This window comes from Paraburkholderia ginsengisoli NBRC 100965 (assembly GCF_000739735.1).
Taxonomy (GTDB): domain Bacteria; phylum Pseudomonadota; class Gammaproteobacteria; order Burkholderiales; family Burkholderiaceae; genus Paraburkholderia; species Paraburkholderia ginsengisoli.
Genome location: NZ_BBJF01000026.1, coordinates 1 through 57,336 on the forward strand (window position 1 = coordinate 1; position 57,336 = coordinate 57,336).

Here is a 57,336-nt window from a genome sequence, read left to right on the forward strand (position 1 = left end):
CGAGGGCACGCGCCACGCCACGGCAGAACACGTGCACCCTATATATAGATACAGAAGAGCGGGAACGACGGAACTGATCCGTGCCGTGTGAAGACTAAGGAGTTCCTCTATAGTGAGGAACGTGCAACCAGTCAAAGCGCACGTCGATGCGTCGCCCCGGCACGACTCTCGTCCAGCGCGCCACAGGCGGGCCGCCAGTGACACCGCGACAACATGCATGATTAATTGGTGTGCCCCCATGAGCGCGAAGACGCAAGCTCGTATATAATGCGAGCCGCGCGAATTTCGCATATTTCTATCGGCCCGCTTCGAGCGGGCTCATCTTTTTGCTCCCCCAGGAGCACACCCAAACAACCGCGTTGAGTCACTCAGGTGATGTTGAGCCATGCTCGAAACGCCTGACGGTCGCGTCTTGCGTCTCATAGCGAAGCCTCTAGAGGAGAATACGTGAACCCTTTTGATCGCGAAGATTCGCAACACGAAACCGCCGCCTACAGCGGCAAAACCCCGTCCGGCCGCACGGCCAAGGGCAAGGGCGCCGGCAAAGCGATCCCCGTTGCGGCCGAATTGCCGCCGCAGCAAGCCGAAGAACGTCAGCGCCAGATGCGCGCGCTGATCCAGCTGGGCAAGGAGCAAGGCTACCTCACCCACGCCCAGATCAACGACCACCTGCCCGACAACTTCGCGCAAACGGCGGCCATCGACAGCATCGTCAGCGCGTTCAGCGACATGGGCGTGCAGGTCTACGAGCAAGCCCCCGACGCGGAAACGCTGCTGCTCAACTCGAACGCCCCCGCCGTGGTGTCGGACGATCAGGCGGATGAGGAAACCGAAGTCGCACTGTCGACCGTCGATTCCGAATTCGGCCGCACGACCGACCCGGTGCGTATGTATATGCGCGAAATGGGCGCAACCGAGCTGCTGACGCGCGCGGGCGAAATCGCGATTGCGAAGCGCATCGAAGACGGCCTCCACGAGATGGTGCAGGCGATTGCCGCCTGCCCGCTGGCGATCTCCGCGATTCTGGCCAGCGCCCAGCAGGTCGCCGACGGCGAACTGCGCATCGACGAACTGGTCGACGGTCTGAATGAAGAGACGGTCGCGGCGGAAGAAGAAGCCAGCACGGACGCGGTTGCAGACGTCGACACGGACTCCGAAGAAGACGACGACAGCGATAGCGACGATGACGTCGGCCCGGCCGACTCGTCGGCGGCTGACGAAGCGCGCCTGAAGCAACTCACGAGCGACTGCCTCGAAATCTTCGCGCAGGTCGGCATGCTGTCCGACCAGATGAACGCGTCGCACACGCGCGGCGACGTCACGTCGAAAGCGTATCTGCGCGCACGCGAAGAAATCCAGCAGCACCTCGCGAAGATCCGCTTCACCGCCCGCACGATCGACCGCCTGTGCGGCGACGTCCAGCACCAGGTCGCGCAAGTGCGCGCGATCGAGCGCAATATTCTGCAAATCGTCGTCTCGAAGAGCGGCATGCCGCGCGAGAAGTTCATTGAGTCGTTTGCCGGCCACGAAGCCGACCTCGGCTGGACGGAGCGCGCAGCGCGCGGCAACACGTCGTACGGTGCGGCGCTCGAACGCCATCTGCCGGCGATTCAGTCCGAACAGCAGAAGCTGATCGAAATCGAAGCCACGGTTTCGCTGCCGCTGAAGCATCTGAAAGAGGTCAACCGCAAGATGGTCGCGGCCGAGTCGAAGATGCGCAAGGCCAAGAGCGAAATGATCGAGGCGAATCTGCGTCTCGTGATCTCGATCGCGAAGAAGTACGTGAACCGCGGCATGCTGTTCCTCGACCTGATCCAGGAAGGCAACATCGGCTTGATGAAGGCCGTGGACAAGTTCGAATACCGGCGCGGCTGGAAGTTTTCGACGTATGCAACGTGGTGGGTCCGCCAGGCCGTCACGCGTTCGCTCGCCGACCAGGCTCGCACGATCCGCGTGCCGGTGCACATGATCGAAACGATCAACAAGCTCAACCGCATTTCGCGCGAGATCTTGCAGCAGACCGGTCAGGAAGCGCATCCGTCGGTGCTCGCCGAACGCATGGAGTTGTCGGAAGAGAAGGTGCGCGGCATCCTGAAGATTGCCAAGCAGCCGGTGTCGATGGAAACCCCGGTCGGCGACGACGGCGACGCCACCCTCGGCGACATGATCGAAGACTCGGCGGCTTCGTCGCCGGCCGATGCAGCGATGCAAGCCGACTTGCGCGCCGCCATCGACGACGCGCTCGATTCGCTGTCGCCGCGCGAAGCGAAGGTGCTGCGTATGCGCTACGGCATCAACACGAAGTCGGACCATACGCTCGAAGAAGTCGGCAAGCAGTTCGATGTCACGCGCGAGCGGATTCGTCAGATCGAAAGCAAGGCCATGCGCAAGCTGATGCACCCGAGCCGCGCCGACCGACTGAAGTCGTTCCTCGACCGCTAATCCAGCGCTTGCGCTTGCCGTGCGCCCTGCACGGCAAGCGCCCCTCCCTCCTCAAGCAGGCAGCGAAACGATTCCGCCAACGGTAATCGCCGCTGTCAGCCATCGCCCAGCCGTGTAGAACGCATTGCGCTTTCGTGAGGCTGGTCCGGCCGCTCAAGACCGAGCGTGCCGTACGCAAACGACTGCACTGCCGAAGCGCCCGAAGCTGGCACGTAGTCCGCCGTCGTTGCTGCGCTTTCCTGATCTTCCTGACCCGCGTTTCCATCCTGCGCCGCGGCTGCGCCTTCGGCGGAGATATGGACAGTGTCGTCCCGTGTGGATGTCGTTGACGTCGCGGCATTGGCGGCGACCGCGTCGTTCGCTGCGGACAGCCCTCCGGGCATAGTCGTTGCGCGCTCCCTCTACATGCTTTTTAACGAGGAGCACATCATGACTACGCTCGATCCCCTCAGCCCGGCGCCCGCCGGCGAGCAAGGCGCGAACATTGTTGGAACCGGCATGGGCGACGGCCCCGGACCGGATGTGATGGCCGCAGCCACGCTCGACGGCAACAAGGTGATGTCAGCCGATGGCGAACATGTCGGCAAAATCTCCGACATCATGCTCGACGTGCGCGGTGGACGGATTGCCTATGCGGTACTGTCCAGCGGCGGCTTTCTGGGCGTGGGCGACACGCTGCATGCCATTCCGTGGAGCGCGCTCACGCTCGATACGGACGACAAATGCTTTGTGCTCGACGCCCCCGCCGAGCGCATCAAGAACTCGCCTGGATTCGATAAGGACCACTGGCCGTCGATGGCGGATACGCAATGGGGCACGGCCGTGCACGAGTACTACAACCGCTCGCCCTACTGGTCGGCAACACGCGACGCCGTGAGAGAGCAGGACCTCGATTCGAACCTTTGACGAGGCGTCCTGACGCGCCGGCCGATGCCGGCTGGTTGTCCACAGAAACTGGGCACAAGCCTGTGGACAACCTGCGCATGATTCACTCAACTCGTTGAGCGCATTGGCTTTCCCGCGCGCGCTCCCGGCGAGTCGCGGGCGTTACGGCTTCGCGCACATCGCGCGAACCGCGGCCCATTGCTGCGCGCTTAACGCGCTTTCGCCGAGCGGCGAGCCTTGACTGCGCTCTTCGCGCTCGGCTGTCCGTGGATGGTCCAACAGAAATGCGAGCGCCGGCGCTGCCGCCTCGCTTGTCAGCCAATGCGTCCGCCATCGCGAAAAAAACCGCCAGCCCGTCGCTGCGCAAACCGCTCGCTTGCAGATAAGCGACGCCGCCGTTCGCATCGGCGAGGCGCTCCACCTCCCGGCTATACGACAGACCCGCCAGCCGTCCGGCCAGCGACGACATATCTGCGAACCCGGCATTGATGCCGAGCGTCGCACTGATCACGCCGATTACCGGCGCCGCGAATCAGCGCGACCAACGGATCGCGTCGCGGCACGACCATCGTTTCACGCCGTTCGTTCGGCGTGTTCGTTGAACACCAGCATCAAGGTCGCGGAGATCCCATCGCGAACGCGCGCGGCGGCGTCGAACTTATAGTCGGTCGAATGGAAATTTGCCCGTTCGTTCGGAAAGAACAGCCACGTGCAGCGCTTCGGCGCTGCGGCGCTACCAAAAAAACCAGGATGTTGTAACCGTGTAGCGATAACGAGCCTCTTCACGTTCTCATTCCAAAGTCGGATGCTGCCGCTCTCTGAAACGGTGACCGGCGAGTCGTCCGGCCGCTCGCCACAGTAAAGCTATCATTTGGGTTACAAACCACTAGTATTCTTTCACGCGTTGCCGCGCGGACGGAAACCGAACAGGAACCGCTAGGCGCACAACCCGAAGGCTCACCCGTGTTCGGGAATGATGGCCGCTATGCGTTGATCGCAGTTCGCTGCCGACCTGATGAAATTCGCCCGGGACACCGCCCGCTCGTCATCGTTCTATATAAGCGAAGCACATTTCATGTCTGGGACACGGATGTGCAGAGACATCCCTTCACTATCGACGGCGATCGATTGATCTGTCTCCCTCCGGGCAGCTTCGGTTATGGAGCGGCCAGGAAATCGGTTGGCACCGGCACCGGCGCGGTCGTCCTGGCTCATCGTCGCGAACATCGCGAGCACATGAATCGCGGTTAATCTTAGGAGGCCATATGTCTCACCTGCTAAAAAGATTCCTTTTTCTTTTTGCTCTCGTCAGTGTGCTCGTTGGCTTTGCGACCGCGGTGTCCGCGCAGGGGGATATACGCGCGTCGATCGAAGCCAGCAATAAACGATGGGAAAAGGCTGTCAGCCGTGGCGACGCGGCGGGCATCGCTTCACTCTATACCGGAACGGCGAAACTTTTCCCGCCGAACAGTAAAGTCGTGAGTGGGCAGAAAGCGATCACCGAGTATTGGAAAGGGGCAATCGATTCAGGGTTCAAAGCGATAAAACTGACTTCGCTGGAAGTAGAGGCGCATGGCGACACCGCCTATGAGGTGGGCAGGTACACGGTCCCGGGAGAAGGCGGCAAGGTATTGGACGCCGGCGATTATGTCATTTTATGGAAGAGGAACGATGGTCATTGGAAAATGCATCGCGATATCTGGACCACCAACACACCTGCGCCCCAACAATAGGAAGAACATCGGTCCGGCTCACTTCAGAGACTCGCTAGCTACGCGAAACGGGCCCAGTTGCATTGCGAAGCGCCGTGCACATTCCAGCCCAAACGCCGTCGGCGCGACGCCGCGATCGTGCTGTACATCGAAGCCCATGCGCCACGCGGCGATCCGCTTGCCGTAGCACGTGAGGGCGTCGAGCGACTGCATCACAAAGACGATAGCCGGCAACGTTTGGGCATAAAGCATTTCGGCTTCCTGATCGCGTCCGCTGGCGAACGCCCGGTGTATCGCGACCTGCCGGTCGAACGTGTCGGGCGCAACGATCAGTCCCGCGCATCCGGCGCGCAGGTTGTCGACCAGTTCTTGCCCTCCCCTGCCATTGAAGACCGGCAACGTATGACCGAGCGCGCGCAGCCGGTCGACCGTGTGCCGAATCGTCGTCGCCGGTCCCTCGCCTTTCAGCAGGCGGAAGTTTGAGCATTGACTCGCAAGCGTCACGATCGATTCCGCTGACAGGCCGACACCGAGATATTCCGGCGCATTCTGAATGCCCGCCGGGGTGCCTGTGCGCTGCATCACTTCGGCAAAGAAGTCGAAATAGAACGATTCCGGTTTGTCTCGCATCGACGGAGGCTGAAGGATCAGCCACGAAGCACCGCGCTGAACAGCGTAGTTAGCCAGCGCGACTTGCGCATCCACCGTGTCACCCGTGATCGTGACGACGAGCGGTACGCGTGCCGCTATGTCTTCGCTGGCCCAGTCGATCAGGCGATGTTTCTCATCGAGCGACAGCCGGTTTACCTCTGTCGCGAGACCGAGTATGACGACGCTCCGCGCGCCCGCCGCGATCGTCGCGTTGATCTGGATTCGTTGTGCTTCGCGATCCAACTGGTTGCGCGAGTCGAAGAAGGCATAGAGAACGGGCCAGATTCCGCTCGGTGAAGAAGGGGTGTCAGGTGTCATGGATGTCATCCGCCGCCAGCTCCGGATCAGTGCGAATCGCGCGGCACCGGCGCGCCGCTCGATCCGACCAGGAAGTCGAGATCCGCACCCTGATCCGCTTGCAGCACGTGTTCGACGTACAGCTTGTAGTAACCCCGCGTGGGCGGCGCCGGCGGCTGCCAGGCCGCGCGGCGACGCGCGAGTTCTTCGTCGGTGACGTCCAGATGCAGACGGCGTGCGGCGACGTCGAGTTCGATCATGTCGCCGGTCTGCACGAACGCGAGCGGCCCGCCTGCGGCCGCTTCCGGCGATACATGCAGTACCACCGAGCCATAGGCCGTGCCGCTCATGCGGCCATCCGAAATGCGCACCATATCCGTAATGCCTTTTTGCAGCACCTTCCGCGGCAGCGGCATGTTGCCGACTTCCGCAAAGCCCGGATATCCCTTCGGCCCCGCGCCTTTGAGCACCATGACGCAGTGCTCGTCGATATCGAGCGATTCGTCGTCGATCTTCGCGTGCAATTCCTCGATGTTCTCGAACACCACGGCGCGGCCGCGATGCTTCAGCAGGTGCGGTGTCGCCGCCGACGGCTTGATCACCGCGCCGTTCGGCGCGAGATTGCCCTTGAGAACCGCGATGCCTGCCTTTGGTTTGAACGGTTCGGCGAACGTCGTGACGACCTTCTCATCGTAATTCGGCGCATTGCACACGTTGTCCCAGATCGTCTTGCCGTTCACTGTCAGGGCTTCGCGATGCAGCAGGCCCTGCTCGCCGAGTTGCCTGAGCACCGCCGGCAGACCGCCCGCGTAATAGAAATCTTCCATCAGGTATTCGCCCGACGGTTGCAGATTCACGAGACACGGCACATCCGATCCAAGCTCCCAGTCTTCCAGCGAAAGCTCCACGCCGATGCGCCTCGCCAATGCGATCAGATGCACGACCGCGTTGGTCGAGCCGCCGATCGCCGCATTCGTGCGGATCGCGTTTTCGAAGGCCTGACGCGTGAGGATCCTGTCCATCGTCAGGTCCTCGCGAACCATATCGACGATGCGCCGCCCGGCCAGATGCGCAAGCACCTGGCGGCGCGCATCGACTGCCGGAATCGCCGCGTTGTGCGGCAAACCCATGCCGAGCGATTCGACCATCGACGCCATCGTCGACGCCGTGCCCATCGTCATGCAATGGCCGCGCGAGCGGTTCATGCACGACTCGGCTTCGGTGAATTCTTCCTGCGTCATCGTGCCGGCGCGCACTTCCTCGGACATCTGCCATACACCGGTCCCTGAACCAATGTTCTTGCCGCGGAACCGGCCATTGAGCATCGGGCCACCCGACACCGCCAGCGCGGGCAGATTGCATGACGCCGCGCCCATCAGTAGCGCCGGCGTGGTCTTGTCGCAGCCGACCAGCAGGATCACGCCGTCCATCGGATTGCCGCGAATCGACTCCTCGACATCCATGGAGGCGAGGTTGCGAAACAGCATCGCGGTAGGACGCAGATTCGATTCGCCGAGCGACATCACCGGAAATTCGAGCGGCAGGCCGCCCGCTTCGTGCACGCCTTTTTTCACATACTCCGCGAGCTCGCGAAAGTGCGCATTGCAAGGCGTCAGCTCCGACCACGTATTGCAGATACCGATTACAGGGCGTCCGTCGAATTCGTCGTGCGGGATGCCCTGGTTCTTCATCCATGAGCGGTGAATGAAACTGTCCTTGTCGTTTCTGCCGAACCAGCTTTGCGAGCGGAGTTTGCGCATGTCGTCTCCCTATGTGTCGGTTGGGTACCGTTTGGTGTCCAGCTAATCGATTATTCTTTTGGGGGCGATGCGCCCTCGCGCCTCGTTGCGCCAAGGCCGCTCCGTGAAATGGCTGCGAAATTAGACGTACATATTAAGGCCAAGGAGCTGGATTTGTCTGCGAGTTGCAGCAACCCCGGGCGGATCCGGCCACGCGACGGGCGTCCGTTGTCGAAGCCGTTTGAAAAACGTGTAACCTTCCTGGCGATGTACCCGCTCCAGAGTTGGGTCGGAATAAGTAGAACGATCTCTTATGGGAGAGTCCGATGACGATAGTACGATCAGTCGCTGTCGTGATTGCCTGCGTATTCGGCGCAGCCACGATTGCATATGCGCAGAGCACCACGGCGCTGCTGTGCCAGGGGTCCGGATCGGTGCTTGAATCGCAAGTGTCGAACGGCATGGAATACGAGAACAAGACACACAGCTATAGCAAGAGCACGAATAGCTCGACCACGGGGCGCCGGCCTTTCAATGGTGCCGTGAACGTCGAAATCGCGGGCAATAGCGTGAGGATGCGGTTGCCACACGAGATCATGCCGGGCATCAACAGCGCGCATGACGGATGGTTCACGCTCAATGACGTGTTTGTCGGGGAGAAGGAGATCACCGGGACGCTCAAACTGAATACGCTCAACCGCGCTAAAGTCCGGATTGATCGAATGACGGGGCAACTGACCCTCGCCAGCGGGTTCGAGGATTTTGATGGCGCCTGCAATAAGGTCGATACGAACTCAGGGCCAAAGTTCTAGTTCGTTGTACCGGGCAAAGCGCCTGCCCGACGCGACTGGCCCGAAGTGACTGGCGCGTCCGTGGTGTAGCCGGACGGCGCTGTGGCGAAGCTCACGTACCGCAACGCGCTCGTCATCGGGCGAACACGACAACAGGTGGCAACGTCCTCATCTGCACCCGTGACTGTTCGCCGTCCGGTAGCAGTTGGTCCCGCCCGGGCCGTGAACGACACCTTTGCCGTTCTTCGTCGTCGCCTCGCCTCCCCGGCTGGTCTGCGTCGTCCGCGCACCGTTCTGATTGGTCTGGGACGTCCACGCCCGGCCCGTATTCCGGTTATAACCGCCGGCCGTCTGTCCGTTGCCGCAGACCGTTTCGCCACGCGCGTTCTTCGCGCATTCCGCAAACGCGTTCGCCGATAGCATCATCCACACCACTATTATCAGAGTCTTCATGAATACTCTCCTCGTGAGGCTGCGGCAGTGGATGCATTCCTGGAGTCAATCGAATTCCGTCCGGAGTGATGGCCAGCATCGCAACTTGGCTGCACTGGATATCAGTGTAGGTCGTTCAGGGGCATTTTCCTCCCCAGTTCGCACGACTGCGTTGCCGGTGAGACGCTCAAGCGGCCGATGAAAGACCATTCGCACTCGCGATAGGCACCGACGACGCCGATAGCAAACCCGGAATCATTCGTCACCTGTCCGGAACACCCGCTTGCTCCGGAACACCCGCTTGCGACTCGCGTTTGCCACTTTGTCACGAAGACGATACATGTTGCGCATTGCCATGCATGCCCGAGCGCGTCGGATCGAATGGCATCGTCCTTGCATGCCGCGAATTCTCAGTGTCCAACTATGGAGGGGTCGACAATGAATCTCGATTTGACGTTCCGCGTGGGTGAAGCCACGGTGTTCGCCGCACCCGGACAGGTAACCGACGCGATGCCCGAAATCCTGATAGGCCGTGTCGACGGACCCGCCGGTCACGCGTTCGCCAACATGATGGCGCAGAGCAAGGGGCACACAGCCATGTTCGCGATTCGCGCCTGCAATCAGATGGTGCGACCCGCCACGATAATGGTCCCCAAGGTGACGCTCAGGGATATGACCACCATCGAGCTATTCGGCGGCGTCGTGCAGTCGGCGACGGCGGATGCCATAGTCGATTGCCTGATCGAGGGCATCTTGCCGAAAGATCTGGCCAACGAGCTATGCATCATCAGTCTCGTGTGGATCGACCCACGCTGCGCCACAGCGACGAACCTCGACAAGAAGGACATGTACCGCACCAACTACGAGGCAACCCAACTCGCCATTCATCGGGCGATGAACAATGAGCCGAGCGTCGACACGCTTATCGCCAATCGGCATACGATCAAGCACGATATGGATGACTGGAGTTGAAGCGGGCCTTGCAGAGCTATAAGCGAGGAGGCTAGGCGAATGCCGGACGCAGCGATGCCGTCAAGGCTGGAAGACAGATTATTCAGGCTCGGGCTCCTGGATGGCCGTAGCGGCGTCTGCCAACTTGTTCGCATCGCTGCATTTCTACAGTTGGAAATATATACCCGTCACGTTTCCCAGCGGCCCGGTGCCAGGGTATGTCTATGTCGTAGAGCAAGCGCGCAGAGCCAGAGCATTCGTGATTGTGGCCACTATCCACTCGTTGCGAAATGCTATTTCTGTTGCGCTTCTCTTTACACTATAAAAATCGACCGGGCGATCTCCACGTGCACCCACGCGACAGCGGATTCAAAAACGACGGACTATATGGTCAATCTTCTGTTCTGCTTATTCAGACTACTTTTTCCGACCTTCGTATTCGCCAGCATTGGCTGGTTGTCGTTGAAGTTGCTCACATTCGGACGGTACCCAAAATTCCCCTGGGGACTACGAAATATGGATGACCTCGACGCCCTCTCTTTCCTGGGTGCTGCCGAAACGATCTTATTACTGTGTGCGATTGCCTGGTTTCATCGACCGGTTTGAAGAGCGATCACGTCATGCGGCCGGAATGCGACAGAGGCACGGCAAGGATACGGAAACGGTCCCCTCTTATCTGCCTGGACTTAAAAGCGCTTCTCAGGATGCATGCTCCGGTTTCGGAAATGCATTCTGGCAGCTCCCATGCGCGACGGGAAAGGCGGTTGCATCGGGTTGAGATGCGAACCTCCCCGAAGGCCTGCCAACCGGACCCAGCGACGCCCGCCTGCTGCGCGGCTTACTGAGCGGTCTGCTGACGTTGATACTCGTTGTGCTTCATTTGCAGGTAGTCGGCGCGGCTGACCTCATGCAATTGCCGCGAATACTGCTCGGTCGCATCGAACCAGGCCGTGAGGCATTTGTCGAGGCGGGCGTTGGGCGGGCTGGATAGCGCACCCAGATAGGTATCGATGGCGAGGTAATAGCGCATGGTATTGCGCTCCACCAGACCGCGCACACCGCCGACGTAGTGCGTCTCTCCCGTCGAAGGATCGGTCGCGGAGGAAAAGCCAACCTTGTCGCTGCCGATCGTCGCCAGATAGGTTTTCATTGCAAGCCGTCCCGCCGTGCCGTACCCGTAGGCGTAAGTCAGATGGATAAAAGTGCGGTTGTCGCCCACGGGTATCGCCTCCAGCACGATACGGTAGTCTTTCGTGCTCAACGGACCCGTGGCGGCGGAAAGCTCTACGCGAAAATAATCCGGGCTGCTCACTGCCGGGCGATAGTTGAATTGCACCCGGTAGGACGAGGAAAGCGATTCCTCGGTTTTTTTGCCGATGTTCACCGCGAGGACCGTACCGCTCTCGCTCGTCGACGCATGGCAGTACTTGGTGTTCAGGTGCAGGATCAGCACGTCGCACCAGTTGGTCGGGCCCTGAGCCGGGTCGTTGAGCGTGCCTTTGACGACCGCGAACGGATAGTCGACCACACCGTAAATATCGCCCTTGAGTGCCGAGGGCAACTCCTGCGATTCGAGGTACAGCGGTCGCTGGAACTGGTTGCGCGCGAGTTGCTGGGACAGACTCTGGTATCTGTCGCGCAGGCTTGCCGCGTTGTCGGCCGCTTGCGCGAAGGCGCTCTGGCACTGGCTGCAGAACACCGCCAGTATTGCGGCCATCAGCCACTGTCGCACGTTACGGTTGCCTGCTGGGAATCTGACAAGCCTGCCCATGGACGTTCTCCTACGATTGGCTCAGGTTGCGGGCGCCGTGCCTGGATCGGACCGCGGTGCGCCGGCCGCCCTCGCATTCTTGCAGGCGGCGGCGTGGTTCGTAAATCCCTGTTCCGCGCGCCCGAGGCAGTGCGCGTCGCGCTGCTGGGCCCCAGGCAGCCCGACTGGGGCGTTCACGCGCTGGGAAAGCAAAGCCGATCCCGTGGCGATGTCGTGTCGAGCGCGTGATCGCGGCGGGCGATGGATTGGGCCGGCACGAAAACGTTCGACGAGAACGCGCACTACCCAGGCGTTTTCTATTCTCAAGCCTTGCCCCCTTATTCAAGCATGCCAGATGGCCAGTTCAACTTGACCATGGCAATGGGGAAGCGGTTGCGATAATCTCCAGCGTGCTCGTCAGATCGACCGTCACTGCCGACCCAGTTCCGCAAACATAACCAGGGGTTCGTTTCACGATGCCTGACCAAAGCGGTAGTCAACCTGTCGCAATGCCCGACCGAACCGGTAGTCCGTCTGCATTGCGTCAAGTCGCGGCGTCGAGGTTTTTTCTCGGCGCAACGATTGCGATGTTTCTATCGGGTCTCGGCACGTCAGCGGCTGCACCACAAATCGTTCTGTTCCTGGTGAAAGAACTCGGCGCCTCGCTGCCGTTGGCGGGATTCTATTATTTGACGAGCCTTGCCGCTCCAGTGGCGGGGTATTTCGTCGGCCGCTATTCCGATCGCACGGGGAATCGCCTCGGTCTTTTTCGCATGTGTGCCGTGGCGGGCTTTGTCGGTTGGGCGGGGCTGGCCCTCTCCACTTCGATCTGGATGCCCTTCATTATCGCTGTCGCTTTGCTGGCCGTTTCCGGTGCGACCGCCTCGCAGATTTTTGCGGCTGTCCATGATGAACTCAGCGAAAAGCCCGGCGAAGCCAATGAAAGCGTTGTTGCCGTCATCCGTATGGCGCTGACAGGCGGGTGGATCGTCGGGCCGGTGCTGGGAGCGTGGGTGGCAGCTGCCTATGGCCTGCGCCCCATGCTTTGGATGACCGCCATCTGCATGCTTCTACAGATCGCACCTCTCGGAACGCTAAACGCAACCGTCAAGCTCAAGCCGGAATCCGCGAGTGAGCCCGCACGTCACGCGAACCTGCGCGCCATGATTCCACTGCTGACATTCACGGGACTCTTCGTCCTGGTCTACGCCGGAGAGCCGGTGAAGTACGGCTACCTGCTGATGTACATGGAAGAACGGCTCAAGCTAAGTCCGGCTGTACGGGGAGCAGTCATCGGCATACAGCCATTCATCGAGCTACTCATCATGCCCTTTAGCATCGGGTTGGGCCGCAAGCTCGGGAACGTGTGGTTGATGTGTATCGCGGCCGCGATGGGGCTATTTGCCAATCTGTGTTTTGCGCTGTGGTGGTCCGCAGCAGGAGTGTTCGCTGGACAGATCCTGATGGGTGGTGTGTGGGGCATATTTATGGTTTTAGGCATCATCGTTGCCCAACGCCTGCTTCCCAATGCGGTAGCAACGGCGTCAGCAATCTTCATGAGCTCGACGGCGCTCGCCTCGGCGTTAGGAGGCGTTATGGGCGGTTTCGGAGTCGCATGGCTGGGTCTGCCCAATGTCTTCCTGCTGCCAGCGTTCTTCGGGGCCATTGCTATTATCGGACTGGCATTGATGGCGCGCAGCGAAAGCTTCAAGCTGTGTTGATCGGAGCAGTTGCTTCGCGCTTTCAACAGGTTCAGTGCGGCCTATAGGAAGGCAGCCAAAGTTTCTTGCCGACGTTCATTCAAAGAGAAAGACGCTATTGAATGGAAGATCGTGTTGCCTTGCGCAGAGTCTCGTTAGCTATGCGCAATTCGCCGTTCTCACGCTCAAGCTCCTTGCGCCTGGCAGTTCAGACGTGGTTGCGCCTGCTGGAACATCATCTGGATTGCGCCCCCCGGACTTCTTCCGAACATCGCGTCCCGGTTGGCTGCCTCACCTTGCTTTCGTTTTCCATACTCCAAATCTCCGGCTACGGCCGTGATCGCAAGTCCCCTGCATTCCCGGCGCTTCACCACCATCAAGAACTCGATTTAGCCTGCCCTCAACCGGTAGGGCCCGCAGTCTTTTGGCGCCCTTTCGTCGAGTGCTTCCAGGCAGTTTCACTGATGAAATTGGCTTAAGACGACAGCATTCTTTTTTATCAGTAGAATGCTGCAAACGCAACGGTCCGCAGTGTTCCGAAACCGGCCTTCAGGCTAACGAATCCCGTTAAAAACGTGATGCTATTAGCACACGTGCTGTCTCGACGTGACGCGGATAAGCCAAATGCATAACTTGTCCGGCCGATGCATGTTGGATGAAAGTGAGTGGACGCCGCCCGGGAAGAACGGGGTGCTGTGGCGACAACTGAATACCGACGGCGATGCTTCGTCACCTGGACCCAGGAAGCCATCGGCGCTGAACTGGCCGACCTGCTGGCCTGGGTATGGCACCGAATTTCAAACCGCTTCTCGTGAGTACTTACCTGGCCGCAATACTGTGTATTCCAAAACGCAAATCGATCCGGTAGTGAGCTTCCGCAACTCGCAGGGCGAGCAGGCGCGGGGCACGATCATCAATCTCCAGCGAAAGTCCCTGGTGATGGAGGTCTATAACCCGTACTCGATTGTCCAGGTCAGCGAGGTACTGAGCGACCTGTCGGTCAAGATGGGTGTGGAACACGCCTATTCGGGCAAGGCGGTCGTCATCAGCATGGTCAACACCGGCCTGACCGCCATCGTCTCGGTGACGCTGATCGCCGAGTGGCGGGAACTGAGTGGCGGCGCGCTGGAATCACGCACGGTGGGAGAAGAAGCCCGCCGCTTCGTGCAGGACTGGGCCGAGCGCTTCAAGATCCGCCGTGACTACCAGATCGCGGTCAACCAGATCCGGGCCTTTCTCTCGGACATGTCGCGCTGGGTCGAGCAGGCGGACCTGGCCGACACCATGCCGAAGGAAGGCAAAAGCCTGCGCGAGGACTTCTTCCTCGAACTGGCGTCGCCCCTGATGGAAAGGACCAAGCTCTACTTCGACGAGTTCGAAGGCGAGGCGCGCCTCGTCGACGAAGAACTGGCGCCGGCACATCGCGCCTTTGCGCAGGCCGCGCTACATCCCCTGCTGCTGCGCTCGCCCTTCGTCTTCCGCACCTTCACGAAGCCGCTGGGCTATGCCGGCGACTACCAGATGGTCAATCAGATGCTCGACGATCCCCGCCAGGGCCCGAGCACGTATTTCCAGATCGTCAACGCGGCCTTCCTGCAGACGGCCGTGGCACGCGCGCACCGCAATCGCGTCGAGCTGCTGGTGGACTACCTGACCCGACTCGCCAATGAAGCGCGCGCCGCGCGGCGGCCGTTCCGGGTGCTGAATGTGGGCTGCGGCCCCGCTCAGGAAATCCAGCGCTTCATGCATGAATACGACGAGCCGGAGTGGCTGACGTTCGAACTGCTCGACTTCAGCCAGGAGACACTCGACTGGACGCGCGAGCGCCTCGCGTCCATCGCACAGAAAACGGCCAGGCGCATGACCATCAGCTACACGCATGAGTCGGTTCACAACCTGCTCAAGCGCCGGATGGATGCGGACGCATCGGACGTCCGCGAGTTCGACGCGGTCTATTGCGCCGGCCTGTTCGACTACCTATCGGACAAGGTCTGTGCCCGGCTGAACCAGCATTTCGCCAGCCGCACCCGACGCGGCGGCCGCCTGCTGGTCACCAACGTCCACGCCGACAACCCGGAGCGCTTCAGCATGGAGCACGTGCTGGAGTGGTACCTGATCTATCGCAACGAGGCACAGATGGCCGAAATCATGCCGGAGAACTGCGGCGAGCCGCGGCTGTACACGGACTCGACCGGGGTCAATGTGTTTGCCGAGGTGGTGATCGGCCAGCAACAAGCAGCCTGAGATGACAGCGTCTCTGGCTGGGCTCCATTCGAACTATCGCGAGGAGTTGCGCGACTTCCGGTTGCTGTGCAGCAAGGCTGGCGGCCTGACCGTGATCGTGCTGGTGCTGATGGGCGTGGCGCTGGACTATGTCGTGTATCCGGATGAGCAGAAGCGCTTTGCCATCGTTCGGGTGCTGACCAGCGCGGCCATCGGCCTGGCATTGCTCTCGCTCTACACGGAAATGGGCAAACGCCAGGTGCAGGTCATCACCTTCATCTGGCTGCTGCTGCCGCAGGCAATGATCTCGTGGATGATTTATGTCACGCAGGGCGAGGCGTCGCTGTTCTATGCCGGGCTTATGCTGACGATCTTTGCCGTCGGGATCCTGTTCCCCTCGGGCTACTGGCAGACGCTGGCATTCGGCCTGGCCACGGTCGCGCTCTACTACGTCGCCTGCGCCGCACATCCGGACGGCATACAGGACCCAAGCAAGTTTCAGTTCCAGCTAATCCTGATCTTCTTCTGCGCGTTGGCCAGCTCCATTTACACCTTCTTCAACGAGAAGGGCCGCTTCCAGCTTTTCCGGCTGAAGGACGAGCTGGCGCAAAAAAACGACCAGCTCGCCCGCACCAACGACAGCCTCGCGCAGATCAAGGGCCAGTTGTTGCAGCAGGAGAAGATGGCTGCAATCGGCACGTTGTCCGCGGGGCTTCTCCACGAAGTCAACAACCCGGTGAACTTCTGCCTGATGGCCATCGAAATAGCTCTCGAGGAACCGCAGGTTAAGGAGAGCCCGTCGCTGCAGGAGTGCCTGACGGATGTCAAGCAGGGCATGCATCGCATCCAGCATATCGTGTCGGACCTGAAGACCTTTGCCTACCGCAAGCCCGGCGCGGTGGCCGACGACGTGCCGTTCCTGTTCGAGAAGGCGCTTGACTCGTCGATCCGGCTGAGCGCGCATGAACTGCGCGGCGTGAAGGTCACGCGCGAGTTGCCCGGCGACACCCTCGTGCTGGGCGATGAAGCCGCCATCATCGGCGTGCTCATCAACCTGTTCTCGAATGCCGCTCTGGCCATGCACAAGGCCGCCACCGTATCGCCGCAGGTCCATGTCACGGCGCAATGGCGCGACGACCGGCTGCACGTGAACGTGCGCGACAACGGCCCGGGGATCGCCCCGGAGAATCTGGCGCGAGTGTTCGAACCATTCTTTACTACCCGCGAAGTCGGCCAGGGGCTCGGCCTTGGCCTGTCCATCAGCTATGCGGTGGTGGAGCGGCACGGCGGCACACTCTTCGCGGAAAGCCAGTTGGGCCAGTGGACCGCTTTCAACTTCGATCTGCCGCGCGTTGAGTGATGTCGAGATGAACGAGACCCAGCAAGCGCGGCGGACCGTCGTCTATGTCGATGATGAAGAGCTGGCCCGCAAGTACTTTGCGCGCTCGGCCGGCCGCGACTATGAGGTGCTGCTCGCCGACGGCGCGGACGAGGCCATGTCGATCCTGCGTCGCGAAGGTGCGCGGGTCGCGGTCCTGGTGACCGACTTCCGCATGCCGGGCCGGCACGGCGGTGACCTGCTGCGGCAGGTCTCGCAGGAGTATCCGCATATCGTGCGGATCCTGGTGACAGCGTACGCGGAGAAGGACGCGCTACTGGATGCGGTCGATTGTGGCGAGGTGTTTCGAATCCTGGAGAAGCCGCTAGGCGTGGCCACGGTCCGCGAGGTGCTGGCTTCAGCGACAACGCCCCCAGTATCGCGCCCGAGGTGATGCGACGCCCGCTGGTCGACCCAGTTATCACGAACGCGAGCGTCAGCGGCTTCGGCATGATTTTCTGCAACCGCGTCACGCAGTTCGTTGGCGGAGTATCAGGATCGCATCCGCGCCCGGCGCCGGCACGACCGTGACGCTGGAATCCCAAATTTGAAGGATCGAATGCACAGGAGTTTCCAATGAGCAATACGATTGCCAACCAGACACCGCCGCCGGCGATTCTGTTCGTCGATGACGAAGCCACCGCGCTCAAATATTTCGAGCGCGCTATCGGCGCGATCGCGCCGGTGGTGACGGGCGCCTCCGTGGAGGACGGCAAGGCAATGCTGGATGCGCACGCCGCCAGCCTGGCCGTGCTGGTGTCCGACCAGCGCATGCCCGGTGAATATGGCAACGAACTTCTGCGCTATGCGCGCGAGCGCTATCCCCACATCGTCCGGATCCTGACGACGGCCTATTCGGAACTTGACCAGACCGTCGAGGCCGTCAATCAAGGCCAGATCCATCGCTATATCAAGAAGCCGTGGGACATCACCGCGCTGCGCATGGAGATGAAGCAGGCGCTGGAGCTGGCGGGACTGCGCAAGGAACGCGACCAGCTCGTGCGCGAGAAACTGGGCGTGCTGCAAACGCAGACCGTGGCCACCCGCATCGGCATCGTGCACACGCTGTGCGCCAGCCTGATCGGCCCGGGCCGCTTCCAGCCGGTGGAAACCTATCTGGCCGGCACCGAACTGGCTGGCACGCGCAACGTGGAGCCAGACTGGCAGCGTATGGACTACGCCGACCTGGTGCGTGCCGAGAGCGAATGCAGCGGCAGCTTCGGCCACGCGGTCAGCACGCGCCTCGCGGAGCTGCGCACGCAGAATGCGGGGCGCAGCGCTGCCGATGCGGTGCAGGTCTTCACTAACGTCCTCGGTGCCGCAGTGCGCGGCGGTGGCGAGGCGTTGATCTGGACTTCGCCGGCCACGCTGAACGAGTTCCTCACCCGGCCGGTAGGTCAGGCCGTATCGGCCGAGCACGCCGCCTGGCTGGCCTGCTTGCTGTGGCTGGAAGAAGCCGGCGGCGCCCTGCAGTTTGTGCGTGAAGGCGATGCCATCGTCTGCCGCGCCGGCACGCGCGCGGCCAGTTTTGCAGCCGACCGCCTGGCCGTCTGGATCGAACGGTTCTCGGAGCGGGCGTTCGATTAGGCGAAGGCGACGATCCACGCCCCAAAGGCGCCGACGAGCGGTGCGCGGCTCGGAAGGCCAGGGGGCGAATGATCGCTGTAAGTGGAGAAAAGACGTCGGGCGCGCCGAGTGTCAGACGGCCGAGAGGGGGCACCCGCAGCCGTGGCAAGTGGTGCCCCGCACGTCATTGACGTGAATGCCGCTTCAACCTGCCTCAGACTCCAAACAACGCTCAAGCGCGAGCCTCATTCTTTGCACGCCGCTTTCGATATCCGCGACACCGGGCGCGGCGAACGAAAGACGCAACGCCGCCACATCTATCTTGTCTTTATAGAACGCAACGCCCGGCACAAACATCACGTTGTGATCGATACAGACACGCAGATAATCGGCGGCATTGCGCTCCGACTTCAACCGCGCCCACACGAACATCCCACCCGCCGGCCGATGAAACGCGATGTGTTGCGCCAATTGCGCGTCGAGCGCATCGCATAGCGCGCGGCACTTCACCGCGTACGCATCGACGATGCGCGGCAAGTGACGCTCCAGCGCCCCGCTCGCGAGATACTCGGCGGCAATCGCCTGGGTCCACGGCGAACTGCACAGGTCGACGGTCTGTTTGGCGACCACGCAGCGGCGCAAAATCTCCGCGTGCGCGACCGTCCAGCCGACCCGCAAACCCGGCGCGACGATCTTCGACAGACTCGAAAAATGCACCACCCAATCGCGCGAACCCGGCACCTGGTCGCTCAACGCGAGCAGCGAAGGCAGCGCCGCGCCGCTAAAGCGCAAGTCGCCATAAGGATCATCCTCGACGATCAGAAAGCGATAACGCGCCGCCAGCTTCAACAACGCCACGCGGCGTTCGAGCGACAACGTCGCGCCGGTCGGATTGGCGAAAGTCGGCACGGTGTACAGCAGCTTCGGCGTAGCGCGCAGCGTGCCGGCTTCGAGCAGCGCGGCGAGCGCGTCGACGTCGAGGCCGTGTTGATCGACGGGCACCGTGACCACATCGGCCTGCTGCAACTTCAGCGCCTGCAAGGTCGCCGGATACGCGGGCTGTTCGACCAGCACCACATCGCCGGGCGCGACCATCACGCGCAGCAGCAGATCGAAGCCCTGTTGCGAACCGGTCGTCACGAGCAGATCCTGCGGTGCGCACGGCGTGCCACGGCGCGTCATCAACTGCGCGAGCTGTTCCTTGAGGACCGCGAGGCCATCGGTCGGACCGTATTGCAGACACAGCGTGGTCTGTTGCGACGCACGCGCGGCGGCGGCGTCGAGCGCTTCACGATCGAACAGATCGCTGGCCGGATAGCCGCCCGCGAACGAGATCATGCCGGGCTGCGCCAGGTACTTGAACAGCTCGCGAATCGGCGAGCCGGTCGGTGCTTCGAATGCGGGAGTGAACGGGAACATGGTGACGGGCCGCTTTATGTCGAGGTATCTGTCGATGAAAGATCGGCGTCGATTGTGGCCATCGTGCGGATGCGCGGCAAACGATATCTACGCACTACCTATTGCGTTTTTCGCATCAACCGCACGCGTGGCTACACCACGTTCTTCTCGACGATCGGGCGGTTGTCCAGCACGCGCGCGAAGCTCAGCGAGCCGAGATCGAGCGTCGTATAGCGGCCGTGCAGAATCAGTTCGCTGATGCCGCGGCCAGTGGCCGGGCCCTGCTGTAAGCCGTGTCCGCTGAAGCCGTTCGCGAAGATGCAGTTGTCGACGTCCGGGTGATAACCGATGATCGCGTTCTGATCGAGCACGTTGTATTCGTAGTAGCCGGACCAGCAGTTCTGCACGCGCAGCGCTTCGAATTGCGGCACGCGATGCGCGAGCGTCGGCCAGATAACGTCGTCGAAGAGCGCGTGATCGACTTCGTCGAGCGGCAGGTCGTCGGGATCGCGATCCGCAGCCGGCGACGTGCCGCAAATGTACGCGTTGCCCTCGGGCCGGAAGTACACGCCGCTCGGATCGATCAGCAACGGACAGCGTTCGAGCCGCGCCGGCGAGCTCACGTTGAAAATACTGCGGCGCCGCGCGTGGACCGGCAGATCGATGCCGACCATCTGCGCGACCCGGCGCGACCACGCACCGGCGGCGTTCACCACTACATCGCACGCGTAGGTTTCGCCGTTCGCGGTCTGCACCTGCGTGACGCGGTTGCCGGTGCGCCGGACGGCGGCGACGTCGGCGGCGATATAGCGTGCGCCGAGTGCCTGGGCCTTCTTGCGCAGCGCCTGTACGAGACCGTAGCCATCGAACCAGCCCTCGCCGCTTTCGCCATAGGCGCCCGCGACGAGGTCGTCGGTATTGAGCCAGGGGAAGCGCGCCTGCAATGCACTCGTGTCGAGCAGACTGATATCCGCGCCGAGCTTCTTTTGCAGCGCGTGATTCTCGCGCAACGTGGATTCACCGGCGGGCGTCGCGAGAAACAGGTAGCCGCCTTCGTGCAGATCGATCGACGGACGCGTGCCGTCGACTTCGAGCCGCTCGCCGATCGAACGCAAGAACTCGATGCCGTACAGCGACATCTGAATGGAAAGCGGCGTGGAGAATTGCTGACGGATCGACGCCGCCGACAACGCCGACGACGACCGCGCGTAAGTCGGATCGCGCTCGATCACCGTGACGCTGACTGTCGGATCGGACAGTCGCAAGAAATACGCAATCGAACTGCCGATCACCCCACCGCCGACGATCACGACTTTGGAACTCACGTCTTACTCCACGAGTAGCGTGGCCGCTCTCGAACCCCGGGCGGCGCGAACGGATTGCTGAAGCGTGCTGGTTGACATGCGCGGCAGCGCCGGCCGCCGCGCATGCAATGAACGCGTGCGGCGCGCTCAGCCGCCGCCTTTAGCCGATATTGAAATCGATGCCCTGCGCGAGCGGCAATGCCGACGAGTAGTTGACCGTGTTGGTCGCGCGGCGCATGTAGGCCTTCCACGCGTCCGAGCCCGACTCGCGGCCGCCGCCGGTTTCCTTCTCGCCGCCGAACGCGCCGCCGATTTCCGCGCCGCTCGGTCCGATGTTCACGTTCGCGATGCCGCAGTCGCTGCCCGAGTCGGACAGGAAGCGTTCCGCTTCGCGCAGGTCGGTGGTGAACACGCACGACGACAAACCGTGAACCGCCGCGTTGTTCGCTTCGACTGCATCGGCGAAATCCGTGTAGCGCAGCACGTAGAGAATCGGCGCGAAGGTTTCCTTCAGCACGACCGAAGTTTGCGACGGCATTTCGACGATCGCCGGACGCACGTAGTAGCCGTTTTCATAACCCTTCACGTCGACCCGCTCGCCGCCGAACACCTTGCCGCCTTCGGCCGTCGCCTGCTGCAACGCTTCCTGCATGCGTGCGTAGGATTGCTTGTCGATCAGCGGTCCCATCAGCATGCCCTTTTCGAGCGGGTTGCCGATCGGTACCTTGCTGTACAGCTGCTTCAGACGTTCCATGGTCTTGTCGTACACGCTCTCGTGCACGAACAGACGCCGCAGCGACGTGCAACGCTGACCCGCGGTGCCCACCGCCGAGAACAGGATGCCGCGCATCGCGAGTTCGTGGTCGGCGGTTTGCGTGACGATCCCCGCGTTGTTGCCGCCGAGTTCGAGCAGCGAGCGGCCGAAACGCTTCGCCACTTCCACGCCGACCGTGCGGCCCATTTCCGTGCTGCCCGTCGCGCTGACGATCGACGCGCGCGGGTCGGCCACCAGCTTCGCGCCCACGTCGCGACCGCCGTTGATCAACGCGGTCAGGCCGGCCGGCGCGTCGCCGAATTCCTGCAAGGCTTCGTTAAGAATCTGATTGACCGCGAGCGCGGTCAGCGGCGTCTTTTCCGACGGCTTCCAGATCACCGCGTTGCCGCAGACCAGCGCGAGCGCCGCGTTCCACGACCACACCGCCGCCGGGAAGTTGAACGCCGAGATCACGACGCAGGTGCCCATCGGGTGCCACGTTTCCGCCATCCGATGGCCGGGACGCTCCGACGCAATGGTCAGGCCGTACAGCTGGCGCGACAGACCGACCGCGAAGTCGCAGATGTCGATCATTTCCTGCACTTCGCCCATGCCTTCCTGGAGGATCTTGCCGGTTTCCAGCGTGATGATGCTACCGAGCGCCTGCTTCTTTTCGCGCAGACGGTTGCCGAGCAGCCGCACCAGTTCGCCGCGGCGCGGCGCCGGCACGTTGCGCCATGCGGTGTACGCGTCCTGCGCGCGGGCGAGGGCCGTGTCGACTTCCGCCACCGAGTTGACGGCCACACGGCCGATGAGCTCGCCGGTAATCGGCGAATGAACCGCGAGGTCGCCGGCCTGCGCGGCGTGCGCAATGCCGAGATCGGCGAGGATGGTGGAAGCGTCCATGAAAACCCCTTTAATTTCCGATGCGAAACAAGAGTAAGTTCGGAAACTATACACGCGGGTTTTTATGGCGGCAAGGGCATTTGCCCCAGGCGCCACGCCGGGCACCGCGCGCGGGCTTACTGAATGGGATAGACAGGGCATGAGCCAGGCACGGCGCCGCTCAAGACGCGCAGCTGGCACACATAGGGCTGGGGTTCGCCCGCACAGTCACATCGTTTCTTATTGGAAATACCGCGCCCGGCTTGTCAACGCTTTCGACAACGCGTCGAGTACCTCCATGCAACCCGCCAGGGCGCGTTCAAACCGCCGCTATCAACCTGTCGACCAGCACTCGCGCGAACGGCGGCAAGTCCTTGAGGCTGCGCACGCAGATCTTGAGCTTGCGTTCGGCCCACGGATCATTCAAGCCGACGATGGCGATCTGCATCGTCTTCCGGTGCCGCAGCGCGACCGATTCCGGCACGATGCCGATGCCCACGCCCGCTTCGATCATCCGGCACGCGGCTTCGAAGTTGCCGACCTGGATGCGCAGCTTCAGACGCGCGCCGAGCGCATCGGCGGCACTCGTGATGAACGCGTGGATCGCGCTCGACGTGGGCAGGCTCACGAAGTTCGCGCCGAGCACTTGCGAGAAATCGACCGATGCCAGCTTTGCGAGCGGGTGATCGCATGCTGTGACAAGGACCAGGCGGTCGTCGCGATACGGCAGCATCTCCAGATGTTCCGCATGCACATTGCCCGCGACGATGCCGATATCCGTCGCGCTATCCGCCACACCCTTGACGATTTCGCCGCTCAGCACTTCGCGCAGATCGATGTTGACGTCCGGATGATCGCGCAGAAAATGGCTCAGCACGGCCGGCATGAACTCGCTGATCGCGGTCGTGTTGGCCCAGATGCGCACGTGGCCCTTGATGCCTTCGCCGTACTCCTGCATATCGCCCGCCAGATGCTCGACGCGTTCGAGCACGAGCCGCGCATGATGCACGAACGCTTCGCCGGCGGGCGTCAGCGTCACGCCCTGACTGGTTCGGTACAGCAATTTGAAACCCAGTTGTTCCTCGAGATTCTTGACCCGGTTGCTGGCGGCCGGCGCCGACAGATGCGAGCGCTCCGCCGCGCGCGCGAGATTCTGCGTGTCGGCGATATGGAGGAGCAAGCGCAAATCCACGAAATCGAAATGCATGATGAAAGCCAGTGATGAAGCGCCGCTGGGCGCTCGCAAGACAAACGGCAATCTTAACCGGGCGCGAAGCACACGTTCGAAAAAACCGAATTCCCTGCACCGGCGCTCTCTGTCAGAGTGAGGCGGTTCGCGCTTGCTGTCGATGCAGGCGTTTTATTTTGGGGAGAGCGTGTTGAAGATTCTGGTGCCGGTCAAACGAGTGGTCGATTACAACGTGAAGGTCCGCGTGAAGTCGGATGGCACGGGCGTCGATATCGCGAACGTGAAGATGTCGATGAATCCGTTCGATGAGATTGCGGTGGAAGAAGCCGTGAGGTTGAAGGAAGCCGGGCTGGCTAGCGAAGTCGTGGCGGTGTCATGCGGTGTTGCGCAAGCGCAGGAAACCCTGCGGACCGCGCTCGCGATCGGCGCGGATCGGGCTTTGTTGATCGAGTCGAATGAAGAGTTGCAGCCGCTCGCGGTGGCGAAGCTGCTGAAGGCGCTGGTCGACAAGGAGCAACCGTCGCTCGTCATTCTCGGCAAGCAGGCCATTGACGACGATTCGAATCAGACCGGCCAGATGCTTGCTGCGTTGGCTAATCTGCCGCAAGCGACGTTTGCGTCGAAGGTTGTCGTGGCCGATGGCAACGCAACCGTGTCGCGCGAAGTGGATGGCGGCGCCGAAACGCTGTCGCTGACGCTGCCGGCCGTGATCACCACCGACCTTCGCCTGAACGAGCCGCGCTACGTGACGCTGCCCAACATCATGAAGGCGAAGAAGAAGCCGCTGGAAGTGATCAAGCCGGAAGACCTCGGCGTGGACGTCACGCCGCGCCTGAAGACGCTGAAAGTCGCCGAGCCGCCGAAGCGCTCCGCCGGTGTGAAGGTGCCGGACGTGAAGACGCTGGTCGAGAAGCTGAAGACTGAAGCCAAGGTGCTTTGAGTAGAACACGGAGACGACGAAATGACGAATCTGGTAATTGCAGAACTCGACGCCCCGAAGGAAGCCCCCGCGGGGGGCAACGCGTCGATCAAGGCCGCGACGCTGAACACGATCGCGGCGGCGCAGAAGATTGGCGGCGATATTCACGTGCTGGTCGCGGGTCACAACGTGCAGGCTGCGGCTGATGCCGCGGCGAAGATCGCAGGCGTTAGCAAGGTGCTGCTGGCCGACGCGCCGCAACTCGAAGCGGGCCTCGCGGAGAACGTCGAAGCGACGGTGCTGAACATCGCGAAGGACTACTCGCACATCCTGGCGCCGGCGACCGCCTACGGCAAGAACATCACGCCGCGTATCGCAGCGAAGCTCGACGTCGCGCAGATCAGCGACATCACCGCCGTGGATTCGGCCGACACGTTCGAACGTCCGATCTACGCGGGCAATGCGATCGCAACGGTGCAAGCTCAAGATCCGATCAAGGTCATCACGGTGCGTTCGACCGGCTTCGATGCAGTGGCAGCCGAAGGCGGCAACGCGACGGTGGAAAAAATCTCAGCCGCCGCAGACTCGGGCATCTCGCAGTTCGTTAGCCGTGAAGTGACGAAGCTGGACCGTCCGGAACTGACGTCGGCGAAGATCATCGTCTCGGGTGGCCGCGGTCTGGGCAACGGCGAGAACTACACGAAGGTTCTGGAACCGCTCGCCGACAAGCTGAACGCGGCGCTCGGCGCATCGCGTGCGGCCGTCGACGCGGGCTTCGTGCCGAACGATTATCAGGTCGGCCAGACCGGCAAGATCGTCGCGCCGCAACTGTACGTGGCCGTCGGCATCTCGGGTGCGATCCAGCATCTGGCCGGGATGAAGGACTCGAAGGTGATCGTCGCGATCAACAAGGACCCGGAAGCGCCGATTTTCAGCGTCGCCGATTACGGTCTCGTGGGCGATCTGTTCACCGTCGTGCCGGAACTAACGGCCGAAGTCGACTGATGCAAGCGACAGGCGCGGCGTGTTCATCGTCGCGCCTGGTCGATGAATCGTTGGGCTTACGCCCATCTCAGTTCGAAAGCCCATGCGATAGATGCTGCGATTACCGGTAACGGTTGAATCGCTTACCTCGCATAGCCATGCGTCGTGCTCGATTCACGGCGCGGGTCCGCTGCACTGTCCACTACGCAAGCGCGCACTCCCCGCGCAGACACCCCCTCTCAGCCGCGTTGAGCAACTCAACGACAGCCCACCCTCGACACGCCAACCCAGTCTCGCGTACTCAAATCCCGACCATCGGGCACATCCCTTGCTCTATCAGTCGGCTCGACCGGACAAGACGAGCACGACCGTCCGGTTTGCAATCTCTGTCGACGCTAACGCGATGCGCTCGCGACGACCGCACCCCAACCCAATTTTTCAGGCATAAGCATCATGAGTCGCGTTTTACTCGTGGACGATCAACCCGAGGCATTGTCCGCGTTACGTGCCGTACTGGTCGGCCGTGGCTACACAGTGGCCACGGCGGCGGACGGCGTCGAAGCATTCGAACGATTGCAGCGCACGCGCGTCAGCGCTGTCGTGTGTGACTGGCGCATGCCTAACATGGATGGCGCCGAGCTGATCGAATCGATGCAGGCCACGAGCGGACTCGCGTCGGTCCCCGTCATCCTGACGAGCGGCAGCGGCGAAGCACCCTCGTTGCCGATGAAGGGCTTTCTTCGCAAGCCGTTTGCGCTGGATAAGCTGTTGTCGCTGCTCGCCGAGTGCGAAAACAGTGCGGCAACTCCAAGCATTTGCTGAACAGACAGCCTTGCCGCTCGCGCACGACAACGGGGCAAGCAGTCGAGACAACGGGCACGCGTGCGCGATAGCGAGGCATGGCTTTGCGCGGCGCTCGCGTCGAATCGCGCTCCTGCCTGCGTCTTCCTCCTCAGAGAAAGACGCTCGCCGTTGACGGCTCGGCTCGGCCCGATCAACAGGCCGTCTTCAGGCATTCGCGCATTTCCCTCGCACCGCTACGCCGATTTCTCGATCAACTCGCCACGCGGCGTCAAATCGGCATCGGGAGAGATATCCTCCAGCGTCTGCTGACTGGTCTCGATCCGCAGCGCCAGAATCGCGACGCTGAGCAGAAGCAACACGCCGCCGACCATCGTCAGCACGCCGGTCACACCGAATCGCGTGTACAGCAGCAATGCGACGTAAGGCGTGGACATCGACGCCGCGCGTCCGCACGTTCCCGCGACACCGGTTCCGCGCAACCGATGCGCGGTCGGGAACAGCTCCGGGATATAACCGAACAGTCCGAGCGTGCAGACCGTATAGATCGCCGTCACCAACGCGAAGCCCACCACCGAGATCGCCGCCGGCGAGCGCATCTGCACGTACACGAAGCCGAGCAGAATCGTCACGAGCGAGAACAGCACGATGCCATTGCGACGCCCGAGCCGGTCGGTCACGAGATAACCGACCACCGCGCCGGCCGGCGCACCGAACGACATCAGCAGCACGAATCCGAGCGACTGCACGATCGTCAGCCCTTCCTTCACGAAGAACGTCGGCAGCCACGCGACGAATCCATACAGCGACATGTTGATCGCCATGCAGGTCAACGCCGCCACCAGCGTGCGGCCAATCATCCCGCGCGCGAACAGCGCCGAGAACGGCGCGGCCGGCACCTCGTGACTGACCACGCGTGCGACTGGCGGCAACTTGCCGACGCGCGCTTCGACTTGCCGCTCGATCGCCGACACCGTGGCCTCGGCTTCGTCGAGCCGCCCGACCGTTTCGAGCCAGCGCGGCGACTCCGGCATCCGATGCCGCAGAAACCAGACGATCAACGCACCGAGCCCCGCAATCGCGAACATGTAGCGCCAGCCGAGATGCGGAATCACCCAGTACCCGATCGCGGTCGCGCCGAGCAAACCGGAGTTGATGATCAGCGCGAGCAGCGCGGTCCAGCGTCCGCGTGTGGCGGGCGGCACGAATTCGCACAGCGTGCCCGCCGCCACCACGAGTTCGGCGCCCAGCCCCACGCCCATGATGAAGCGCAGCAGGATCAGCCAGTAGATGTTCGGCGCAAAGCACGCGGCAAGAGACGCGACGCCGAAGATCGCGAGGTTCGCCTGATACGAATAGCGCCTGCCGAAGCGGTCGCCGAGATAGCCCGACAGACCGGCGCCGATCATCATGCCCATGAAGGTCGCGGAAATGAAGAACGAGCCGAGCCGCAAATCGGTGAAGCCGCTCTTGACCATCGCCGCGAGCGCGCCGTTGGCCAGATAGATATCGAATGCGTCGAGGAAAGCGCCCGCGCCGATCAGGCCGAGAATGTTCCAATGGAAACGGGTGATAGGCAGGCGGTCGAGCCGCGCGCCGGAATTGACTGTGACGGTTGCCAAACTTTGTCTCCTTCCTGAAAGGCCGCACGCGGTGGTCCGCTTGCGCAAAACAGTGTCGCGTGGCCGCTTTTTTGTATGCGACGGCTCTGCCGCAGGGTCCCGGATCACACGGGTCAATGTCGCCGTGTCGTGTAGCGCTAAGAGTGCGACAGCCGGCGCGGAGAGGGAATTGGCATTATTGGAAGCCGATGTTTTGTTGCGGTTAACGGCGACGCGGCCAAGCACGACGCCGACCACGCACGGCCAATGCAAAACGGCGCAGTGCATGTCCATGCATTGCGCCGTTTTGCACATCTGTCCTGCACGTTCCGGGCCGGCGAACGCCAAGCATCGCACTCGCTTATCAACCCGCCACGATCCTGCGAGCCTTGAGAATCACCGGCATGTCGACCATCTTGCCGTCCACCGCCACCGCCGCGCCATGGCTGGCCTCCACCGCCGTCAGCACGCGCTGCGCCCACTGCTGCTCCGCGTCGGTCCACGCGTACGCGCGATGCACCGCGTCGATCTGCTTCGGATGAATGCACAGCTTGCCGCCGAAACCGAAGCGCCGGCCGCGCCGCGCGTCGGCTTCGATAGCATCGGCGTCGGTGATGGTGGTCGACACGCCATCCACCGGCGCGCCGATCCCCGCGAGCCGCGACGCGAGCACGATCTGCGAGCGGAACAGATGCAACTCCTCGCCGTCGCCGTCGATACCGAGGTCGATCTGAAAATCGAGCGTGCCGAACAGGATGCGCGGCACGCGCGGCGCGCCGCACAACACCGCGAGATTTGCAAAGCCTCGCGCGGTCTCGACGATCGGCAACACGCTCAACGCCGGATGCGCGTGCGCGAGCACCGCGTCGATCTGCTCGCGCGTCTCGGCCTTCGGCAGCACAATCCCGGCGACGCCGGGCCGGCTCGCGAGCGCGGCAACGTCGTCGCTAAACCACTCCGTATCCGAGCCGTTGGTGCGCACCCACGCGGACCGTGATGCACCGCCCGATACAGCGGCCAGCACGGCCATGCGCGCCGCCGCCTTTTCGTCGGGCTGCACGGCGTCTTCGAGATCGAGGATCACCGCGTCCGCGCCGGCCGCGTGCGCTTTCTCGAAGCGCTCGGACCGGTTGCCCGGCACGAACAGATACGACCGGGGCAGCGCGGCGTTCATGCGGGCACCGTCGCGTGCGCCGTCGCTTCGAATACCGAGCCGACCTGTGTCTGCTCCGCGATATGCCATGCGTTGCCGAGCAAACGCGCCGCATCGCCTTCGGTGGCCGCGCCCGCGAATGCCGCCAGCCGATGCAGCTTGGTCGCGATCTCATCGCGCGAGAGCGTGTTGCCCGGATCGCCCTTCGGTTCATCGACGCGGCCGTTGAAGACGCGGCCATCGGTGGTCGTCACCGTCACCTTGCCGATCCAGCGCGCGGGATACGCGGCATCGACTTCGGCGTCGAAAGCCATCGTGACGTTGTCGCGGAACGCGGCAATGGCGTCCGCGTCGAAACCCTGCTCGAATTCGGTCACGCCCGCATAGCCGTGATGCGCGACGAGCCCTAGCACCGTGCCCATGTTGAACTTCGCCTGATGCACGGTGCGCGGCGTGACGACCGCGCCGAGCACGTCGATCGCGCCTTGGTGCACGTGCGCGACGACCTTCGCTATGTCGCGCGGTGCGAGACGATGTTCCTGCACCACGGCGAGCAACGCGTCGGCGGCGGGGTGCGTGTGACGGCACGCCGCGTGATACTTGAACGAGGTTTCCTCGGTCGCCCAGCGGCTGCCCAGGCGGTCGACGAGGCGCGCCGGATCGGCGTCGCTCGACATGCCCGCCGCCATGCCCTTCGCCCCTTCGAGAATGTGCGTCGCGCCCTTGAAGCCATCGGCGGCGAGTTGCGCGGCCATCAGTCCGTTGGCGGCGGCCATCGCCGTGTGCAATTGCTTCGAGTCGGCGGCGTCGCGCAGAAACTCCCACAGCCCGCTCGCTTGCGTACCGGCCGAACCGAACGCGTCGAGCATCTGCGTCGGCGACAAACCGAGCAGGCGTCCGGCGGTAGCCGCAGCAGCGATCGTGCCGACCGTACCCGTCGTGTGAAATACCTTGTAGTGCGAGCGGCCCAGAAATTCGCCGATGCGGATGCCGACTTCATAACCGGCGACCGCCGCCGCGATGAAGTCGCGCCCCGACGCATGGGCGGCTTGAGCCAACGCGAGCGCCACCGGAAACACCACCGTCGCCGGGTGAAACACGGAGCCGTTGTGCACGTCGTCCTGTTCGGCGAAGTGCGAGGCCGCGCCGTTGATCATCGCCGCGAAATACGGCGTGGTGCGGCTGCGGTCGATCAACACTTCACACGGCCCCTGCTGCGTCGCGCCGGCCGCCTGGCGAGCGAAGCGTGCAATGGTTTCAACGGGCCGTGCGCCCTTACCGGCCAGGGCCGAGCCGAGCCAGTCGACGTACAGATTGACGGTGCGCTCGACCACCGCGTGCGGAATACTGTCGAAGTCGAGCTGCGCGGCGAAGGTGGCAAGCGTGAGACTGGGATGATCGTTCATGAGCGTGCGGGGGTCGGGTTCGTTCGGGGTTTGTTCGGATTGCCGGCATGGCGTCTTCACACGCCGGCACGAAAAGACAGGTTCAGATCGTGCCGGCCGCACGCAGCGCGTCGATGCGCGCGCTGTCGTAGCCGAGCTCGCGCAGGATCGTTTCGGTATGCTCACCAAGTGCGGGCACCGGGTCCATGCGCGGCGCGAAGTCGCTGGGCAGACCCGGCGGCAGCAACGCGGGCACCCTACCCGCCGCCGTGCCGATTTCCTGCCAGCGCTCGCGCGCTTTCAGTTGAGGATGCGCCCACACGTCGCCGAGCGTATTCATTTGCGCGTTGGCGATGCCGGCCTGATCGAGCCGTTCGATCACTTGCGCGGCGCTCAGCTTCGCAAACGCTGCGACGATCACCTCGCGCAACGCGTCGCGCGCCGACGTGCGTTTCGAGTTCGACGCGAAGCGCTCGTCGATGGCGAGTTCCGGTTGTTCGAGCACGCGCTCGCAAAAGAGCTTCCATTCGCGCTCGTTTTGCAGTCCGAGCATCACGGTCTTGCCGTCGCCGGCGGGGAACGGTCCGTACGGATAGATCGTCGCGTGCGCCGCGCCCGAGAGCGCGGGCGGTGACTGACCGTCGATCGCGTAGTAGAGCGGATAACCCATCCACTCGACCATGCTCTCCAGCATCGACACGTCGATGCGGCAGCCGCGCCCGGTACGGCCGCGCAACAGCAACGCGCTGAGGATGTTCGAATACGCGTACATGCCGGCCGCGATATCCGCGATCGAACAGCCGGCCTTGGCGGGCGCGCCCGGCGAACCGGTGATCGACAGAAAGCCGGATTCGCTCTGAATCAGCAGGTCGTACGCCTTCTTGTCGCGATACGGGCCGTCGGCTCCATAGCCGGAGATATCGCAAACAATCAGCTTCGGGTACTTCGCGCTCAACGCGTCGTAGCCGAGACCGAGCCGCTCCGCCGCGCCGGGCGCGAGGTTCTGCACCAGCACGTCGGCGTCGGCGACCAGCGCGTCGAGAATCTCCGTTGCTTCGGGCTGCTTCAGATCGAGCGCGAGACTTTCCTTCGAGCGATTGGTCCAGACGAAATGCGACGACAGTCCATGCACGCGCTCGTCGTAGCCGCGCGCGAAATCGCCGACGCCGGGTCGTTCGATCTTGATCACCCGCGCGCCGAGATCGGCGAGTTGACGCGTGCAGAACGGCGCGGCGATCGCGTGTTCGAGCGTGACGACCTTGATACCGTCGAGTGGTCTCATGTGCATGTCAGCCTTCTGCCTGGATGTCAGAACGAACGCGGCAGCCCGAGAATATGCTCGGCCACGTACGAGAGAATCAGATTGGTCGAAATCGGCGCGACCTGGTACAGGCGCGTTTCGCGGAACTTGCGCTCGACGTCGTACTCGCACGCGAAGCCGAAGCCGCCGTGAAATTGCAGGCAGGCGTTGGCGGCTTCCCACGACGCGTCGGCCGCGAGCAGCTTCGCCATGTTCGCCTGCGCGCCGCACGGTTGATGCGCATCGAAACGACGCGCCGCTTCGAAGCGCATCAGACTGGCCGCTTCGACGTTGATGAACGAACGCGCGATCGGGAATTGCACGCCCTGGTTCTGGCCGATCGGACGGCCGAACACCACGCGCTCCTTCGCGTACTCGGTGACCTTGTCGACGAACCAGTAACCGTCGCCGATACATTCCGCGGCGATCAGCGTGCGCTCCGCGTTCAAACCGTCGAGGATGTATTTGAAGCCCTGCCCTTCCTCGCCGATCAGATTCTCAGCGGGGATTTCGAGGTTGTCGAAGAACAGTTCGTTGGTCTCGTGATTGACCATGTTTAGAATCGGCTGCACGGTCAGGCCATGACCGATTGCTTCACGCAGATCGACGATAAAGATCGACATGCCTTCCGACTTCTTCTTCACGTCGGACAGCGGCGTGGTGCGCGCGAGCAGGATCATCAGGTCCGAGTGCTGCACGCGCGAGATCCACACCTTCTGTCCGTTGATCACATAACGGTCGCCGCGCCGCTCGGCGGTGGTCTTGATCTTCGTCGTGTCGGTACCGGTGGTCGGCTCGGTCACACCCATCGATTGCAGACGCAAGTCGCCGCATGCGATCTTCGGCAGATACTTGCGCTTCTGCTCTTCCGAACCGTGGCGCAGCAGCGTACCCATGTTGTACATCTGGCCATGACACGCGCCCGAGTTGCCACCGGCGCGATTGATCTCTTCCATGATGACCGACGCTTCCGTGAGCCCCAGCCCCGAGCCGCCGAAATCCTGCGGAATCAGCGCGGCCAGCCAGCCGGCCTTCGTGAGCGCGTCGACAAACTCTTCCGGATAACCGCGTGCTTCATCGATCTTGCGGAAGTACTCGCCGGAAAACTGCTGACACAGATCGCGCACCGCTTCGCGAATGTCCTGAAACGAATCCTGTTGCGTGGTTTGCATAGTCGAATCTCTTGGAGTTCAGCCGATATTCAAGCGACGTTCAGGCCAGCGCGGCCGTCGCGCGCATGGTCAGATAGCCTTCGTGGTCTTTGGCCCATAGCTCGATGGTTTTGCCGTCGGCCGACGGCTGGCCGCACACGGTGAAAGGTTGCCCGGCGAAAGTAGGACGCAGCGCCCTGAACGCGAAACTTTGCAACGTGGCGTCTGGCAGTTCGCGGCGCACGAGGTCGACGAGCAGCGTCGCGATCAACGGACCGTGAACGATGAGCCCCGGATAGCCTTCGACCTGCGTGACGTACGGGTAGTCATAGTGAATGCGATGGCCGTTGAAGGTCAGCGCCGAATAGCGGAACAGCAGCACCGCGTCGGTGTCGATCGTGCGGCGCCACGTTTCGCCTTGCGGCGCGAGTTGCGGTTGTTGCGGCCGCGCGCCTTCCTGCGGCGCGTCGCGATAGACGATGTCGTGCTCTTCGTCGATCTTCAGTTCGCCGCCCGCTTCGATCGTGTGCTGCACGGTGACGAACACGAGGCGCCCCGAACGGCCAGTCTTGTCCTCGATATTGGCGATGGTCGACGTGCGCGTGGCGCGCTCGCCCACTTTGAGCGGCGCATGAAACGTCAGCCGGCCGCCCGCCCACATGCGGCGCGGCAGCGGCACCGGCGGCAGAAAACCGCCGCGCTTCGGATGACCGTCGGCGCCGACTTCGGCCATCGCCGCGACCGGCAGAAAATACAGCCAGTGCCACAACGGCGGCACCGTATCGCCACTTTCTTCGCGATCGAGCGTGGCGGCCAGCGCCGTCAGCGGAAAGGCGGTGATGTCGTCTTCGGTCACCGCCTCCTTGTTGAGCCAGTCGTCGAGTTTCTCTGAGGCCGCGGACATGGGCGAAGTCTCCGGATACGCGTGTTGAGCTTGTAGGCCCTACTATGAACGACGCGGTGCGTTCCGCGAAGTTCGCATTTTCGAATCGGGCCTTTGGTTTTGCTTAAGGCGCGGGGCGAGCGGGCGGTTGGTTTCGCCCATTGGCCCTTGACGATCAGCCTTCGCGCAGATGGGCCGACGCTTCGTCCTCGATGCGTTGCCAGATCTCGATCGCCATCGGCTTTTCGCCTTCTTCCATGATATGACCGACGAGGCCGATCGCGCGCGCCATCACGCCGAAGCCGCGCACGATGCGCCACGGAAAACCGAACTCGCAACAGATCGCACCGATCGCGCCGGTCGCGTTGATCGGCAGCGACTTGCCCGACACGCGCTCGGCCTCGGCGCCGATCAGTTGCATCAACTTCACGTACTTGCCGGACATGCCGTTCTCCGCGGCGAGCTGGAACAGACGCGGCGTACGCGGATCGATCGGCTTATGCAGCGGATGCCCCAAACCGGGCACGCTGGCGCCGCGTGCGCGATAGGCGGCGACGGTATCACGTGCGATCTGTTCGAGCTCAGCTAGCGCGGCGCCGCTTTGGCCGTCTTGCCGCGCGTCGTGCTGAGCATCAGGCAGCGCCTCCGACAACATCCGGCACGCGCCCTCCATACTGCCGACGAATACCGACCCCAGCCCGCACAATCCCGCCGCCACGGCCGCCTGCAACGATTCGGGCGCGCCCGCGTACGTCATGCGCGCGGCAATCGCGCTCGGCGTCATGCCATGCTCGACCAGTGTGATCAGGATCGCGTTGAACATCGCGGACTGCTCGCGCGTCGCGGCCTTGCCGGTCAGTTGCAGAAAAGCGAAGTCGCCGAGATTCATGTGACCAAGCACTTCGTTGGGCAAATCCTTGCCGCGCACGACGATGCGATCCGGCGTGCTGTAGGCGATATTCGAACGAATCAGCGGTTTGGGCGTTCTGGACATGATGATCGTGAATCCTGTGAGCGGTTGTCGATTCGATGAAAAGCGGCTGGCCCGCGCGGACGAATGCACGCTGAGCGAAGCCTCATTGCAATTCCGCGCGCCCGTTGTTGAGCACGAGCACGTCGCGCTCCAGCACGCGCGAGCGGAAATTCACCACGCCGTCATCGAGCCAGAGTTCAGTGCGGATCGTTTCGCCAGGATAAACCGGCGCGGTGAAACGCGCGTACAGCGACGCCAGTTTCTCGGGTTTGGCTGCGCAAGCGGTCTTCAGCACCGCGTGGCCAGCCACGCCCCACGTCGCGAGACCGTGCAGAATCGGCCGCTCGAAACCCGCCGCGCGCGCGACGGCCGGGTCCGCGTGCAGCGGATTGTCGTCGCCGGAAAGACGGTAGATCAACGCCGTCTCGGGCCGCGTGGGCAAGTCGCAGATCGCGTCCGGTGCGCGCTCGGGCAGCGGCGGCGGACCGGGCAGCGGCTCGTCGGAAGGCTGACCGTTCGCGCTGAAGCCGCCATCGCCGCGACAGAAGTTCAGCTGCTCGACGGTGGCGAGCAACTCGCCGCTGGCTTTGTCGACGACGCTGCGTTCGATCAGCACCAACGCGCCCTTGCCCGGGCCCTTGTCGACGATGCGCGCGACCCGCGAGCGTCCGACGATAGTCGCCGCCGCCGGCAACGGCCGGTGAATCCGCAACCGCTGCTCGCCATGCAGCAACTTCACCCAGTCGATACCGGTGCCGGGATGCCGGGCCCAGAAGCCCGGATAGCCGAGCACGACGGCGAAGGTCGGCGGCACCCGCAGTGCCTTCTCGTAGACGAACGGCAGGTCGTCGGGATCGAGCGGATCGTGGCCATAGCCGAGGCCGAGGCTATAGAGGATGGCGTCGCGTTGAGTGTAGGTTTGCTCGATGTCTTCGAACGGCCAGTTGCGCAGCGTGTGATAGTCGATCGTCATGAGGGGCTCAGGCGGGGGGCCACTGGAAGAGCGGCGTCGTTTTGTCCTTGAAGCGCTGCACGGCTTCGCGATGAAATTCGGTCGAGAACGCGATGCCCTGCGCGGCCGATTCGAGGTCGAGCATCGCGCGCAAATCCGCACCGAGCGACTGGTTCAACGCGCGCTTCGCGAGGCCGAACGCAACCGGCGACGCGCCCGCGAGGCTGGCGGCGATCTGCGTCGCTCGTGCGCGCAGCCTGTCCTGCTCGACGATTTCGAATACCGCCCCAATGCGCTGCGCCTCTTCGGCTTGAATCTCACGCGCCGTGAATACCAGGTCTTTCGCACGAGCCAGCCCGACGACGCGCGGCAGCGTGTAGAACGCGCCGCAATCCGGCACAAGGCCGACCTTCATGAACGGCATGCAGAAACGCGCGCGCGGCGTCGCGAGCACGAAGTCCGCCGCCAGCGTGAGACTGAAACCCGCGCCATACGCGACACCGTCGACGGCGGCGATCACCGGCCGGTCCAGATCGAGCAGCATGGCGACCCAGCCGTGCAGATCGTCGAGACGATTGCGCCCCTCCTCCGCGCTCGCGACGTTCATGCCGCGCAAATCGCCGCCCGCGCAGAAGTCCTGGCCTGCACCACATAGCACGACCGCGCGGATCGAGCGGTCCTGGCGAATCGCGTAGACGGCCTCGCGCAACGCGATGCGCATCGACATGTCCAGCGCGTTCTTCTGCTGCGGACGGTTCAACGTCAGTGTCGCGATGCCGGTTTCGGCATCGACGTCGTACAGCAACGCGGTCTCGCTCATGCCGTGACCTCCGCGTGATCGAGACTGGCCAGCGCAAGGTCGAGCGCTTTCAACAGATGCGCCGCTTCGACACCGGCGAACTCGACGTCCTCACGTTGCAGAAACGCGTTGATGTGGCGCTCGCACGCCTCGCGCGTGGCGGGCAAACCGGTGAACCCTTCTTCGAGCCAATCGACCGAGCGGATCGGCCGTGGATGCCAGTCGCCGTTGACGATCGCGCGCATCACCAGACCGTCGCGCACCAGCAGGCTCAGCCAGATCAACCCCGCGGGCGCTTTTTCGCGGCCCCGCCCGATGCGGTCGCCGACGCGCATCAGCGGGCCATAACGCACGGCTTCGCTCTTTTCGTTAAACCAGGCATCGCTCGTCAATTCGCTCGCGAACTGCCGGGCCAACGCTTCTTCATGCGCGACCAGCGTGCCACCGCCCTGCAACGGCGCGCCGTCGAACGCGCGGCGCATGCACGCGTCGACCCACGCGATCAATTCATCGTGCCTGATCGAGCGATCCAGCTCCTTTTCCAGAAACGTGTAGCGCGAGCCAATATCCTTGTGCTTCTTGTCGCGCGTTTTCTCGGGCGCGAGTGGCATCGCTTGCGCGGCGATATCGGTGTTGATCGCCTTGATGTTCAGCAGAATGCGGAACGTCAGCACGCCGCCTTCGATTTTCAACGACGTCGCGACCAGTTTGCGACCATCGATTTCGACATCGTTCAACGGACGATACGACGCAGACAGATCGAACACTTCGCGCAAACTGTCCGCGACATGGCCGAGGATCGTCGGAAACGCGACCGCCGCGGTGGGTGGCACGCCGGGCACGCTGGTGGGCAGGTAGAGCGCGAGAAACGCCGAGCCCTTGCCCGCATAGATCGCGCCGCCGCTGGTCTCGCGCCGCCGCGTCAGCACACCATTGCTGCGGCAGAACGCGAGATCGAGCACCTGCTGCGGATCTTCGTTGACGCCGATCGTGATGCTGTCTTCGTTGAAGATGTTCAGATACACGGTGGGCGGCGCGAGTCCTTCGGCCACCGCGCGCTCCACGGCCGGCGAAATCGAAATCGAAAAGTCCGCATAGCTATGATGGCCGACGATGAAACGCCAGGGCGTGCGGTTCGCTTCACTGCTCATGCTGTGCTCCTTTGATCGGTAACGAGATGCGTGCCGTCGAGCTTCGCAACCGCTTCGATGGCATCCGCGCTGATGAGGGTCTGCTGTTTGAAGCGCACGGCGACTGCGTCGAGCGCGGCGGGCGCGGGCGTGCCTTCGATCTGCAGGCTCAGGTGATCGCCGCCGCTGGGCTTGCGCGACACCACGAGCCGGTATGCGCCGCTCAGTCCGTCGATGCCGAGCAGCACCGTGCGCAACTCGGATGGATAAACCTTGACGCCCTTGATCTTCAGCATCGAGTCGGCACGGCCGAACACCACGCGCGGCAACGACACCGTGCGTCCGAATAGCGGTTCGGTCTCGCGCAGTACCGTGAGGTCGCCGGTGCGATAGCGCACGAGCGGTTGCAGTTCTTTCTTCAGATGCGTGAGCACGAGCTCGCCGCGCTCGCCTGGCGCGACCGGTGTGCCGCTCTCGGGATCGATCACTTCCGCGTACAGCAATTCATCGAAGACATGCACGCCGGTGCCGCCCGGAAAGGTCCGTGCAACCGGCAAACATTCGGATAACGAAAAGCTGTCGATCAGCAGTGTGCCCGGCATTGCGTCGCGCACGCGCCGATATAACGCTTCGTTGCCGGTGAATGCTTCGCCGCCCGCGAAAAACACGCGCGGCAGCGGACAGCCCGCTTCGATCAGCTTGAGCGCATGCGACGGATTGCCGGCCAGCACCGTCACACCGCAACGGCGCGCGATGTCGGCGGCGCGTTCGGTTTCGCCGGGACCGTGCGGAATGCACGCGACGCCGCGCGCTTCCATCTGGCTCTGATAGAACAGCCCCGCGACGAACAGGTGATAGCCGAACGTGACCATGCACACGTCGCCGGCGCCGATGCCGCACGCGTCGAGATGCTGGCCGCACGCGGCGTCGATTGCGCGCAGGTCGGCGGCGCTGTGCAGGATCGGCACCAACGCGGCGCCCATCGGCGTGAGATGCACGCGCACAGGCGGCACGTGCGGCGCAAACGCCCCATAGCCGGGACGCCCCATTTCAGCGACCAGTTCCGCGCGCGACATCAACGGCACGCGCGCGGCGAACTCATCTGTGCTCGTTACGTGAGACGGCAGGCGTCCCGCGTAGAACGGGTGCTCGCGCAGCCGCCCGAGTTGCGCGTTCAATCGATCGAGCATGTCTCCTGCTCCTGTTCTGTTTTGATTGCGTGTTGTGACTGCGCGCTGGATGCGCAAGCGCTCAGGCCCGTTCGAACACCGCCGCGATGCCCTGCCCGCCACCGATGCACATCGTCTCCAGCCCATAGCGGCCTTTGCGCCGCTGCAACTCATGCAGTAGCGTCGTCATGATCCGCACACCGGTTGCGCCGATCGGATGCCCCAGCGAAATACCTGAGCCGTTCACGTTCAGCCGCGACTCGTCGTGCCAGCCCCAGCCCTTCAGCACGGCCAGCACCTGGCAGGCGAACGCTTCGTTCAGTTCGACCAGGTCGAGTTGATCGAACGTGAGGCCGGTCTTCTGGAACAGCTTCTGCACGGCGGGCACGGGGCCGATGCCCATCGTCGCCGGCTCGCAACCAGTGGCGGCCCAGCCGACCAGGTAACCGATCGGCGTGAGACCCAGTTCTTCGAGCTTGTCTTCCGCGACGATCAGACATGCCGCCGCCGCGTCGTTCTGCTGACTCGCATTGCCGGCGGTCACGGTGCCGTCCTTCAGCAAGGGCCGCAGTTTCGCGAGCGATTCGAGCGTCGCGTCGCCACGCACGCCTTCGTCGCGCGAAAAACTCAGCGAGTCGCCCTTGCGTTGCGGCACCTGGACGGACACGACTTCGTCGGCGAACTTGCCCGACTCCCATGCGGCCTTCGCGCGCTGATGGCTGCGCAGTGCATACGCGTCCGCTGCTTCGCGCGTGATGCCGTACTGCTTCGCGAGGTTCTCGGCCGTCTCGATCATTCCGGAGATGTAGCCGAAGCGCGCTTCCGGCTGCGAACGCTCGCGGCCGCGATCGAGCCGGTCGTGCAGTTTCACCGAGCCCGCGCGCGAACCCCAGCGCATGTCGGTGCTGTAGTACTCGATGTTGCTCATGCTTTCGACGCCGCCCGCAATCACCGCATCCGCTGCGCCGCTTTGCACCATCATCGCGGCCGTGACGATCGCCTGAAGGCCGCCGCCGCAGCGCCGGTCGAGCTGCATGCCGGGCACGTGCACCGGCAATCCCGCTTCGAGCGCGGCCCAGCGGCCGACGCACGGCGTCTCGCTGTTCGCATACGACTGCGCGAACACGACGTCTTCGATACGCGCCGGATCGATACCGCTCTTCGCGAGCGTCGCGCGAATCGCGGAGGCCGCGAGGGCTTCGACGGGAACCGGCCGCAGGCTGCCGCCGAACGTACCGACCGGCGTGCGAACCGGTGCGACGATCGCTGCTCGTTTCATCTGGAATGTCCTTGTGCGTTGGAGTGTCATGAGGGGAGGGCTTCGCGCGGCACGCCACGCAGGCCATGCGCGCAATCATGCGAAGCGGCGGCGAGCGCGTCGCGCGCTTCGGGCGGCGCGATGTCGAGCATGCGCCGCACGCGTTGTGCGAGTGAAAGCCCGCGCAGATCGGCCACGCCGTATTCGGTGACGACGAGGCCCACGTCGCTGCGCGGCGTACTCACCGGCCCCGAGAGTCGCGCGACGATGCGGCTGCCATACCGCGAACGCGCGGGCAATGCGACGATTGGCAAACCGCCGCGCGAACGGGCCGCGCCGCGCAGAAAGTCGACAGCACCGCCCACTGACCCGAGGTACTGGCCGTTGGCCACTTCGGCATTGACCTGCCCGGTGAGGTCCACTTCGATCGCCGAGTTGATCGCGGCAAAGCGGTCGATCGCGGCCAGCACGTCGATATCGTGCGTATAGGCGGTCGAGCGAAATTGCACGGCGGAGTTGCGATGCGCGAAACCGTAGATCTTGCGGCTGCCCATCATCGTCCCCGCGACGGTCACGCCGCGATCGTTGCGCTTCTTCGCATTGGTGATGACGCCGCGCGCCATCAGGCTTGCGACCGCGTCGCCGATCGTGCCGCTATGAATGCCGAGATCGCGACGGTCGGCGAGATGCGCGAGGATCGTTTCCGGCAATGCACCGAGGCCAAGTTGCAGCGTGGCGCCGTCTTCGACCAATGCCGCCACGTGCTGCGCGATACGGGCTTCGATCTCGCCCGGCATCGCGCGCGGCGCGTCGAGCGGCGCACGGTCGGTGTGAATCAGTGCGTCGAAATCCACCTTGCGTAGCGCACGCTCGCCGTAAGTCCAGGGCGCCGCGTGATTCACTTCGGCGATCACAACGCGCGCCGAGTCGATCAACGGCAGAAGATACTCGTGCGCGATGGAGAGGCTGTAATGGCCGTCGGCATCGGCCGGTGCAACTTGCAGCAACAGCACGTCGACTTTGAACGGGCCGCTAGTCAACGTGCGCTCGAACGCCGAGTAGTGTGCGGGCACGATATCGAGCACGCCCGCGGCGGCCAGTTGCCGATTCGTCCCCGAGCCGCAATACGCGCTCATGTCGATCACGTCCGCGTGCTGCGGTTGTAGCGTAGACGACCATGATGCGCCGACGAACACCCTGAAGCGTCCGCCAATCGAGTGCCGTTGCGCGGTCAGTGCTTCGGTCAGCGTGCAAGGCTCGGCGCCGCCTTGCCCCCAACACACCGTATCGCCGGGCCGCACATAGCGTGCGAATTCGAACTGCGCCGCGTCGAGTTCGAGCGCATCGCGCATGCTCACACCGGGTCCCAACTGAAGATGTCGGCGGATACGTCGAGCGAGTGGAACGCAGAGCGCAGCGCCGGCATCCCATGCTCAGCGATGCTCGCGGGCGTCCAGCCTTCGCCGCGATGCACGGAACGCACCGGGCGCGGCTGGCTCATCACGAAAATTTCGTTGTTGCGCACCGCGAAAATCTGGCCATTCACGTCGCGCGCCGTATCGCTCGCGAGGTAGACCGCGAGCGGCGCGATCTTCGCAGGCGTCATCTGCTTGATCTTGGCGACGCGCGCTTCCTGCTCCGCCGAATCGACCTTGATCGAACTGATCATGCGGCTCCACGCGAACGGCGCGATGCAGTTGGAACGCACACCGAACTTCTGCAAGTCGAGCGCAATCGATTTGGACAGGCCCGCAATGCCGAGTTTCGCCGCGCTGTAGTTGGCCTGCGCGAGATTGCCGATCAGCCCCGACGTCGACGTCATGTGCACGAACGCGCCCGATCCCTGTTCCTTGAAATGCGTGGCCGCGGCGCGCGATACGTTGTACGTGCCGTACAGATGCACCTTGAGCACCGCGTCCCATTCGTCGCTGCTCATCTTGTGAAAGAAGCGGTCGCGCAGAATGCCTGCGTTGTTCACGACGCAATCCACGCGACCGAATACGTCCAGAGCGTTCTGCACGATATGCTCCGCGCCTTGCGCATCGGCGACGCTATCGGTGTTGCTGGTCGCGCGGCCGCCGAACGCCGCGATTTCGTCGACCACGCTTTGTGCCGGCCCCGCATTGCGGCCTTCGCCTTCGAGCGTCGCGCCGATATCGTTGACCACCACCTGTGCGCCCTCACGCGCCATCAGCAGCGCGATATCGCGGCCGATGCCGCCGCCCGCGCCGGTTACGATCACCACCTTGCCCGCCATCATCTGTTGCGTCGTCATGCGTGTCGCTCCTCGCTGTCTCATGTTTCGATGCAGCTTGACGCATCGTTCGCGCGAGGACAATTTGGATATGCCGAAACCCCAATTCGGCTAGCATTAACCCGTACTTCGCCTAATGTCGCAAAGCGCGCGACGGCGCAATAATGGGCTTGCCCTCCAACGGACATCTCCATGCATTTCGATCTCGTCGATCTCAAGCTCTTCATTCACATCGCGGAAGCAAGCAGCCTGACTCGCGGTGCGGAACGGGCACACCTGTCGTTGCCGGCGGCGAGCACGCGGATCAAGAATCTCGAAGAGCAGGTGAAGGTGAAGCTGCTGAGTCGCACGAGCCAGGGCGTCACGCTAACCGCGCCGGGCGAAACACTGCTGCTGCACGCACGGCGCGTGTTCCAGCAACTCGAAAAACTCACCGGCGATCTGCAGGAGTACGCGCAAGGCGTGAAGGGTCACGTTCGCGTGTTCGCGAACACCACTGCGATGAGCGAGTTTCTGCCGGCGGTATTGCGCACGTATCTCGTGAATCATCCCGATGTGTACGTCGATATGCACGAGCGTCTGAGCCCGGACATCGTCAAAGCGGTGCAGGAAGGCACGATCGATATCGGTATCGTTGCGGGCAACGTGCGCACCGAGGGACTCGAGGTGATGCCTTACCGTCGCGATCGCCTGGTGCTCGCGACGGCATTGAGTCATCCACTTGCGCAGCACAAGAAGATCGATTTCGCCGCGACGCTCGACTACGATTTCATCGGACCGCCCGAAGCGAGTGCGATCTACGGCTTCCTCAAGCGCGCATCGGCGGACTTGCAACGCGCGATGCGCTGGCGCATTCAGGTGAGCAACTTCGAAGCCGCATGCCGGATGATCGAAGCGAACATCGGCATCGGCGTACTGCCCGAAGGCACTGCGCGACGCCACGCACAAACCATGGCGCTGCGCATCATTCCGCTCACCGACGAATGGGCGGTGCGCAAGCTGCAAATCTGCGTCGCCGATCGTCAGGCGCTGCCGCTGTTCGCCCGCAAGCTGGTCGACCTGCTGGTGGCCGATGGAATCGGCCGCCTCGAATAGACGCTTCCGAATGAGCGCTTCTTTCAGCGCGCGAAATACATGTCGTGCAGCGTGTCCACGTCGACCTCGGCCGCGCGCGCGGACAGCGTGACCTTGCCGCCCTGCATCAGATACACCTGATCGGCCACCCGCAGCGCCATATTGGTGTTCTGCTCCACGAGCACGATGGTGCGCCCCTCGGCCTTCAGACGCGCGAGAATCTCGAACACTTCCTGCACCACGACCGGCGCGAGCCCGAGCGACGGCTCGTCGATCAACATCAATTGCGGCGACGACATCAGCCCGCGCCCGAGCGCCAGCATCTGCGCCTGTCCGCCGGATAACGTGCCCGCCGGCAACGCACGACGCTCCTTGAGCAACGGAAACAGCGCGAACACTTCTTCGAGCTGAGTCTTCGCGGCGCCGCGGCGCGCTTTGGGAAACGCGCCGAGCATCAGGTTCTCTTCGATCGACATGTCGCGGAAAATCATCCGTCCTTCCGGCACCATCGCAATGCCGCGCTCCGGCAAATCCCACGTCGGCACGCCAGCCAATGACGCGCCGTCATAGACGATCTGTCCGCGCTGCAGCGGCAGCAAGCCCATGATCGCGCGCAGCAGCGTGGTCTTGCCCGCGCCGTTCGGCCCGACGATCGTCGTCACTTCGCCTCGCGCCACGTTCAGCGACACGTCCCACAGCACGTTGATCGCACCATAGCCGGCTCGCACCGCGTTCATTTCAAGCATCGATCACCTCTCCGGTATAGCTCTTCACCACCGCCGGATCGCGGAATACTTCGGCGGGCGGACCATCGGCGATCAATTGGCCGAAGTTCAGCACGCACACGCGACGGCATAGATTCATCACGGTTTCGATGTCGTGCTCGATGATCAGGATTCCGACCTGATAACGCTCGTGCACGTCCATCAACGTTTTCATGAAGCGGCGCTTGCTGGCGGTTTCTAGTCCACCGAGTACTTCGTCGAGCAGCAGCAGTTTCGGCGCTGTCGCGAGCGCCTTCGCGACTTCGAGCGCCTTCAGTTCGGTCAACGCAAGCTCGGTGGCCGCGTTGCGTTCCGCTTTGCCGCTCAGATCGAGAAACGAAAGAATCTCGTCGATGCGCGCGTGGTCCACCTGTCCCGCGCCGAAGCGTTGCGCGACGATCAGATTCTCGCGCACCGTCAACTCATGCATCGGCTGCGGCACCTGGAACGTGCGGCCGATGCCGAACCGCGCGCGGCGATGCAGCGACGTCTTCAGCATATCCGCGCCTTCGAAGCTGATCGAGCCTTGCGTCGGCCGCACGAGCCCCGAGATCGCATTGAAGAGCGTGGTCTTGCCCGCGCCGTTCGGACCGACAAGACCGACGAGATCGTTCTTGCCGACTTCCATCGACACGTCGTTGACCGCCGTGATGCCGCCAAAGCGGATCGTCACGTTGCGCAGTTGCAGTTCAGCTTGCTGCATACGCACCTCGCTTGGGCTTTTTAAACGCCATCGCTGTAAGCCCGCCAGGACTGACGATGATCATCGCCACCAGCAGCATGCCGAGCACGATCTGATGCCCGGTGGGCAGCAAGTTCTTCAGGATCAACTGATCGACCAGATACACGACGACCGCGCCGGCCAATGGTCCGAAGATGGTCCGATAGCCGCCGAAGATCGCGGCGATGATCGGCACCACCGCCCACGACGAATTGAATGCGTAGTCCGGTTCGAGGAAGTTGATGTAGTGCGCGTTGAATGCGCCGACAAGACCCGTCATCAGCGCGGATAGCATCAGCATGGAGAGCTTGAGCATCACGCTGTTCACGCCGACTACGCGCGTCGCGTCTTCCGATTCGTGCATCGCCCGCAACGCGAGACCGATGTAGCTGCGCCGCAGGAAGTGATACGCAAGCGCGAACGCCAGCACGAGCGTGAGGATCACCAGGTAACCGCCGGTCTTCGAGCCGAAGTCGAAGCCCGCCACTTTCGGCAGGCTGGGAATGCTCGACAGGCCGCTCGAACCACCGGTGAGACCAGAGAACTGCGTCGCGAGAATGCGGAAGATCTGCGCATACGCGAGAATCGCCAGCGCGAAATAGGGGCCCTTCAGGCGCAGCGCGGGCAGCATCGCGAGCGACGCGACCACTGCGCCGGCACCGCCCGCCAGCATCGCGGGGAACACGGGCCAACCGGCCTTGAGCGTCAGCAACGCCGAGATATACGAGCCGACGCCGAAGAACGCGCTATGCCCAAAGCTCACCATGCCGCCGAGATTGCCGAGCAGCGCCCAGGCCAGCGCGACGCCGGCAATCGTCAGCGAGGCAACCGCGAGACTCATCAGATACAGATCATGGCCGAGCGCGAACGGCACGCCGAAATACAGCGCCAGCACGAGCACGGCTAGCGAGAGATTGCGGGTCATCCTCTTCTCCAGGCAACGCCGAACAGACCGTTCGGCAGCACATACAGCACCAGCAGAAACAGCAGCATGCCCGCCAGTTCCTGCAACGCCGAGCTATACAGCGTGACGGTCAGCGCCTCGGTGATGCCGAGCAGCATTGCGCCGAGCAGCACGCCCGGAATCGAACCGACACCCGCAAGCACGGTGATGATGAACGCCTTCACCGTCATCGCCTCGCCGATCGAAGGCTGGATCGCGCTGCTCGCGTACATCGCCACGCCCGCGCACGATGCCAGCACGCCGGCCACGAGAAACGACACGAGTTCGGTCTTTTTCGGATTGATGCCCATCAGCCGCGCGGCGTCGCGATTGCTGGAAATGGCGCGCACCGCGCGGCCATACCACGAGTGCGAAAGCCACCACCACAATGCGCCCATCAGCACGACGCTGATCCCGAACGACAGCAGTTCACTGCGCATGCTCAGCACGTTGCCGAGCATCACGCTGTCCTGTAGCCACGCGGAATTGGTGGAGCGTACGTCGGCGCCCCAGATCAGCAGCACGCCGTTAGTCAGGATGATGCCGAGCCCGTAGGTGAGAATCAGCGAGTTCAGTTCGCGATCGCGCGCAATCTTGCTGACCAGAAACCATGCCGCGCCGGCCGCCGCGCACACCACCGGAATCGCGGCCGGAATGGCGAACACCGGATTGATGCCGAGGCGCGTTTCGAACGAATACGCGATATACGCGGACAGCAGCACCAGTTCGCCGTGCGCAAGATTGATGATGCGCATCGCGCCGAACACCAGCGCGAGGCCGAGCGCGACGAGCGCATAGGCGCCGCCGACCAGCACGCCGGAGTAAAGCGATTGCAGGATCAGATCGGTCATGACAACTCCTCGGTCGGCATGGAGGTGAGCAAACGCGGGGCGCGTTGCGAATGCGGCGTCACCACGGCTGCGCCGGATAGTTGAGCTTGCCGGTGGCCTTGTCCTTCGGCCAGATCACGACCACCTTGCCGTCCTGAATCTGCGCCATGTTGTTCAGGAACGCGGGGTTGTCGCCCTTGCTGTCGAAACGCACGGTCCCGATCAGTGTGTCGAACGGTTGCGCGCGCAGTTCAGTGGCCACGCCGCCTTTCTTCAGTGTGCCTTTGTCGGCCGCACTCGCGAGCGCCTGGAACAGCACCATCGACTGCACATAGGAGAACTCGGCAAGATAGTCCGGGTCCTTGCTATAGGCCTTCTGATAAGCGGCGACGAATGCCTTGCCTTCCGGCGACGCGAATTGCACCGGATGCGGCAGCATCGCATTGCCGACCGTGTTGTTCACGAGGTCCGGAAACTCGCTCACCATCTTCGGCGTGGCGAGCGACCAGCAGCCGACCACAGCCTTCAATGGCGGCTTGAGCACTTTGGCCGCGCGCAGAATGCCGATGTAGTCGTTTTCGTAGCCCATCATCACCATCACGTCGGGCTTGTCCTGCAGCTTGATCTTGTTGACGATCGGCTTGAAGTCGGTCATCGCCGGATCGAACTCGTGCACCGTGACCTTGACGCCTTTCGCGGTGAGGGCGGCGGACACATCTTTGGAAAGATCGGTGGTCGCCTGCTTGGTCGACGAGACGATCGAAACGGACTTCACGTTCATGTCGGTCAGCAAGCCGACCATCGCTTTCGAATAGCCGGACGCGGGGCCCACGCGAAAGAAGTTCTTCAGTCCGCGCGAGGTCATCGCGCTATCCACGCCGCCCGACGTGATGTACACGAGCCCGGCCTTGTCGGCCGCTTCGGATGCGGGGCTCACCGAATTGGAACCGTAGCCGCCGGTAATCGCCAGCACGCCTTGCGACGCGAGCTTCTCCACTGCCGACACGGCTTTGGCCGGCTGCGCTTCGTCGTCGACAATCGTGAGCTTGACCGTGTGCTTGCCGTTGCGTTGGTTGAACACGTCGGCGGCGACCTTGATGCCTTCGAGCTGCGCGTTGCCGGCGCGCGCCATGCCGCCGGTCAGCGGCAATTCCACGCCGACCGGCAACTCGGCGGCTTGTGCCCACGCTGCGAGCGCGAGCGTTGAGATGGCGGCGACGGTTTTGATCGATGCGGCCAGTGGCGCGGCAGTGCTGCGTTTCATGCGTGTCTCCATTGTCTTTTTTGTGCGTGGCTTGCTTCGTTACCGCGCCGCGGCCCGCATCATGTTGCGTGCGATCACGATCTGCTGAATCTGGCTGGTGCCTTCGTAAATCCGAAACAACCTCACGTCGCGATAGAAACGCTCAACGCCGTAGTCGGCCATATAACCCGCGCCGCCATGAATCTGCACAGCGCGATCTGCGACCCGTCCGCACATTTCCGACGCGAACAGTTTCGCGCACGATGCCTCGGTGCTGACGTTCTCGCCGGCATCGCGTTTGCGCGCCGCGTCGAGCACCATGCAGCGCGCCGCGTACAGCTCCGTCTGACTGTCGGCGAGCATCGCCTGAATTAGCTGAAATTCGGCGATCGGCTGGCCGAACTGCTTGCGTTCCATCGCGTAGCGCAACGCATCGTCGAGCACGCGCTGCGCGACGCCCACGCAGATCGCCGCGATATGAATGCGGCCTTTGTCGAGTACCTTCATCGCCGTCTTGAAGCCGACGCCTTCCTTGCCGCCGATCACGTTGTGCGCCGGCACGCGGCAGTTCTCGAAGATCACATCGCAGGTATGCGCGCCTTTCTGACCCATCTTGCGGTCGCGCTTACCGAAGCTGATACCCGGCGTGTCCGCTTCGACAATGAATGCGCTAATACCGCTCGCACGCGGCTCGTCGGGATTGGTGCGCGCCATCAGCGTAAAAATGCCGGCTTGCGGTGCGTTGGTGATGAAGCGCTTCGTGCCGTTCACCACGTAGTGATCGCCATCACGCACAGCGCGCGTTTTCAGCGACGCGGCGTCCGAGCCCGATTCCGGCTCCGTCAATGCAAAGCTCGCAATCGTCGCGCCGCTCGCGAGCTTCGGCAGCCACTTCGCTTTCTGCTCGTCAGTGCCATCGATCACGATGCCTTGCGAGCCGATGCCGACCGTCGTGCCGATGATCGAGCGAAACGCGGGCGAGGTCTTGCCGAGTTCGAACATGACGAGCACTTCTTCCTCCATCGTCAGATCGAGGCCGCCGTATTGCTCGGGAATCGTCAGCCCGAAGAGGCCGAGCGCCTTCATGTCGTCGACGATATCGGCGGGAATCTCGTCGGTTTCGGCGACGCGCTCTTCGTTCGGCACGAGCCGCTCGCGCACGAAGCGCGCAACGTTGTCGAGCAGAACGTTCATGGTTTCCTGATCGCGGATCATCGCTGCATTACCTCTTTCGTGATGGCGTGTTGGACGGCGCGCGGCTTACCACGGCACACCTGGATAGACGGGTTTGGCGGTCGCGTAGTCGGCGGGCCACACCACGGCGAGCTTGCCGTCGTGGGCGAACTGGCCCATGTGCGCGACGTAGCCGGGGTTGTCGCCGCGCGCGTCGAAGCTGACCTTGCCGAGGAAGGTCCCATCGCCGGCACTCTGACGCAGACTATCCGCGAGGCCGCCTTTGTCGAGCGTGCCGGCCTTCTGCGCGCGGGCAATCGCTTCGAACAGCAACTGCGCGTAAGCGAACGACGTCTGCGACTGATAGTTCGAATCGCTGTTGAAGAGCCGTTTGTAGGTATCGGAGAACTCGCGCTGATCAGCCGAGCGATAGTCCGCCGGGGAAGCGAGCACGGTCGCGCCGTACACGTTCGGCACCAGATCGGGAAACGAAGCGGCCATCTTCGGGCTCGCGAACGCCCACGGCGCGGCGATCGCCTTCAGGTTCGGCTTGAGCACTTTCGCGGCGCGCAGAATGCCGACGTAGTCGTTCTCGTAGCCGATCATCGCCATCGCGTCCGACTTGTCCTGCAGCTTGACCTTGTTGACGATCGGCTTGAAGTCGGTCATCGACGGGTCGAACGCGTGCAGCGTGGTCGTCATGCCTTTGGCCTTGAGCGCGTTGTCGAGTTGCTGGGCGAGGTCGCTCGTCGCGTCCTTCGTCGAGTAGACGATCGACACCGACTTCACGCCGAGTTGCTGGAACAGGCCGAGCATGCCCTTGGTATAACCGGGCGTGTTGCTGACGCGAAAGAAGTTCTTCAGGCCGCGGCGCACCATGTCGTCACTGGTGCCGCCTGAAGTCATGTAGACGATGCCGGCCTTGCTCGCCGCTTCGGACGCCGGACCCGCGCAATTGGAATTGGCCGCGCCTGCTATTGCGAGCACGTTTTGTGACGCGAGCTTCTCGACGGCGGCAACGGCCTTGGCCGGATTCGATTCGTCGTCGATCGCAACCAGCGTGACCTTGTTTTGCGGATTGCGGCGATTGTAGACATCGGCGGCGACCTGGATGCCACGATACATTTCGGTGCCGGCCTGCGCGAGCGAACCGGTCAGCGGCAACTCGACGCCGACGCGCCATTCGGCAGCGTTTGCCCCGGCGCACACGCCGGCGAACAGGCTTGCACTGGCGAGAAAGCTCGCGGCCATCCGGCCGCGCAACGCGAACTGCTTCATGTCTCCTCCGTAGCCTTGATTGGCCTGTTTTCGAGGTGCTGCTCCCGCCGCCGTGGTTGGCGATGAGCACGCCATGCCGCGCGGCGCGGCGGCATGGCGTGCTCGTGCGCTTTTAGTGCGCCTGCAATTCTCCGGCGAGCGCCCGTAGTTTCTGCTTGAGCAGCTTGCCGCTCGCGGTGGTCGGAATCGCATCGATGCGGACGATGCGCGCGGGCCGCTTGTATGCGGATAGCCGGTCGGCCAGGTAGTCCTGCAGTTCTTCGACGTCGAACTCGGCGTCTTCCTTCAGTTCTACGAACGCAATCACTTCCTCATTGCCGTCGCTGGTCGCACGGCCCACGACGGCCGATTGCCTGATCGACTCGTGTGTGTTGATGACCGACTCGACTTCGATCGGATAGACGTTGAAGCCGGAGCGAATGATCAGGTCCTTGGTGCGGCCGACGATGAATAGCGCGCCGTCGTCGCCGAGGCGGCCGATGTCGCCGGTGTTCAGCCAGCCGCCGGGGCGCAAGGCCTCAGCGGTTTGCTCCGGCGCGCGGTAGTAGCCGCGCATGACGCCGGGGCCGCGCACCCACAACTCACCCGGTGTGCCGCGCTCGACGTCGTTGTGCTCGGCATCGACGATGCGCAGTTCCGCACCCTCGACGATCTCGCCCGACGAGCAATCCTGGCGCGGCCGCTCCATACGCGTGATGAACAGCGAGCCCGCGTATTCGGTCATCCCGTAGCCGTGATGCAGCGGCTGACCGAACAGCGCCTCGACATCCTTCTTCAAGGTCGGGTCGAGCGGACCACCGCCGGTGTACAGATAGCGCAGCTTCGACGTGAAGCGCAAACCGCCCTGCTCGCGCACTTGCGCGACGATGCGCGTGAACATGGTGGGCACGCCTTGCAGGATCGAGATTTCGTCGGCGGCGAGCGCGGCGAGTACTTCTTCCGCGCTGAAGCGCGCGGCGAGCAACAGGCTCGCGCCGGCCTGGAAAGTCGCCAGCAGCAATGTGGCGAGGCCGAAGATGTGCGACATCGGCATGACCGCGTACGCGCAATCGGCGGGCGTCATGTTGCGCGAACTCGCCGAGACGCGTGCGAAATGCAGCAAGCCGCGATGCGTGGCCATCACGCCCTTCGGCTTACCGGTCGTGCCCGACGTGTAGATCAACAACGCCACCTCACGCGCCAGTGCTTCCGGCTCAGGTATCGCCGTGGCGTCATGCGCGCCGAGCATCAATGGCCCCAGCCCTTCCGGTGCGATTTCGCGGGCGCGATAGCGCACACCGTGACGTACCGCATCGGGTGAAGCCGAGTGCGTGAAGATCATCAGACGCGGCGTGCAGTGTTCGCGGATCGCCTCGATCTCGCGCTCGGACAGGCGCGCGTTGACGATCGCAGGCCACGCGCCCAGCTCCGACAGCGCGAACAGCAGCGTGATAACCGCCGTGCAGTTTTCCGCGACGATCATCACACGGTCGCCGCTGTCGACGCCCTGCTCGCGCAGGAATCGCGATGCCGCTTCGACGTTCTGCCACAGACGTCCAAAGCTCAACTGCGCGCCCTCTTCACGGATCGCAATTGCGTCGGGCGTGGCCGCCGCCCAGTGACGCGCAATGTCGCTGATCTTGTGCGGCTCCGGTCCAGCCAATGTCATGGTCCCTATCCCCTGTGCTGCGCGACGCGTGAATGCGCCGCTCGACTGGATGCCAGTGTGTTCGAGCCGCGCGGCGCTCACAATTTGTTTTCAGCGAAGTGGGGATTCGGCGTGGCTTAACCTGGTAGTTTTACTGACCTGCGTTCGGGGGGTTAAAGGGTGTGGGGAAAAGCGGTGAAGGTGTTCCGTTGACGTCAGGTCGCCGTCGATGCGCTCTCGTCATCGACCACCGCGGCTCATTTAAGCCCAAGCCGCCTGGCCAGACGATTCAGATTCGCCCGGTCGAGCCCGAGTTCACGCGCAACCGCCGCCCAATTCTGCTTGTTGCGTGCGAGCGCGTCGAGCACGACGGAACGCTCGAACTCCGTCACTGCGCTGCGAAAATCCTTCGGCTCGCTCGTCTGCGTGTCGGCGGATGCCTGACTCTTTTCTTCGCCCGGCGTGTCGGACAGCGCAAAGTCCGCCGCGCTCAGCGTGAGAATACGGCGATGCTCACGATTCGCTGCGAGCGCCTTGAGCGCACTGCGGCCAATCAGATGCTCGAGTTCGCGCACATTGCCCGGCCACGGATAGCGCAATAACGCGGCCTGCGCGTCCGCCGCGAGCCGCAGACTCAGCAGACCCAGCCGCGAGCGATTCTCTTCGAGGAAAAAGCCCGCCAGCAGCAGCACGTCGCGGCCTCGTTCGCGCAGGGGAGGCACGCGCAACGGATAGACACTCAGACGATGATAGAAGTCCGCGCGAAACCGGCCCGCTCGCACCTCTTCCGCGAGATCGCGATTCGTCGCCGTGATCAGCCGCACGTCGACTTTATGTTCGTGGTCCGAACCAATTCGCTGCAACTGGCCGTTCTGAAGCACTCGCAAGAGTTTTGCCTGCACGGTTAGCGGCAGCTCTCCCACTTCGTCGAGGAAAATCGTACCGCCGTCAGCGAGTTCGAATTTGCCGCGCCGATCCGACGACGCGCCCGAGAACGCGCCGCGCACGTGCCCGAACAGTTCACTTTCGACCAGCGTGTCCGGCAACGCCGCGCAGTTCAGGCTCACTAGCGGCTTATTCGCCCGCGGCGACAACGCATGAATCGCATTCGCCACCAGTTCCTTGCCGACGCCGGTCTCGCCGGTGATCAGCACGGTCAGATCGCTCGCGGCGACGACCTCGATCTCCTTGATCATGTGGAAATGCGCGTCGCTGCTGCCGATCATCTCACGCCGGCTCTGACTGCTCGCCTGCCGGTACGCTTCGGCGCGAAGACGCGCCTCTTCTCCGCTGCGAGCCAGTGTGTCGATTCGCTCGACGACACTCACCGTCGCGGCGGCAAGCCCGAGGAACGCCCGCAGCGAGGCCATGTCGATCGCGTCGAAGCGCGCCGGGTCCAATGCGTCGAGTGTGAGCAGGCCCCACGGCCGGCCGCGAATAAAGAGCGGACAACCAAGGCAGTCATGGACTTCGAGGTGCCCGGCCATGCCTTGCACGAGGCCGTCATAAGGGTCGGGCAATTCGGAGTCGGCCGCGAAGCGGGTCGGCTCGGGCCGTGACAGCAGTTGCTCGAAGCGCGGATGTTCGCTGATCCGAAAGCGTCGCCCCAACGTATCGCTACTCAAACCGTCGATCGCGAGCGGCACCAGCGTGTCGCCTTCGATGCGCAACAGAGCGGCAGCGTCGCCCGGAAACAGCGTGCGCAGACTGCTGAGCAGGCGGCGATAACGCTCACGGTCGGAGAGTTCGCGCGACAGATCGAGGATCAGCGGCGTCAGGGCGTCGAGTAGCGCTTTCGCAGTCAGATTGACTCCTTCAGGAGTCTTTTTGACCAGGGTCGAATCGACCATATTCGTATCCAGATCTTTGATTTGACTGCATTTTATACCTGGCACAGAACATGGATAGTAAGTCCCGTCTTGAGCAGGCCAGTTCAATCACTCATCACCAAAGGACTTCTATGCTTTCCGCCGACCACCGCGCCATTGTCAAAGCAACCGTTCCTCTTCTCGAAAGCGGAGGCGAGGCACTGACCACGCACTTCTACAACATCATGCTGGACGAACATCCGGAAGTGCGCCCGCTGTTCAATCAGGCCAATCAGGCAAGCGGCGCGCAGCCTCGCGCGTTGGCCAACGGCGTGCTGATGTACGCACATCATATCGATCAACTCGATCAACTGGGTGGCCTGGTCTCGCAGATCATCAACAAGCACGCGTCGCTGAATATTCTGCCGGAGCACTATCCGATTGTCGGGCAGTGTCTGCTGCGCTCCATCCGCGAAGTACTCGGTGAAGCAATCGCCACCGACGCGGTTATCGAAGCATGGGGCGCGGCCTATCAGCAACTCGCCGATCTGCTGATCGGGCTCGAAGAACAGATCTACGCCGGACGCGAAGCGGCGCCGGGTGGATGGCGCGGCACGCGTCTGTTCCGGGTCGCGCGCAAAGTGCGTGAGAGCGATGAGATCACGTCGTTCTATCTGCGTCCTGACGACGGCGGCGAGTTGCTCGCGTTTCATCCTGGGCAGTACATCGGTGTGCGACTGGTAATTGATGGAGAAGAAGTGCGCCGCAATTATTCGCTCTCCGCAAGGGCGAATGGGCGGGAGTACCGCATTAGCGTGAAGCGCGAACCGAATGGCAAGGTGTCGAACTATCTGCATACGCGCATCGACGAGAATGACGCGGTGGAACTGTTCGCGCCGGCCGGCGACTTCAGGCTCGAACATACCGACAAGCCGCTGGTGCTGATCAGCGGCGGCGTCGGCATCACGCCGACGCTGGCAATGCTGCAAGCCGCGCTGGACACCGATCGTCCGGTGCACTTCATCCATTCTGCGCGTCATGGCGGTGTTCATGCGTTCCGCGACGCAATTGAAGCAATGGCCGCGCGCTATCCGCAACTGAAGCGCTTCTATTGCTACGAGCAACGTCGGGCGGGCGATGCCGACGCGCACGGCATCGGCTATCTCGACGAGACTCGACTTGCCGAATGGCTGCCGGTAACGCGGGATGTCGACGTCTATTTCCTCGGGCCGACAGCGTTCATGAAGGCCGTGAAGAAGCATCTCAAGGCGATCGGCGTGCCGGAGTCGCAAAGCCGTTATGAGTTCTTTGGGCCGGCTTCCGCGCTTGAATAAGACTGTTGGTAATTAGGTGCGTTTAGTGGTCGGGACGGGGTGGCTTCCGGAATCGAGTTCCAGCGGAATACGCGTGAAGTCGTGGTAGAAACGCGGTCCGCAAGATAAAGCGATTTCCTGTTCCGGCGGACATGGGGCGCCGTTGGCATTAACCTGCCGGCGGCGTGTTCGTTAGCGGAGTTATTCGTTGCTCTACGCAGCATGTGCGTCTGCATCGAGCTTCCGATTGCCGCTTCCTACGCTGGCTCCGTGCCGGATCGCCTGAATTGACTGTCCCAACGACCCGCGCTTCTACCGTTCCTTGCGTCGGCGAAATGCCCACCATCCGGCTAGCCCCGTGAAGCCGGCCACCAGCAGCACCATCACCCAGAAGCCGTGACGATTTTCGGCGAGCGGAATGCCGCCCACGTTCATGCCGAAGAAGCCCGCAACGATATTGATCGGCATCGCCAGCACCGTCACCAAGGTCAGCGTGAACAGCGTACGGTTGTTCTGCTCCTCCAGGCGGGAGATGATTTCCTCCTGCAATAGCCTGACGCGTTCGATCAATCCGGCCACATCGGAGAGAACAACGGAGAACTCTTCCGTCGATTCACGCAGATCCTGGACATCTTCCTGTTGAAGCCAACGCGGCGGCCTTGCCAGCAAACGGAAGATTGCGCCAGGCTCCGGCGCGAGCATGCGCTGCAACCGCGTCAGCATACGACGCATTGCGCCGAGGTCGAGCCGGTTCTGTGTCGGCCGTTGCGAAAGGAACCGGTCCTCGATCCGGTCGACATCGGCGCTGGTGCGCCGAACGATCTGCACCAGCAAGTCAGCCTGGTCACGCATCAGGTGGACGAGTAATTCCGCAGGTGACCTGAATATTTCTCCTTCTCTGACCGATGCACGCAGGCGGTCCACTGAACGTAGCGGCTTGAGGCGCGCAGTGACAATGATTCGCTGATTCGCGTAGATCCATAACGTTGCGATCTCGGAGGGGATGAACTCGAGATTGAACATGACGTCATTAACGACCGCGCGTAGGGCGCCGTCCGCATGTTCGATACGCGTCGAGTGAGAACCCTCGCGCAACGCATCGAAGAACGCCTCGGGCAAATCGAGTTGCGCTCTCATCCAGCGTTCGCTTGCGCTATGCGCCAGATTGAAATGCAGCCAGAGAAACTCGCTCGCCTCGGTCGCGTCATCGCGCGCTTCCTGTTCACGCAGCCATTCGACGACCTGGTCCGCGTCTATCAGCTGCTCCGCGCGGGTCGAAGAAAAGCGGAAGCCGCACACCATGCCGGACGAATCGGCACCGTAGGTTTGCAATAGCAGATCAGATTTCATAGGTCGTTCAGCATTTGCTTCCCGTGTCGGACCGGCACCCGGTCATTACCGGCTGAGATTGAATCCCGACGAACGCGCCACGATTCCAGGTTTCAGTGCCGCGCGGATCGAATTGGAACGAAATGCCTGAGCATATCGCGGCCGGTCGAAAGAAGGTTAACCCGATAGTTTTCGTGTTTATTAATCAGGGGCTTACGTTCAGGCGATTGAAACGGGATGGTCACAGGAACGTCATATGGGGACTTTTGGCGCGGCGTTATCGAAAGTCTCACAGTTGCGAATGCCGCTTGGCGGCAACTGCTTGAGTGACTCGATTTGCGCGAGTTGACGCCTCGATACGCCGGCCAGGCGATGTGCAGATGATAGAGAGGTGGGTGAGGATTTGTGACTGTGGCTGCATTGTCTGCGTCTCCTGCCACACGAAACGTGAGTCGAGATTGCATGCCTGCGCCG

47 protein-coding genes and 1 pseudogene are annotated in these 57,336 nt (G+C 62.9%); 16 read left to right on the forward strand and 32 right to left on the reverse strand.

Going from position 1 to position 57,336, the window contains the following annotated elements; translation table 11 throughout:
• Nucleotides 1-447: 447 nt before the first annotated feature.
• From rpoD to BGI01S_RS27410, 3 genes are all read left to right on the forward strand, one after another.
• Nucleotides 448-2,442, forward strand: coding sequence for an RNA polymerase sigma factor RpoD (gene rpoD, locus BGI01S_RS27390; protein ID WP_042329538.1), 1,995 nt, complete (start codon nucleotides 448-450; stop codon nucleotides 2,440-2,442).
• A 429-nt stretch (nucleotides 2,443-2,871) separates the two neighbouring features.
• The gene (locus tag BGI01S_RS27400) at nucleotides 2,872-3,348 is read left to right on the forward strand and encodes a PRC-barrel domain-containing protein (protein WP_042329540.1); all 477 of its coding nucleotides are present in this window, start codon (nucleotides 2,872-2,874) and stop codon (nucleotides 3,346-3,348) included.
• A 1,244-nt stretch (nucleotides 3,349-4,592) separates the two neighbouring features.
• The gene (locus BGI01S_RS27410) at nucleotides 4,593-5,060 is read left to right on the forward strand and encodes a YybH family protein (protein WP_232624433.1); all 468 of its coding nucleotides are present in this window, start codon (nucleotides 4,593-4,595) and stop codon (nucleotides 5,058-5,060) included.
• Between the two features lie 18 nt (nucleotides 5,061-5,078).
• On the opposite strand, the gene BGI01S_RS27415 is transcribed toward BGI01S_RS27410, so the two are convergent.
• Nucleotides 5,079-6,008 (reverse strand): dihydrodipicolinate synthase family protein, encoded by a 930-nt coding sequence (locus BGI01S_RS27415; protein WP_232624432.1) that lies wholly within the window; start codon nucleotides 6,006-6,008, stop codon nucleotides 5,079-5,081.
• Between the two features lie 26 nt (nucleotides 6,009-6,034).
• Nucleotides 6,035-7,747, reverse strand: a complete 1,713-nt coding sequence (locus tag BGI01S_RS27420; RefSeq protein ID WP_042329544.1) for an IlvD/Edd family dehydratase — start codon at nucleotides 7,745-7,747, stop codon at nucleotides 6,035-6,037.
• A gap of 305 nt (nucleotides 7,748-8,052) precedes the next feature.
• On the opposite strand from BGI01S_RS27420, the gene BGI01S_RS27425 reads away from it, so the two are divergent.
• On the forward strand, nucleotides 8,053-8,538 hold the full coding sequence (locus BGI01S_RS27425; protein ID WP_042329546.1) for a hypothetical protein: 486 nt from the start codon (nucleotides 8,053-8,055) through the stop codon (nucleotides 8,536-8,538).
• Nucleotides 8,539-8,685: 147 nt separating this feature from the next.
• Here the strand turns inward: BGI01S_RS27425 and BGI01S_RS27430 are convergent, their stop codons facing one another.
• On the reverse strand, nucleotides 8,686-8,970 hold the full coding sequence (locus BGI01S_RS27430; RefSeq protein WP_042329547.1) for a hypothetical protein: 285 nt from the start codon (nucleotides 8,968-8,970) through the stop codon (nucleotides 8,686-8,688).
• Between the two features lie 417 nt (nucleotides 8,971-9,387).
• Here BGI01S_RS27430 and fae point away from each other — a divergent pair, with 417 nt between their 5' ends.
• Both fae and BGI01S_RS29875 read left to right on the forward strand, forming a co-directional pair.
• The gene (fae, locus tag BGI01S_RS27435; protein WP_042329548.1) at nucleotides 9,388-9,921 is read left to right on the forward strand and encodes a formaldehyde-activating enzyme; all 534 of its coding nucleotides are present in this window, start codon (nucleotides 9,388-9,390) and stop codon (nucleotides 9,919-9,921) included.
• Between the two features lie 100 nt (nucleotides 9,922-10,021).
• The gene (locus BGI01S_RS29875; protein WP_084585521.1) at nucleotides 10,022-10,225 is read left to right on the forward strand and encodes a hypothetical protein; all 204 of its coding nucleotides are present in this window, start codon (nucleotides 10,022-10,024) and stop codon (nucleotides 10,223-10,225) included.
• Between the two features lie 513 nt (nucleotides 10,226-10,738).
• On the opposite strand, the gene BGI01S_RS27440 is transcribed toward BGI01S_RS29875, so the two are convergent.
• Nucleotides 10,739-11,671: a hypothetical protein gene (locus BGI01S_RS27440; RefSeq protein ID WP_042329549.1), complete on the reverse strand. Its 933-nt coding sequence runs from the start codon at nucleotides 11,669-11,671 to the stop codon at nucleotides 10,739-10,741.
• A gap of 488 nt (nucleotides 11,672-12,159) precedes the next feature.
• On the opposite strand from BGI01S_RS27440, the gene BGI01S_RS27445 reads away from it, so the two are divergent.
• The 5 genes and pseudogenes from BGI01S_RS27445 (at nucleotide 12,160) to BGI01S_RS27470 (ending at nucleotide 18,538) form a co-directional block, all read left to right on the forward strand.
• Nucleotides 12,160-13,371 (forward strand): MFS transporter, encoded by a 1,212-nt coding sequence (locus tag BGI01S_RS27445; RefSeq protein ID WP_052400531.1) that lies wholly within the window; start codon nucleotides 12,160-12,162, stop codon nucleotides 13,369-13,371.
• 816 nt (nucleotides 13,372-14,187) lie between these two features.
• Complete coding sequence (locus BGI01S_RS27455; RefSeq protein ID WP_042329552.1) at nucleotides 14,188-15,594, forward strand: class I SAM-dependent methyltransferase; 1,407 nt, start codon at nucleotides 14,188-14,190, stop codon at nucleotides 15,592-15,594.
• A gap of 1 nt (nucleotide 15,595) precedes the next feature.
• A complete protein-coding gene (locus BGI01S_RS27460; RefSeq protein ID WP_042329553.1) occupies nucleotides 15,596-16,933 on the forward strand; it encodes a sensor histidine kinase in 1,338 nt (445 codons plus the stop codon).
• Between the two features lie 7 nt (nucleotides 16,934-16,940).
• A pseudogene (locus BGI01S_RS27465) lies at nucleotides 16,941-17,315 on the forward strand (response regulator); the annotation flags it as partial.
• Nucleotides 17,316-17,527: 212 nt separating this feature from the next.
• The gene (locus tag BGI01S_RS27470; protein ID WP_042329555.1) at nucleotides 17,528-18,538 is read left to right on the forward strand and encodes a response regulator; all 1,011 of its coding nucleotides are present in this window, start codon (nucleotides 17,528-17,530) and stop codon (nucleotides 18,536-18,538) included.
• 183 nt (nucleotides 18,539-18,721) lie between these two features.
• Here the strand turns inward: BGI01S_RS27470 and BGI01S_RS27475 are convergent, their stop codons facing one another.
• The 4 genes from BGI01S_RS27475 to BGI01S_RS27490 all read right to left on the reverse strand — a co-directional run bounded on the left by BGI01S_RS27475 (nucleotide 18,722) and on the right by BGI01S_RS27490 (nucleotide 24,065).
• Nucleotides 18,722-19,936 carry an aminotransferase-like domain-containing protein gene (locus BGI01S_RS27475; protein WP_042329556.1) on the reverse strand — a complete coding sequence of 405 codons (1,215 nt, stop codon included), beginning with the start codon at nucleotides 19,934-19,936 and terminating at the stop codon, nucleotides 18,722-18,724.
• Between the two features lie 131 nt (nucleotides 19,937-20,067).
• Complete coding sequence (locus BGI01S_RS27480) at nucleotides 20,068-21,240, reverse strand: NAD(P)/FAD-dependent oxidoreductase (RefSeq protein ID WP_042329557.1); 1,173 nt, start codon at nucleotides 21,238-21,240, stop codon at nucleotides 20,068-20,070.
• Nucleotides 21,241-21,379: 139 nt separating this feature from the next.
• Nucleotides 21,380-22,879 carry an L-piperidine-6-carboxylate dehydrogenase gene (amaB, locus tag BGI01S_RS27485; RefSeq protein WP_042329558.1) on the reverse strand — a complete coding sequence of 500 codons (1,500 nt, stop codon included), beginning with the start codon at nucleotides 22,877-22,879 and terminating at the stop codon, nucleotides 21,380-21,382.
• A gap of 298 nt (nucleotides 22,880-23,177) precedes the next feature.
• The gene (locus BGI01S_RS27490; RefSeq protein ID WP_042329559.1) at nucleotides 23,178-24,065 is read right to left on the reverse strand and encodes a LysR family transcriptional regulator; all 888 of its coding nucleotides are present in this window, start codon (nucleotides 24,063-24,065) and stop codon (nucleotides 23,178-23,180) included.
• Nucleotides 24,066-24,237: 172 nt separating this feature from the next.
• Here BGI01S_RS27490 and BGI01S_RS27495 point away from each other — a divergent pair, with 172 nt between their 5' ends.
• The 3 genes from BGI01S_RS27495 to BGI01S_RS27505 all read left to right on the forward strand — a co-directional run bounded on the left by BGI01S_RS27495 (nucleotide 24,238) and on the right by BGI01S_RS27505 (nucleotide 26,772).
• The gene (locus BGI01S_RS27495; protein ID WP_042329587.1) at nucleotides 24,238-24,987 is read left to right on the forward strand and encodes an electron transfer flavoprotein subunit beta/FixA family protein; all 750 of its coding nucleotides are present in this window, start codon (nucleotides 24,238-24,240) and stop codon (nucleotides 24,985-24,987) included.
• 21 nt (nucleotides 24,988-25,008) lie between these two features.
• Complete coding sequence (locus BGI01S_RS27500) at nucleotides 25,009-25,971, forward strand: electron transfer flavoprotein subunit alpha/FixB family protein (protein WP_042329560.1); 963 nt, start codon at nucleotides 25,009-25,011, stop codon at nucleotides 25,969-25,971.
• A gap of 432 nt (nucleotides 25,972-26,403) precedes the next feature.
• A complete protein-coding gene (locus BGI01S_RS27505; protein ID WP_042329561.1) occupies nucleotides 26,404-26,772 on the forward strand; it encodes a response regulator in 369 nt (122 codons plus the stop codon).
• Between the two features lie 215 nt (nucleotides 26,773-26,987).
• Here BGI01S_RS27505 and BGI01S_RS27510 read toward each other — a convergent pair whose 3' ends face one another.
• From BGI01S_RS27510 to BGI01S_RS27575, 14 genes are all read right to left on the reverse strand, one after another.
• Nucleotides 26,988-28,373, reverse strand: coding sequence for an MFS transporter (locus BGI01S_RS27510; RefSeq protein WP_042329562.1), 1,386 nt, complete (start codon nucleotides 28,371-28,373; stop codon nucleotides 26,988-26,990).
• A gap of 343 nt (nucleotides 28,374-28,716) precedes the next feature.
• Entirely contained in the window at nucleotides 28,717-29,526 is an 810-nt protein-coding gene (locus BGI01S_RS27515; protein ID WP_042329563.1) for an HpcH/HpaI aldolase/citrate lyase family protein, read from the reverse strand.
• Nucleotides 29,523-30,911, reverse strand: a complete 1,389-nt coding sequence (locus BGI01S_RS27520) for an MmgE/PrpD family protein (protein ID WP_042329564.1) — start codon at nucleotides 30,909-30,911, stop codon at nucleotides 29,523-29,525. Before BGI01S_RS27520 ends, BGI01S_RS27515 begins: the two co-directional genes overlap by 4 nt.
• Nucleotides 30,912-30,993: 82 nt before the next feature.
• Nucleotides 30,994-32,172: a CaiB/BaiF CoA transferase family protein gene (locus BGI01S_RS27525; RefSeq protein ID WP_042329588.1), complete on the reverse strand. Its 1,179-nt coding sequence runs from the start codon at nucleotides 32,170-32,172 to the stop codon at nucleotides 30,994-30,996.
• A gap of 26 nt (nucleotides 32,173-32,198) precedes the next feature.
• Nucleotides 32,199-33,362, reverse strand: a complete 1,164-nt coding sequence (locus BGI01S_RS27530; protein WP_042329565.1) for an acyl-CoA dehydrogenase family protein — start codon at nucleotides 33,360-33,362, stop codon at nucleotides 32,199-32,201.
• A 40-nt stretch (nucleotides 33,363-33,402) separates the two neighbouring features.
• Nucleotides 33,403-34,245 carry an HTD2 family dehydratase gene (locus BGI01S_RS27535; protein WP_042329566.1) on the reverse strand — a complete coding sequence of 281 codons (843 nt, stop codon included), beginning with the start codon at nucleotides 34,243-34,245 and terminating at the stop codon, nucleotides 33,403-33,405.
• A gap of 154 nt (nucleotides 34,246-34,399) precedes the next feature.
• A complete protein-coding gene (locus tag BGI01S_RS27540; protein ID WP_042329567.1) occupies nucleotides 34,400-35,218 on the reverse strand; it encodes a citryl-CoA lyase in 819 nt (272 codons plus the stop codon).
• Between the two features lie 82 nt (nucleotides 35,219-35,300).
• Nucleotides 35,301-36,170 (reverse strand): MaoC/PaaZ C-terminal domain-containing protein, encoded by an 870-nt coding sequence (locus BGI01S_RS27545; RefSeq protein WP_042329568.1) that lies wholly within the window; start codon nucleotides 36,168-36,170, stop codon nucleotides 35,301-35,303.
• A gap of 7 nt (nucleotides 36,171-36,177) precedes the next feature.
• Nucleotides 36,178-36,969 carry an enoyl-CoA hydratase/isomerase family protein gene (locus BGI01S_RS27550; protein WP_042329569.1) on the reverse strand — a complete coding sequence of 264 codons (792 nt, stop codon included), beginning with the start codon at nucleotides 36,967-36,969 and terminating at the stop codon, nucleotides 36,178-36,180.
• The gene (locus BGI01S_RS27555) at nucleotides 36,966-38,099 is read right to left on the reverse strand and encodes a lipoate--protein ligase family protein (protein ID WP_042329570.1); all 1,134 of its coding nucleotides are present in this window, start codon (nucleotides 38,097-38,099) and stop codon (nucleotides 36,966-36,968) included. The genes BGI01S_RS27550 and BGI01S_RS27555 overlap by 4 nt, the downstream gene beginning before the upstream one ends.
• On the reverse strand, nucleotides 38,096-39,268 hold the full coding sequence (locus BGI01S_RS27560; RefSeq protein WP_042329571.1) for a phenylacetate--CoA ligase family protein: 1,173 nt from the start codon (nucleotides 39,266-39,268) through the stop codon (nucleotides 38,096-38,098). The genes BGI01S_RS27555 and BGI01S_RS27560 overlap by 4 nt, the downstream gene beginning before the upstream one ends.
• A gap of 61 nt (nucleotides 39,269-39,329) precedes the next feature.
• Nucleotides 39,330-40,526 (reverse strand): acetyl-CoA C-acetyltransferase, encoded by a 1,197-nt coding sequence (locus BGI01S_RS27565; protein WP_042329572.1) that lies wholly within the window; start codon nucleotides 40,524-40,526, stop codon nucleotides 39,330-39,332.
• Nucleotides 40,527-40,552: 26 nt separating this feature from the next.
• Complete coding sequence (locus tag BGI01S_RS27570) at nucleotides 40,553-41,857, reverse strand: acetyl-CoA hydrolase/transferase family protein (protein WP_042329573.1); 1,305 nt, start codon at nucleotides 41,855-41,857, stop codon at nucleotides 40,553-40,555.
• Nucleotides 41,858-41,859: 2 nt separating this feature from the next.
• On the reverse strand, nucleotides 41,860-42,765 hold the full coding sequence (locus BGI01S_RS27575; protein WP_042329589.1) for an SDR family NAD(P)-dependent oxidoreductase: 906 nt from the start codon (nucleotides 42,763-42,765) through the stop codon (nucleotides 41,860-41,862).
• A 186-nt stretch (nucleotides 42,766-42,951) separates the two neighbouring features.
• Here BGI01S_RS27575 and BGI01S_RS27580 point away from each other — a divergent pair, with 186 nt between their 5' ends.
• On the forward strand, nucleotides 42,952-43,854 hold the full coding sequence (locus BGI01S_RS27580; protein WP_042329574.1) for a LysR substrate-binding domain-containing protein: 903 nt from the start codon (nucleotides 42,952-42,954) through the stop codon (nucleotides 43,852-43,854).
• Nucleotides 43,855-43,877: 23 nt separating this feature from the next.
• On the opposite strand, the gene BGI01S_RS27585 is transcribed toward BGI01S_RS27580, so the two are convergent.
• The 9 genes from BGI01S_RS27585 to norR all read right to left on the reverse strand — a co-directional run bounded on the left by BGI01S_RS27585 (nucleotide 43,878) and on the right by norR (nucleotide 54,262).
• Nucleotides 43,878-44,579: an ABC transporter ATP-binding protein gene (locus BGI01S_RS27585; protein WP_042329575.1), complete on the reverse strand. Its 702-nt coding sequence runs from the start codon at nucleotides 44,577-44,579 to the stop codon at nucleotides 43,878-43,880.
• Nucleotides 44,572-45,300, reverse strand: coding sequence for an ABC transporter ATP-binding protein (locus BGI01S_RS27590; protein ID WP_042329576.1), 729 nt, complete (start codon nucleotides 45,298-45,300; stop codon nucleotides 44,572-44,574). The genes BGI01S_RS27585 and BGI01S_RS27590 overlap by 8 nt, the downstream gene beginning before the upstream one ends.
• A complete protein-coding gene (locus BGI01S_RS27595) occupies nucleotides 45,287-46,243 on the reverse strand; it encodes a branched-chain amino acid ABC transporter permease (RefSeq protein ID WP_042329577.1) in 957 nt (318 codons plus the stop codon). Before BGI01S_RS27595 ends, BGI01S_RS27590 begins: the two co-directional genes overlap by 14 nt.
• A complete protein-coding gene (locus BGI01S_RS27600) occupies nucleotides 46,240-47,112 on the reverse strand; it encodes a branched-chain amino acid ABC transporter permease (RefSeq protein WP_042329578.1) in 873 nt (290 codons plus the stop codon). Before BGI01S_RS27600 ends, BGI01S_RS27595 begins: the two co-directional genes overlap by 4 nt.
• Nucleotides 47,113-47,170: 58 nt before the next feature.
• Nucleotides 47,171-48,355, reverse strand: a complete 1,185-nt coding sequence (locus tag BGI01S_RS27605) for an ABC transporter substrate-binding protein (RefSeq protein ID WP_052400532.1) — start codon at nucleotides 48,353-48,355, stop codon at nucleotides 47,171-47,173.
• Between the two features lie 39 nt (nucleotides 48,356-48,394).
• A complete protein-coding gene (locus BGI01S_RS27610) occupies nucleotides 48,395-49,549 on the reverse strand; it encodes an acyl-CoA dehydrogenase family protein (RefSeq protein ID WP_042329579.1) in 1,155 nt (384 codons plus the stop codon).
• Between the two features lie 45 nt (nucleotides 49,550-49,594).
• Complete coding sequence (locus BGI01S_RS27615; RefSeq protein ID WP_042329580.1) at nucleotides 49,595-50,785, reverse strand: ABC transporter substrate-binding protein; 1,191 nt, start codon at nucleotides 50,783-50,785, stop codon at nucleotides 49,595-49,597.
• 112 nt (nucleotides 50,786-50,897) lie between these two features.
• A complete protein-coding gene (locus tag BGI01S_RS27620; RefSeq protein ID WP_042329581.1) occupies nucleotides 50,898-52,433 on the reverse strand; it encodes a class I adenylate-forming enzyme family protein in 1,536 nt (511 codons plus the stop codon).
• A 236-nt stretch (nucleotides 52,434-52,669) separates the two neighbouring features.
• Entirely contained in the window at nucleotides 52,670-54,262 is a 1,593-nt protein-coding gene (norR, locus tag BGI01S_RS27625; protein ID WP_042329582.1) for a nitric oxide reductase transcriptional regulator NorR, read from the reverse strand.
• Nucleotides 54,263-54,372: 110 nt separating this feature from the next.
• Between norR and hmpA the strand changes: the two genes are divergently transcribed.
• Nucleotides 54,373-55,554 (forward strand): NO-inducible flavohemoprotein, encoded by a 1,182-nt coding sequence (gene hmpA, locus BGI01S_RS27630; protein ID WP_042329583.1) that lies wholly within the window; start codon nucleotides 54,373-54,375, stop codon nucleotides 55,552-55,554.
• A gap of 291 nt (nucleotides 55,555-55,845) precedes the next feature.
• Here hmpA and BGI01S_RS27635 read toward each other — a convergent pair whose 3' ends face one another.
• Nucleotides 55,846-56,883: a transporter gene (locus tag BGI01S_RS27635; RefSeq protein ID WP_042329584.1), complete on the reverse strand. Its 1,038-nt coding sequence runs from the start codon at nucleotides 56,881-56,883 to the stop codon at nucleotides 55,846-55,848.
• Nucleotides 56,884-57,336 lie beyond the last annotated feature (453 nt).

Excerpts from the sequence above, each read along its gene's own strand:
- BGI01S_RS27400 (WP_042329540.1), top strand. The coding sequence starts at position 2,872 with ATGACTACGCTCGATCCCCTCAGCCCGGCGCCCGCCGGCGAGCAAGGC.
- BGI01S_RS27410 (WP_232624433.1), top strand. The coding sequence starts at position 4,593 with ATGTCTCACCTGCTAAAAAGATTCCTTTTTCTTTTTGCTCTCGTCAGT.
- BGI01S_RS27415 (WP_232624432.1), bottom strand. The coding sequence starts at position 6,008 with ATGACACCTGACACCCCTTCTTCACCGAGCGGAATCTGGCCCGTTCTC.
- BGI01S_RS27420 (WP_042329544.1), bottom strand. The coding sequence starts at position 7,747 with ATGCGCAAACTCCGCTCGCAAAGCTGGTTCGGCAGAAACGACAAGGAC.
- BGI01S_RS27425 (WP_042329546.1), top strand. The coding sequence starts at position 8,053 with ATGACGATAGTACGATCAGTCGCTGTCGTGATTGCCTGCGTATTCGGC.
- BGI01S_RS27430 (WP_042329547.1), bottom strand. The coding sequence starts at position 8,970 with ATGAAGACTCTGATAATAGTGGTGTGGATGATGCTATCGGCGAACGCG.
- fae (WP_042329548.1), top strand. The coding sequence starts at position 9,388 with ATGAATCTCGATTTGACGTTCCGCGTGGGTGAAGCCACGGTGTTCGCC.
- BGI01S_RS29875 (WP_084585521.1), top strand. The coding sequence starts at position 10,022 with ATGGCCGTAGCGGCGTCTGCCAACTTGTTCGCATCGCTGCATTTCTAC.
- BGI01S_RS27440 (WP_042329549.1), bottom strand. The coding sequence starts at position 11,671 with ATGGGCAGGCTTGTCAGATTCCCAGCAGGCAACCGTAACGTGCGACAG.
- BGI01S_RS27445 (WP_052400531.1), top strand. The coding sequence starts at position 12,160 with ATGCCCGACCGAACCGGTAGTCCGTCTGCATTGCGTCAAGTCGCGGCG.
- BGI01S_RS27460 (WP_042329553.1), top strand. The coding sequence starts at position 15,596 with ATGACAGCGTCTCTGGCTGGGCTCCATTCGAACTATCGCGAGGAGTTG.
- BGI01S_RS27470 (WP_042329555.1), top strand. The coding sequence starts at position 17,528 with ATGAGCAATACGATTGCCAACCAGACACCGCCGCCGGCGATTCTGTTC.
- BGI01S_RS27475 (WP_042329556.1), bottom strand. The coding sequence starts at position 19,936 with ATGTTCCCGTTCACTCCCGCATTCGAAGCACCGACCGGCTCGCCGATT.
- amaB (WP_042329558.1), bottom strand. The coding sequence starts at position 22,879 with ATGGACGCTTCCACCATCCTCGCCGATCTCGGCATTGCGCACGCCGCG.
- BGI01S_RS27490 (WP_042329559.1), bottom strand. The coding sequence starts at position 24,065 with ATGCATTTCGATTTCGTGGATTTGCGCTTGCTCCTCCATATCGCCGAC.
- BGI01S_RS27500 (WP_042329560.1), top strand. The coding sequence starts at position 25,009 with ATGACGAATCTGGTAATTGCAGAACTCGACGCCCCGAAGGAAGCCCCC.
- BGI01S_RS27505 (WP_042329561.1), top strand. The coding sequence starts at position 26,404 with ATGAGTCGCGTTTTACTCGTGGACGATCAACCCGAGGCATTGTCCGCG.
- BGI01S_RS27515 (WP_042329563.1), bottom strand. The coding sequence starts at position 29,526 with ATGAACGCCGCGCTGCCCCGGTCGTATCTGTTCGTGCCGGGCAACCGG.
- BGI01S_RS27520 (WP_042329564.1), bottom strand. The coding sequence starts at position 30,911 with ATGAACGATCATCCCAGTCTCACGCTTGCCACCTTCGCCGCGCAGCTC.
- BGI01S_RS27525 (WP_042329588.1), bottom strand. The coding sequence starts at position 32,172 with ATGAGACCACTCGACGGTATCAAGGTCGTCACGCTCGAACACGCGATC.
- BGI01S_RS27530 (WP_042329565.1), bottom strand. The coding sequence starts at position 33,362 with ATGCAAACCACGCAACAGGATTCGTTTCAGGACATTCGCGAAGCGGTG.
- BGI01S_RS27535 (WP_042329566.1), bottom strand. The coding sequence starts at position 34,245 with ATGTCCGCGGCCTCAGAGAAACTCGACGACTGGCTCAACAAGGAGGCG.
- BGI01S_RS27540 (WP_042329567.1), bottom strand. The coding sequence starts at position 35,218 with ATGTCCAGAACGCCCAAACCGCTGATTCGTTCGAATATCGCCTACAGC.
- BGI01S_RS27545 (WP_042329568.1), bottom strand. The coding sequence starts at position 36,170 with ATGACGATCGACTATCACACGCTGCGCAACTGGCCGTTCGAAGACATC.
- BGI01S_RS27550 (WP_042329569.1), bottom strand. The coding sequence starts at position 36,969 with ATGAGCGAGACCGCGTTGCTGTACGACGTCGATGCCGAAACCGGCATC.
- BGI01S_RS27555 (WP_042329570.1), bottom strand. The coding sequence starts at position 38,099 with ATGAGCAGTGAAGCGAACCGCACGCCCTGGCGTTTCATCGTCGGCCAT.
- BGI01S_RS27560 (WP_042329571.1), bottom strand. The coding sequence starts at position 39,268 with ATGCTCGATCGATTGAACGCGCAACTCGGGCGGCTGCGCGAGCACCCG.
- BGI01S_RS27565 (WP_042329572.1), bottom strand. The coding sequence starts at position 40,526 with ATGAAACGAGCAGCGATCGTCGCACCGGTTCGCACGCCGGTCGGTACG.
- BGI01S_RS27570 (WP_042329573.1), bottom strand. The coding sequence starts at position 41,857 with ATGCGCGATGCGCTCGAACTCGACGCGGCGCAGTTCGAATTCGCACGC.
- BGI01S_RS27575 (WP_042329589.1), bottom strand. The coding sequence starts at position 42,765 with ATGATGGCGGGCAAGGTGGTGATCGTAACCGGCGCGGGCGGCGGCATC.
- BGI01S_RS27580 (WP_042329574.1), top strand. The coding sequence starts at position 42,952 with ATGCATTTCGATCTCGTCGATCTCAAGCTCTTCATTCACATCGCGGAA.
- BGI01S_RS27585 (WP_042329575.1), bottom strand. The coding sequence starts at position 44,579 with ATGCTTGAAATGAACGCGGTGCGAGCCGGCTATGGTGCGATCAACGTG.
- BGI01S_RS27590 (WP_042329576.1), bottom strand. The coding sequence starts at position 45,300 with ATGCAGCAAGCTGAACTGCAACTGCGCAACGTGACGATCCGCTTTGGC.
- BGI01S_RS27595 (WP_042329577.1), bottom strand. The coding sequence starts at position 46,243 with ATGACCCGCAATCTCTCGCTAGCCGTGCTCGTGCTGGCGCTGTATTTC.
- BGI01S_RS27600 (WP_042329578.1), bottom strand. The coding sequence starts at position 47,112 with ATGACCGATCTGATCCTGCAATCGCTTTACTCCGGCGTGCTGGTCGGC.
- BGI01S_RS27605 (WP_052400532.1), bottom strand. The coding sequence starts at position 48,355 with ATGAAACGCAGCACTGCCGCGCCACTGGCCGCATCGATCAAAACCGTC.
- BGI01S_RS27610 (WP_042329579.1), bottom strand. The coding sequence starts at position 49,549 with ATGATCCGCGATCAGGAAACCATGAACGTTCTGCTCGACAACGTTGCG.
- BGI01S_RS27615 (WP_042329580.1), bottom strand. The coding sequence starts at position 50,785 with ATGAAGCAGTTCGCGTTGCGCGGCCGGATGGCCGCGAGCTTTCTCGCC.
- BGI01S_RS27620 (WP_042329581.1), bottom strand. The coding sequence starts at position 52,433 with ATGACATTGGCTGGACCGGAGCCGCACAAGATCAGCGACATTGCGCGT.
- norR (WP_042329582.1), bottom strand. The coding sequence starts at position 54,262 with ATGGTCGATTCGACCCTGGTCAAAAAGACTCCTGAAGGAGTCAATCTG.
- hmpA (WP_042329583.1), top strand. The coding sequence starts at position 54,373 with ATGCTTTCCGCCGACCACCGCGCCATTGTCAAAGCAACCGTTCCTCTT.
- BGI01S_RS27635 (WP_042329584.1), bottom strand. The coding sequence starts at position 56,883 with ATGAAATCTGATCTGCTATTGCAAACCTACGGTGCCGATTCGTCCGGC.